This is a genomic window from Leifsonia sp. RAF41 (genome assembly GCF_052114085.1).
Lineage (GTDB): Bacteria > Actinomycetota > Actinomycetes > Actinomycetales > Microbacteriaceae > Leifsonia.
This window is the reverse complement of the sequence record NZ_JBFREB010000001.1, coordinates 1466577-1520923: the sequence shown is the minus strand read 5'-3', so window position 1 is coordinate 1520923 and position 54347 is coordinate 1466577. Positions and strand designations below refer to the sequence as shown.

Sequence of the window (54347 nt, the reverse complement as noted above, 5' to 3'; positions counted from 1 at the left end):
CGGCGGCCTCCGCGCAGGGGCGAGCGGATTCCTACTCAAGGACGCGCGCCCCGACGAGCTGATCGCGGCGGTCCGCGCCGTCTCCGCCGGGGATGCCGCCGTGTCCGGGCGGGTCACCCGGGCGATGCTGGAGCTCTTCGCCGACCGACTTCCGACGGGGCCCGCCGCCGGCGGCGCCGGGGATGATCCCGCTGCGGTGCTCACCCCGCGCGAGCGCGAGATCCTCGTCGCCATGGGGGAAGGGCTCAGCAACGGCGAGATCGGGGCGCGCTTCTACCTGAGCGAGTCGACCGTGAAGACCCATGTCGGCCGGGTGCTGTCCAAACTGCACTTGCGCGACCGGGTGCACGCGGTCATCTTCGCGTACGAGCATCGGCTGCTGGAACGGTGAGCGCAACGCTCGGCGCGGGCGCCCGATCCAGCGACCGCCAAGCCGCGGCTGGGTAGGCTCGTCGGCGTATGGGAATCCTCAAAGCAACCTTCTGGACCGAACTCGGCTCCTGGGCCGCGAGCGCAGGCTGGAATCTGGTCAGCGCTGCCAGCATCGTCGGTGGCGCCCTGCTGCTCAGCTGGATCCTCCGCGTCGTGATCCGCAAAGTCGTCTCGCGCATCGTCAGCGGGGTGAAGAAGGGCCAGAACGTCAGCGACACGCAGGCGCTCGTGGCCTCGCCACTCGCGGCGGTCCGGCTGGTACAACGAACCCGGACGCTCGGCTCCGTGCTGACGAACATCGTGAACGTGACGATCGGGATCGTCGCGATCATCCTCATCCTCAACGTGTTCGTGCCGAACGTACTCGGCTCGTTCGCGCTGCTGACGGCCGCGATCGGCGCAGGACTCGGTTTCGGCGCCCAGAACATCGTCAAGGATGTGCTGAACGGCCTGTTCATGGTGATGGAGGACCAGCTGGGCGTCGGCGATGTCGTCGACCTCGGCTCGGCGACCGGCGTCGTGGAGGCTGTCGGCATCCGCGTCACCCAGGTGCGCGACGTCAACGGGACGCTGTGGTTCGTCCGCAACGGCGAGATCCTACGCGTCGGCAACATGTCACAGGGCTGGGCACGCGTCATCATCGACCTCGCCGTGCCCTACGACACCGACGTCGAGGCCGTGGAGGCGAAGATGCTCGAGGCGGCCAACGCGCTCGCGACGAGCACGAAGTGGCGCTCGCGCATCCTCGAGAAGCCCGAGCTCTGGGGCCTCGAATCCATTTCGGCCGACGCCCTCATCATCCGCATCGTGCTGAAGACGCGAACGACGGCCAAGGACGACGTGTCGCGCGAGTTGCGCGTCCGGCTCAAGCAGGCGCTGGACGAGATGGGGGTGAAGCTGCCCTCGCTCTCCGCGGTCGTGCTGAGCGGCTTCGACAGCGCCGCAAGCGTGATGGGGGCGAAGCCGCCGAGGACGCGGCCCAGCCAGGCGGTCACCGCGGAGCCGCCGCTGAAGGGACGCAAGGCCCGCGCGGCCGCGAAGCGGCAGTCGGCGGACGCGACGGGTGCGACGCATCCCGCTGCCATCCGCATCACGCCGGCGATCGAGAACGCGCCGCGGCCGAAGAAGTCGGCCGAAGCCGCGCCCGCGCCCGCGCCGAAGTCGACGCCGCAGCCGCCCACGGACGGAGAACCGACGTGAACATCCCCGTCATCCCGACCGGCCCCCAGCCCGCCTTCTACGACGAGGTCGGCGGTCATAAGACCTTCGTCCGGCTGGTCGACGCGTTCTACCGCGGTGTGGCCGACGACCCCGTCCTCCGCCCCATGTACCCCGAGGAGGATCTGGGGCCGGCCAAGGAGCGGCTGGTGCTGTTCCTGGAGCAGTACTGGGGCGGTCCGACCACCTACAGCCAGGAGCGCGGCCACCCCCGGCTCCGCATGCGGCACAACCCGTTCAAGGTCAACCCCGATGCCCGCGACCGGTGGCTCGCCCACATGCGGGTCGCCGTCGACGAGCTCGGACTGCCCCCGCTCCACGAGGAGACCCTCTGGAGCTACCTGGAGCGCGCCGCGTTCGCTATGGTCAACACATTCGAGGAGTAGCCTCCTCCGCCATCCCGGTGCCGAAGGAGACACGGATGACACACGAGCCCGACGCGATCGTCGTGGGAGCAGGCCTGTCCGGCCTGGTCGCCGCCGCCGAACTGCTGGATGCGGGACGCCGCGTGACGATCGTCGAGCAGGAGCCGTCGGCGTCGTTCGGCGGCCAGGCCTGGTGGTCGTTCGGGGGGCTGTTCCTGATCGACTCCCCCGAGCAGCGCCGGATGGGGGTGCACGACTCCCTCGCGCTCGCCCGTGACGACTGGTTCGGGTCCGCCGGGTTCGACCGCGCAGAGGACCACTGGCCGCGGCAGTGGGCCGAGGCCTACCTGCAGTTCGCCGCCGGCGAGAAGCGGGCGTGGCTGCACGAGAAGGGCGTCCGGTTCTTCCCCGTCGTCGGGTGGGCCGAGCGCGGCAGCGGGACGGCCGGAGGGCACGGCAACTCGGTCCCGCGGTTCCACATCACGTGGGGCACCGGGCCAGGGGTGGTGGAGCCGTTCGCGCGACGGGTTCAGGCCGCCGCCGCCAACGGACGCGTCGCCATCCGCAATCGGCACCGCGTGGACGAGCTGATCGTCGAGGGCGGCCGCGTCGTCGGCGTGCGCGGGGCCGTCCTCGCGCCGGACTCCGCCGAGCGCGGAGCGCCGAGCAACCGGGACGTCACCGGCGACTTCGAGCTGCGGGCACCGGTCGTGATCGTCGCGTCCGGAGGCATCGGCGGAAACCACGACCTCGTCCGGGCCGCCTGGCCGGCTCGACTGGGCGAACCGCCCGCGCAGATGCTCTCGGGCGTTCCGGCGCACGTCGACGGCCGGATGCTCGGGATCGCCGAGACGGCCGGCGCGCACCTCGTGAACGGCGACCGGATGTGGCACTACACCGAGGGCATCCAGAACTGGGACCCGGTGTGGGAGCGCCACGGCATCCGCATCCTGCCCGGCCCGTCGTCGCTGTGGCTGGATGCGCGCGGCGACCGGCTGCCGTCACCCCTGTTCCCCGGGTTCGACACGCTCGGGACGCTGGAGCATCTCCGCAGGACGGGCTCGGACTACAGCTGGTTCGTCCTGACGCAGAAGATCATCGAGAAGGAGTTCGCGCTCTCCGGCAGCGAGCAGAACCCCGACCTGACCGGGAAAGACGTACGCCTGCTGGCCAAGCGCGTCGCTCCAGGAGCCCCCGGGCCCGTGGAGGCGTTCAAGGAGAACGGCGCGGATTTCGTCGTCGCCGACACCCTCGACGACCTGCTCGCGGGGATGCAACGGATCGCCGACGTCCCGCTCGACACGGAGCTGGTGGCGCGGCACATCCACCAGCGCGACCGTCAGCTCGACAACGAGTTCGGCAAGGACCTGCAGCTGGCTGCCGTGCGGTCGGCGCGGAAGTATCGCGGCGACCGCTTGATCCGCGTCGCCTCGCCGCACAAGCTGCTCGACCCCGCGGCGGGACCGCTCATCGCGGTGAAGCTGCACATCCTAACCCGCAAGAGCCTGGGCGGGATCGAGACGGACCTCGACGGCCGGGTGCTCGGCGCTGACGGCGAAGTCGTGCCCGGCCTGTACGCCGTCGGCGAGGCGGCCGGTTTCGGCGGCGGCGGGATGCACGGCTACCGGGCCCTGGAGGGCACCTTCCTCGGCGGCTGCCTGTTCTCCGGCCGCCAGGCCGGCCGCGCAGCCGCCCGCGCCTGACCCGTTCTCTCCAAAATCGCTTCCTCGATTAATGCGGTGACACGCCGCGCGGGCGCAGATTTTTCGAGGAAGCGATTGTTGAGGGAGGCCGGGTCAGCGGCGGAGCGACCAGGAGGAGCGGCGGACGAGGGTGTGGCCGCGGCGCGTGGTGAGGCGCGTCCAGGTGCCGGTCTCGTGGATGGTGACGGGCTCGTCCTCGCCCAGGAAGCCGAGGCTCTCGGCGGCGAACCCGGCGCCGGTCGGAACGTACTCGAGGTCGTCGATCGGGCGGCCCCACACCTCCGCGCGGACGCGCGTGACCAGCTGCTCCCCCGTCCCGGTCGGCACGGCCTCGGCGACCTCGGCGATGCCCGCCCGCGCGATGGCCTGCAGCCGGGCGGCGTCGGTCTCGCCGACCTTCTGCCATCCTCCTCGCGGCGGCGAGATGCCCGCCCAGGTGACCGTGGACACCTCCAACGGCAGGCGGATCTCGATCGGCTCGTCGGTCGGCTGCGCCTCCGCGTTCTCGCGGACCCGCGCGACACGGTCGAGCAGCGACCGGATCGGCACGACGACGTCGAACTCCGCGTCGCCCCCGATCGCGAAGGTGCGGAGACCGAGAACGGTGGGCGTCTCGTCCATCAGACCGCGCGGATACAGGATCGCCGTATAGACGGCGAGGACCCCCGACCCGGCGATCAGGCGCACGGATCCCTCCTCGACACGGGCCGCCCTGGACAGATAGGTCTGCAGATCGGCGACAGCGAGGGTGTCCATCAAAGAAAACGACTGGTTCATCGGGTGTCTAAACTACCAAGAGACCACCGACTTGGAGGACGCGTGACCGAGCCCCTGGCTTCCCTTCTGACCGCGCTCGATCTGACCGACACCGGTGCGCGCACCAGCGAAGACATTTTCACCGGTCCGTCGCAGTGGATGCCGCTGGGCCGCGTCTTCGGCGGGCAGGTGCTCGCCCAGTCGATCGTGGCCGCGACGCGCACCGTCGATCAGGACCGCAACATCCACTCGATGCACGGCTATTTCCTGCGCCCTGGCGATGTGAACTTCCCGATCACGTTCTCTGTCGACCGCATCCATGACGGCCGCTCGTTCAGCACGCGGCGCACGCAGGCGTACCAGAATGGGCTGCCGATCCTGTCGATGATCGCCTCGTTCCAGACCGAGGATGACGGTTTCGAGCATCAGGATGCGATGCCCGAGGGTCTGCCGGATCCGGAGGAGCTCCCGTCGGCGGCAGCTGTGCTGGAGGACGTGCGCCACCCGGTCGCCCAGTATTGGGCCGGTCAGCGGCCATTCGACATGCGGCACGTGACGTCGCCCATCTACGTTTCCGTCGAGGGCGAGCGCGTCGCCCAGCAGGCCGTGTGGTTCCGGACCATCGGCGAGATGCCCGACGACCCGGCGCTGCACCGCGCGGCGCTCGCCTACGCGAGCGATTACACGATCATGGAGTCGGTGATGCGCCGGCACGGGATCGCCTGGGGCACTCCCGGCCTCAAAGCGGCCAGCCTCGACCACGCGATGTGGTGGCACCGGCCGGCCCGCGTCGACGAGTGGCTGCTGTACGTGCAGAAGTCGCCGACCGCGAGCGGAGGGCGCGGCCTCTCCGAGGGCCGCATCTTCACCCGCGACGGTCGCCTGGTCGCCAGCGTTGCGCAGGAGGCGACGATCCGCCTGCCGCGCTCCGCGGACTGACCCCGCCGGGAATCAGTCGAAGGTACTGCGCAGCAGCACTGTGCCGTCGCCGGCCGAACGGATGTCGACGGTGGCGATGTCCTTCAGCGGAAGGCTCGTCGTCGCGACCGGTGTGGCCGTCGTCCCTTCGTCTGCCGTCCAGGTCGAGATCGTGTGCTGCTTGCCATCGCGGTCGGTGATGACCATCGCGTAGGTCCAGACGTGGCCGCCGGCCTCCGCGCCGACGTGAGCGTAGGTGCAGCGGGAGTCGATCCGGGTGCCCCACGGCTCCGTCGTGAGGCGGAGGTCCGCCGTGAGCGCGCTCGGCTCCACCTGCTGCATCACGACGGCCGCCTCGGGCACGGCGGATGGATTCAGTGCCCCGGGCAGGACGAAGGCGGCGATGCCGATGATCAGCGCAGCGGTCACCGCCGACAGACCAGCGATCAGCCAGCGGGCGCGCACCCGCCGTCGATGCACCCGATGCAGCAGCGACGGCAGGACATCCGGACCGGGCCCCGGCGCTGCGGCCGGCGACACGTCCGAGACGGCCTCGTCGTCCAGGAGCGCGAAGGCCTGCTCGCGGGGGACCCGGCTCAGCAGTCCGGGCATCCCGGCCAGTTCGGAGACGGACTCGGAGCAACGTTCGCAGACGCGCAGGTGCGCCTCGTACTCGCGGCGCTCGACCGGCGAAAGGGCGCCGAGCACGTACGCGGAATCCCAGGTGGCGAACTCATCGTGAGTGGTCATCGCTCCGTCACCCCCCTCTCCTGAAGTGCGAGTCGCAGCGCGCGGAGACCGTAGTGGAGGCGCGACTTCACCGTGCCCTCCGGAATGTCGAGCTCGCGTGCGATCTCGGCGACCGACCGGCCGCCGTAATAAGCGTGGACGATGACGGAGCGGTGCTCCACCGAGAGCTCGGCCAGCGCGTCGGACACCAGCCACGCGTCGAGGACCGCGTCGGCTTCGCTGTCGGGCGCAGGATTCTCGGGGAGGTTATCCGTGCCGAACTCGTGCCGGGAGTGGGCGCTGCGCCGACCGTCGATGACCAGATTCCGCGCCACGGTGAACAGCCAGGTACGCGCGGACTGCTGCGACTGGTCGAGCACGGCGGGCCGCCGCCAGGCGCGCAGCAGCGTCTCCTGCACCACATCGTCGGCCATCGCGCGGTCGCCGGTGAGGTGCACGACGTACCGCCACACGGCCTGCGCGTGCTGGTCGTGCAGCTCGCGCAGCAGGCGGGCGTCCTCCTCCGGCATGTTCACCTCCACCCAGTACACGATGCAGCGCGCAGAAAGGTTCACACGCCACGGTTGAACCGAACGCCGTATCGTCTCGTGAATACCGTAAGAGACATGTCCGCCAAACGGGAGGAATCCGCATGAACGACCACGCACCGCTCACCCGCCGCACCCTCGTGTCGATCGGCGGCGCCTCCGCCGGAGCCCTACTGCTCGCCGCCTGCACGCCGGGCGGTGCCGATGGAGCGGGCGAATCGGGAGGCTCCGGCGGCTCTGGTGGTGCTGGCGGCTCGGGCGGCTCCGGTTCGGCGAAGGTGTCGCTGGCATCCATCCCCGTGGGCGGCGCGGTCTCGGCCACGCTCGCCGGGAAGCCGATCGTGGTGTCGCAACCCAGCGCAGGCCACGTGGTCGCCTTCAGCGCCGTGTGCACGCATCAGGGGTGCACGGTCGCGCCGCAGGGCAAGGAGTTCGACTGCCCCTGCCACGGTTCGCGCTTCGACGCGACCACGGGCGACGTGCTGAACGGCCCGGCGCGCGACCCGCTGCCGATGCTGAACGCCCGGGTCTCGGGTGACGCCGTGACCGTGACCGAGTAGGGCGTCATGGAGGTCAACGGACTGCCACTGCACGTGCTGCTCGTCCACTTCGTGGTCGTGTTGGTGCCGCTGACGGCGATCGCTGCGCTCATGGTGCCGCTCTGGCCGGCGGCGCGGCGGCGCCTCGGCGTCGTGGTGCCGCTTCTCGCGCTGGCCGATCTCATCCTGGTGCCGATCGTCACGTCCGCCGGCGAGTGGCTGCAGGCGCGGGTGCCGTCCACGCCCTTGATCGTGCAGCACGCGGCCCTCGGACACACGCTTCTGCCGTGGGTGATCGCGCTGTTCGTGTTCAGCGTCGCGCAGTGGGCGTGGTTCTTCTTCGTCGACCGCCCGGACTCGCCGCGGAGACCGTCACCCGTCGTGCGCCGGGTGGTCTGGATCGTGCTGATCGTCGGAGCGCTCGTGCTCGCCGTCGGCACCATCGTGGAGGTCGTCCTGATCGGCGAAGCCGGGTCGCGGGCGATCTGGGAGAACTCCTTCAGTCCGACACCGTTGCCCACGACGCCCGCACCGACGCCCTGACCGACGCCGACGCCCTGAGCCTGGTCAGCCCCGCTTGGCGAAGGCGACGGGCTCGTCGAGGTACGGCGTCCAGGCGTCCCGCTCGCGATCGTTGATCCGGCGTGGCCGCTGGGTCGTCGCGTCGACCAGCACGATCGTGGTGGCCGCGCGGGTGAACATCGTGCGGGGTTCGGTCCCTTCCGGCGACCAGACCTCGTAGCAGACCTCCAGGCTGGCGCCGCCGAGGCGTCCGAGCCACAGCTGCACGTCGAGTGCCTGGCGGAGGTACGGGATGGGCGCCAGGTACTCGATCTCCTGGCGGGCGATCAGCGTAAGCGTGTCCGCGCCGGGCCGTCCGTCGAGCACAGCCGTCGAGCCGCCGACAGCCTCGCCCGTGCCCTGGCCGCTGTCGTCGGTCGCCCAGAACGCCTCGATGCGCGCCTCCTCGAGGAGGCGCAGCATCTCGGCGTTGTTGACGTGCCCGTACGCGTCGAGGTCGCTCCAGCGGAGCTTGATCGGAACGTGCAGTCGCATGGCGGTCGGCCTCCGGCTCAGTCGCGCGTCAGCTTGCGGTACGCCGAACGGTTCGGCTTGGCCGCGTCCGCCCCGAGGCGCGCGACCTTGTTCTCCTCGTACGCCTCGAAGTTTCCCTCGAACCAGTACCAGTCGGCCGGGTTCTCATCGGTGCCCTCGTAGGCGAGGATGTGGGTCGCGATCCGGTCGAGGAACCACCGGTCGTGGGTGATGACCACCGCGCAGCCGGGGAACTCGAGCAGAGCGTTCTCCAGGCTCGACAGGGTCTCGACGTCGAGGTCGTTGGTGGGCTCGTCGAGGAGCAGCAGGTTGCCGCCCTGCTTGAGGGTGAGCGCCAGGTTGAGGCGGTTGCGCTCACCACCGGAGAGCACACCGGACTTCTTCTGCTGGTCCGGTCCCTTGAACCCGAACGTGGAGACGTAGGCGCGCGACGGCACCTCGGTCTTGCCGACCTGGATGTAGTCGAGCCCGTCGGACACGACCTCCCAGACGTTCTTGTTCGGGTCGATGCCGCCACGGGTCTGATCGACGTACGAGATGTTGACGGTCTCGCCGACCTTGAGGTCGCCCCCGTCAAGCGGCTCGAGCCCGACGATCGTCTTGAACAGGGTGGTCTTACCGACACCGTTCGGGCCGATGACGCCGACGATGCCGTTGCGCGGCAGCGTGAACGTGAGGCCGTCGATCAGCTTCCGGTCGTCGAAGCCCTTCTGGAGGTTCTTCGCGTCGATGACCACCTGACCGAGCCGCGGGCCCGGCGGAATCTGGATCTCCTCGAAGTCGAGCTTCCTGGTGCGCTCCGCCTCGGCCGCCATCTCTTCGTAACGGGCCAGACGGGCCTTCGACTTGGCCTGGCGGCCCTTCGCGTTGCTGCGGACCCAGTCGAGCTCTTCGGTCAGGCGCTTCGCGAGCTTGGCATCCTTCTTGCCCTGGATCGCGAGGCGCTCGCTCTTCTTCTCGAGGTAGGTCGAGTAGTTGCCCTCGTACGGGTACAGGTGACCGCGGTCGACCTCGGCGATCCACTCGGCCACGTGGTCGAGGAAGTACCGGTCGTGGGTCACGGCGAGAACGGCACCGTGGTACTTGGCCAGGTGCTGCTCGAGCCAGAGCACGCTCTCGGCGTCGAGGTGGTTGGTCGGCTCGTCGAGGAGCAGGAGGTCCGGCTTCTGGAGGAGCAGACGGCAGAGCGCGACACGGCGCTTCTCTCCACCGGACAGGGTGTTGACCGGCCAGTCGCCCGGCGGGCAGCGCAGCGCGTCCATCGCCTGCTCGAGCTGGGAGTCGAGGTCCCAGGCATCGGCGGCGTCGATCTGCTCCTGCAGCGTGCCCATCTCGGCGAGGAGGGTGTCGAAGTCGGCGTCCGGATCGGCGAGCAGCCCGGAGATCTCGTTGAACCGATCGACCTTCTCCTTGATCGGCCCGACGCCCTCCTGGACGTTCTCGAGAACCGTCTTGTTCTCGTCGAGCACGGGCTCCTGCATCAGGATGCCGACCGTGTAGCCCGGTGAGAGCTTTGCGTCGCCGTTGGAGGGCGTGTCCAGGCCGGCCATGATCTTCAGGATGGTGGACTTACCGGCGCCGTTGGGACCGACCACGCCGATCTTGGCTCCGGGAAGGAACGCCATGGTCACGTCGTCGAGGATCACCTTGTCGCCGACCGCCTTGCGGGCGCGCACCATCGAGTAAATGTATTCGGCCATGAGAAAGAGTCTATTCGGCTGGAGAGGCTGCCTCAGCCCGCAGTGCTACCAGTCGATCGCCCGGGTCTGCCCGACGAGGCAGTTCCCGGTGGAAAGAACGGGCGTGACCTCGCTCCAGTAGCCACCCGCGTCGGCGCCGTTCTGGCCGATCAGGCAGGTGTCGCCCATGCGCACGGAGAACTGGATGGAGTTCGCCTTCAGTCCGATGGTCGTCGTATCGACAGTGACCTGCATGTCGGTCTTGGTGAACCCGGCCGCCACGAGCGCGTCGATGAAGTCGCGGCCCTGTGCGTTCGGGTTGGCCGCGAGCGTTGCCTTGTTGACCTGGTCGAAGTAGGGGAGGTTCTGCTCCGCGGTGCCGCCGGGCACCAGGCCCACCGCGGCCGGAGCCGATGCCGTCGGAGTCGCCGTGGACGCCGGAGCCGCCGTCGCGGAGGCGACCGCCGACGGTGTCGCCGTCTCGGCCGGACCACCCGTGCATCCGACGAGCGCGACCGCGACCGCCACGCCGGCCACCACGATAGCGGCGGGCGCGGCGAACAGACCGGTCCGGCGGACCACAGGGGGCGTCATATGCCTCATCTTAGGGGGCCGCGGCTGGGATTCGGTCGGACGGCGCCGTCACCCCCGCGGACGCCTCGTCGACCGCTGCGCCGACCGCTTCCCCAGCGACCGCTTTGGTGAACTGGGAGCGACCCCAGCTGAGATCGTGCCCGATGGATTCGGCCTCGATCTCGACGGTCACGCCCTGTTTCTCGCCGGCCCACTCCCGAAGGCATAGTCGGCCGGCGACGAGGACAGGGTCGCCCTTGGTGATGCAATCCGCTGCGCTCAACGCAAGTCGCCTGAAGGCGCTCACCGTGTACCAGTTGTTCCCGCCGTCTTCCCACGCGGACGCTTGGCGGTTATAGCGGCGGCGGGTCGTGACGAGCCGGAAGCTCGTGATCGGCAGGCCGCCCTCCGTCACGAGATGGCGCGGCTCGGTGGCGACGAAGCCGCGGACGGCGACGGTGTCGGACATGGTCTCCCCTTTCGGTGCCCGCCTGGTGGCGGGCTCGAGACCACTCTCGTCGCCGCGAGCAGTGCATCCCCTCGTCCGAGTCGTTTCGGTGGAGAACGCTCGGAGTCGCTGGCCTGGGGACGATTCAGGCGGTGACGTACTCCGCGTACGACGACCGGATCTTGTTCACCTTCGGCAGCGCCACGGCCAGGCAGTAGCCCTGGCCGGGGTTCTTGGCGAAGAAGTCCTGGTGGTACTCCTCCGCGCGGTAGAACGGACCGAGCGGCTCGATGGTGGTGACGATGCCGCCGTCCCAGTACTCGGCAGCCCTGTCACGGGCCGCTTCGAACAGCTCCCTCTGCCGCTCGTCGTCGTAGAACATCGCCGAGCGGTACTGCGTACCGATGTCGCCGCCTTGACGGTTCAGCTGCCGCGGGTCGTGCAGGGTGAAGAACACGTCGAGGATGACGCTGGCGGGGATGACCTCGGGGTCGAAAGTGACGGCGACCGCCTCCGCGTGACCGGTGCGACCGGTGCACACCTCCTCGTAGGTCGGTTCGACGTCGATGCCGCCCGTGTAACCGGACACCACATCCTGGACGCCGCGCAGGACGCGGTAGACCGCATCCAGGCACCAGAAGCATCCGCCCGCGACCACGAAGGTCTGCATGAAGTCCCCTTTCGATCCGTTCGCATCCATTCTGCTACGCCCAGTTGACGACACGACGCCGAGGGTCCCATGCCCGCCGTCGAACCGCGGTTACCATCACCGCATGCAGTGGTGGAATGACTTCGTCGATTGGCTCACATCGCCGGCAGCGCGCCCGGTGATCTTCTACGCGGCGGTCCTCGCGGTCGCCGTGATCCTCTCCGGCCTCATCGCCGCCTGGATCGCCCGGGGCGCTCTCAAGGGCCTCCTCTCCCGCACCGACCGCCAGCAGAAGGCGTCCGCGATCGCCGCGCTCGTCGACGCGGCCACCGAGGCCTCCGTCTGGAACTCGCTGACCCCGGCCGAGCAGGTGCTCTCCGATCGCGCCGTCGGCCAGGCGGACATCATGATCCGACTCCTGCCGATCAAGAACTCCGGGCTCGCCGCGACCTGGGCCGGACACCAGCTCGCCGAGATGAAGCGAGCGTCAGCGACGTTCGGGTACCAGCTCGACCCTGCGATCGCCGAGTTCCGCGACCGCCTGATCGACTGGCAGAACAACCCGCGCCGCGCTCGCAAGATCTTCCAGAGCGACCTGGAGCGGTGGCGCTTCGAGAACACCGACGGGGAGCGCTCGCTGATCGCCCAGCAGGACGCCTGGGTCGCGCAGCAGCACCACGAGCAGTACACGCCCCCCACGCAGGCGACTGCGGAGCAGCGCCAGCCGGAGCAGCCCGCGGCTGTCGCGGCGACCGCCCCTTACACCGCGGAGACCGCGGAGGCGCACGCCAGCGCCGACACCTCCCCGACGGCACGGCTCGGCCAGCCCGTCTGATCCGAGGCACCCACAAGCAGTCCACCGAAACGAAGGGCGCCGGCATTCCGCCGGCGCCCTTCGTCGTCCCGTCTCCGGGCTCAGAGGCTGTAGGAGCCCTCGCTCCACCACCCGTCGAACATGCTCGCCGGCGGCTGCCGCTTGTGCTCGGTCGCCCGGTAGCGCCCCTCCAGCGCCTCGGCGACCTCGTCGGGCACGTCCTTGCCCTCGAGGAAGTCGTCGATGTCGTTGTAACTGAGTCCCAGGTTGTCTTCGTCGGTCTGACCGGGGTTGTGGTCGAGCAGGTCGGCCGTCGGAGCCTTTTCGTACAGCCGCGCCGGCGCCTCCAGGAATCGCAGCAGTTGCTTCCCCTGCCGCTTGGTCAGACCGCTGAGCGGGAGGATGTCCGTCCCGCCGTCGCCGTACTTGGTGAAGAATCCCGTCACCGCTTCCGCGGCGTGATCCGTGCCGATCACGAGCAGGCCCCGCTGGCCCGCGATCCCGTACTGGGCCACCATTCGGATGCGCGCCTTCACGTTGCCCTTGACGAAGTCGGACATCAGCTCTCCGAGCGCGTCGGCGTACTCGTCCTCGACGCCGTCGGTGCCGCGCTGGATGTTGAATACGACCGAGCTCTTCGGGCGGATGAATGACAGCGCCAGCTGGGCGTCCTCCTCGTCGCGCTGGACCGCGTACGGCAGTCGCACCGCCACGAACTCGGCTTCGGTACCCTCCGCCGCGAGCCGTTCCACCGCCAGCTGCGCGAGACGACCCGCCAGCGTCGAATCCTGGCCGCCGCTGATCCCGAGCACGAATCCTTTGGCGCCGGTGGTGCGGAGGTAGTCGACGAGGAAGCCGACGCGACGCTCCACCTCGGCGGCAGGGTCCACCTCCGGCCGGACGTGCAGATCCTCGATGATTTTCGCCTGAAGTTCACGCATGAGGTCAGACTATAACCGGCGGATTTCGTCCGTGTGAACGGTCTGCCGTCGGGCCTATCACGATCGCTATCATGCGCCCATGGACCCCACCGTTTCGAGCATCGTGCTCGTCCCTCTGCTGGCCGTCGCCGCCGCACTGCTGACGACCGCAGTCGGGCGGTTCGTGAAGATACCGCTCGTGGTCTTCGAGATCGTGCTGGGTCTGGTCATCGGCCCGAGCGTGCTGGGGTGGGTGCCGAAGACGGACGGGCTGGATGCGCTCGCGAACTTCGGTCTGGCGTTCCTGTTCTTCATGGCCGGCAACGAGATCGACTTCGCCGCGATCGGCGCGCGACGACTCCGCCGAGCGTCGCTCACCTGGGTCGTCTCGCTCGTCGTCGGCATCGTGCTCGCGGCCCTCATCGCGGGCGACGTCATCCGCGGCGTCTACATCGGCATCGCCCTCACCTCCACCGCTCTGGGCACCCTGATGCCCGTGCTGCGGGACGCCGGCGAGCTCCGCACCCCGTTCGGGCGCGCGGTGACGGCGGTCGGCGCCGTCGGTGAGTTCGGCCCGCTGCTGGCGATCTCGCTGTTCCTCAGCGGGCGCAAACCGCTGGCCGCCGCACTCGTGCTGATCGGATTCGCGCTGGTCGCCGGCGGTGCGATCTGGTTCGCCTCGCGCGGCGGCCACCGGGGCTTCCACCGGCTGGTCCGCGCCACACTGCATACGAGCGGTCAGTTCGCCGTGCGGTTCGTGGTGCTCATCATCGCCGCCCTGGTCGGACTGAGCATCGCCCTGGGCCTGGACATGCTGCTGGGCGCCTTCGCCGCTGGCGTGCTGTGCCGCATCCTGCTGGCCGGTGCAGAACCAGCAGACGCGCACCAGATCGAGAGCAAGCTGGAGGCCGTGGCGTTCGGCGTCCTCGTGCCGATCTTCTTCATCAACACGGGAATCGGGTTCGACCTGAAGGCGCTGCTCGGCGACCCCCGAGCCCTCCTTCTGCTGCCGATCTTCCTCGTGCTGCTGATCGTCGTGCGCGGCCTGCCCGGGTCGGTGTCGGCGCCGCCCGGTTCGACGTTGCGCGACCGGGCATCCCTGACCCTGTTCGCGGCGACCGGGCTGCCGATCATCGTCGCGGTCACCGCGATCGGTGTTCGGGAGCACGACCTCCCGGTGGGGACGGCCACGGCTCTCGTCGGGGCCGGGATGCTGTCGGTCCTGATCTTCCCGCTAGTCGCCCTGCTGCTGCGACGACGGTCGTCGGACGGCGGAGTGCGACCGGCCGATCCGGACCCGGTGGTGGTCGAAGGCTGACGGCTTCGGACCTCAGGCCACCCGGCTGACCGCGCGAGCGAGGATCGCGGTCGTCAGTGCCTCCACAGGCTCGCGCGCGGCGGACGGATTCGACAGCAGGGTGAAGTCGACGTGACCGAGCTCGGGAAGGCCGAACCAGTTGGTGACCTTGATCAGGTCCGTCGGGATGAGCGACCGCGGGAATACCGCGACACCGATGCCCGCCCGCACCGCCGCGAGCACACCGTTCACCTCGCGGGTGTTGCAGGTGATCCGCCAGGTGCGCCCGGCCGCCTCCAGCGCGTCGATCGCGACCTGACGGCTGAGACTCGGGCCCTGATAGGAGATCAGGGGGACCGGACCATCCGGGTCGAGCACGGTCTTCTCCTGGCCCATCCACACCAGCTCGTCGGTCGCGACGACCGTGCCCTCGGTCGTTCCCGGAGTCTGCTTGATGAAGATGAGGTCGAGGTGACCTGCCTTGAGCTTGCGGTGCAGCGGGGCCGACTGGTCGACGGTCAGCTCGAGGTTGATCTGCGGGTTCTGCTGGCGGAAGTGACGGAGGACGCGCGGGAGCGTTGTGATCGCCAGGTCGTCCGCCGCGCCGAACCGGAGCCGGCCGCGCATGGCCGAACCGCTGAAGTAGCTGTCGGCCTCCGCGAGGGCGGCGAGGATGGTGCGGGCGAAACCGGCCATCGCGTCCCCGTTGTCGGTGAGCCGCACGTCCCTCGTGTCCCGCGCGATCAACTGCCGCTTCGCGGACTGCTCGAGCTTGCGGATGTGCTGGCTGACGGTCGGCTGGCTGACGCCGAGGCGGGCTGCCGCCTTGGTGAAGCTGCGCGTGTCAGCGACGGCGAGGAAGGTCTGCAGCAGCACCGGGTCGAACATCGTGCGTCCATTCGAAAAGGCAATGGGAGTTATAGCCCTGATCGGGAACAATAATAGCCCGAAATGCGTAATGTCGAGGTGACACTTCATACGGAACCAGCGATGCATCGAGGTATTACACACGTGGCGCACTCCCCCACAGCGGCCCCGCCCACCGGACCCATGCCGGTCCTCTCCGCCCGGCCGCCGTGGCGAGAGACGTTCGCCTCCCTCCGCGTTCCCAACTACCGGCGCTTCGCTGCCAGCAACCTGGTCGCCAACACGGCGGTTTGGATGCAGCGGATCGCGATGGACTGGTTGGTGCTGCAGCTCTCCGGCAGCGTCGCCGCCGTCGGAATCACCGTTTTCATGCAGTTCACCCCGATGCTCGTCTTCGGGCTGTGGGGCGGCGTGATCGCCGACCGCTACTCCAAGCAGCGGCTGCTCGTCATCACCCAGTCGTGCGCGGCCGCCCTCGCAGCGATCCTCGCCGCGCTGACCCTGACCGGAGTGATCGAGGTCTGGCATGTCTACGCGATCTCGTTCGCGCTCGGACTCGTCACGGTGGTCGACAACCCCACCCGTCAGGTCTTCGTCAACGAGCTCGTCGGCCCCCGCTACCTGCGCAACGCGATCAGCCTCAACTCGTCGATCTTCCAGCTCGGCGGCCTCATCGGTCCGGCGCTCGGCGGCGTGCTCATCACGGCCGTCGGAGGCGGCTGGTCGTTCGCGATCAACGCTGTGGCGTGCCTGGCGGTGGTCTTCGCGGTCGCGACGCTGAAGCGGTCGGAGCTGCACGCCGCTCCCGCCGCCCCGCGCGGCAAGGGGCAGCTGGCCGAGGGGATGCGGTACGTGCGCCGCAAGCCGGTCATCTTCTGGACGGTCGTGATGGTCGCGGTCATCGCGGTCTTCGCCTTCAACATGCCGGTCTTCCTCGCCGCGTACGCCAACAACGTGTACCACGTCGGCGCGCAGGGATACGGGCTCTTCAACGCGCTGGTGGCGGCCGGTGCGCTGGCGGGCGCTCTCGCATCCACTCGCCGCACCAGCGTGCGGTTGTCGATGGTGGTCGGCACCGCGGCCGTCCTCGGGATCGTGCAGGCCGTCGCCGGCTTCGCCCCGGGCGAGGTGGCGTTCGGGCTGCTGCTCGTCTGCGTCGGAGTCGGCAACCTGCTCTTCATCACGGCGGCGAACTCGCTGGTGCAGATGTCGTCGAACGTGCAGATCCGCGGGCGGGTGATCTCGCTCTACATCCTGGTGCTACTCGGCGGACAGGCGCTCGGCGGCCCGATGATGGGGTGGATCGTGGAGCAGGTCGGCCCGCACATCGCCATGGCGATCTCGGGCCTCGTCCCGGCCGCAGCGGCCGCGGTCGTCGCGATACTGATCGCGCGCCAATCACGGCTCCGGCTGCGCTTCGGCCTGCGCGGACGCCGCCCGGTCATCGCGATCGTCAACCGCGCGGGCAAGGCGGGCGCGACCCTCTGAGCCGGCGCCCCTCCGGTATCGTGGAGTGCACGCCCCCGTAGCTCAGCGGATAGAGCAGGAGCCTTCTAATCTCTTGGTCGCAGGTTCGATTCCTGCCGGGGGCACTCTCGCGTCACGATTTGTGCCAAATGTCGGTTATAGCCGCGTCATAACCGACATTTGGCGCAAATCTTGAGCTGCGCGCGCGTCGTCCCGGGGGCAGCGAAAGGGCCCGGTCTCGACGAGACCGGGCCCTTTGTGGGGTGAGTAACGGGGCTTGAACCCGCGACCTCCTGGACCACAACCAGGCGCTCTACCAGCTGAGCTATACCCACCAAGGCTCCGGCCGGCTAAGCGCCGGCCGATAAGCAACTCATCGATTCTAGCCCATCCGGGGAGCCCATTTTTCCACCACACCCGAGGCCAACGCCTGGGTGTCTTCGGTGGTCGGGCCGGGAGGCGCGACGAACGCGGCAGCGCGATAGTAGTCGAGCTCGCGAATGGACTCGAGGATGTCGGCGAGAGCGCGGTGGCCGCCGTTCTTCTCCGGGGCGTTGAAGTAGATGCGCGGGAACCAGCGTCGAGCCAGCTCCTTGATGGAGGACACGTCGACGTTCCGGTAGTGCAGATGGGTGTCGAGCCGCGGCATGTACTTCGCGATGAACATGCGGTCCGTGCCGATCGTGTTGCCGGCGAGCGGAGCGGTACGTGCGGTCGGCGCGAACTTCAGCACGTACTCCAGTACCTCGTACTCGGCCTCGGCGAGGCTCTTGCCGTTCGGGATCTCTTCGATCAGACCGGAGGTGGTGTGCATCTGGCGCACGAAGTCGCCCATGTTCTCAAGAGCCGAGTCGTCCGGCTTGATCACGATGCTGAGGCCGGGGTCGAGCACGTTCAGCTCGAAGTCGGTGATCACCACCGCGATCTCGACGAGCTCGTCGACCTCGAGGTCGAGGCCGGTCATCTCGCAGTCGATCCAGACCAGTCGATCCGAGGAATTTGCCATACCTGCGAGTCTAGTGCTGGCCCCCGACGGTCCCCGGAACGGCGTACCCGCTGAGCTCGACGCGCTGCGGGACCGGGAGTTTTGGCCCCCGCCCGTCGCCGGTCGAGACGTGCCGGAGGCGGCGCGCGACCCACGGGATCGCGTACACCCGCAGCCACGTGCGCAGGGGCACGGAGTCGGGCGGTGTCGTCGGCTCCGGTGGAGGGGACGCCTCCGGTCCCCCGATCTCGGCGTACGGCACGCCCAGCGCGTGCGCCGCCTGGGCCGCGAGCAGACGGTGTCCGCGCGTACTCAGGTGCACGCGGTCGCACGCCCACATCGCCGGGTCGCGGAACTCCCGAACGCCCCACACGTCGAGCACGACCGCGCGCTGGTCGCGGGCGATGCTCCAGATGTTCGCGTTGAACACCGCAGCGCGCCCGCGGAACGGCTTGAGGAAGAACGCGAACTGCGGGTCGAAGATGTTGGCCAGCAGCACCGTCGCTCCGGACTTCCGCAGCTCCCGGATGCCGCCCTCCAGACGCGTCGCCAGGGCGTCCGGATCGGCGGCGGGACTCATCAGGTCGTTCCCGCCGATCATGACCGACACCAGATCCGGCTTCAGGCCGACGGCCTGCGGGATCTGCGCATCCACCACGTCCGCGATGCGGCGGCCGCGCACAGCGAGATTGGCGAACTCGACGGTGGCTCCCGCGAGCCGGGCATCGCCGTCGAGGATCCCGGCGAGGCGGTCCGCCCAGCCGAGGAACGCCTCTGGCTGTGCGGGCGCGCTGTCGCAGAGGCCCTCGGTGAGCGAGTCACCGAGGGCGACGTAGCGCGTGAAGGTCGTTCGGCTCACGGGACGATTATGGGTCGACCGGGGCGCCGGCGGCGCGCTCCGACGGCCGGTTCCGCGGGATCGTCGTCCCGATTTCGCCGGACGTACACTGAGGAGGTGGATTCGACACCCTCCGTTGACCCGGCGGTCACCGGGACTGAGCAGACGGCAGCCCGGCTGACCCTGTACACCTCGGCCTTCTGCGAGCCGTGCATGCAGACACGTGCTGTCCTCGCGGAGGTGGCACGTCTGGCGCCGCGGGTCGCGGTGACCGAGCTGGATGTGGCACGCAACCCGGAGCAGGCGGAGCGGGACGACATCCGCTCGACTCCGACGGTGATCGTCGCGGCGCAAGACGGCACGGAAGTTTTCCGCGCCGAGGGCGTTCCGACGCTGGCGCAGGTGCTGGCCGCCGCGGCGAAGGCGCTCTGACCCCTCCCGTCAGTCGGCGGAGCCCGCGCCGTCGGCGCTGCGGTGCAGCAGAAAGATGCCGCCGTGAGCGGGCAGGTCCGCGCGGTCCGAATCCGTCTCGATGAATTCGTCGAGGACGGCGACGATGCGGCGGTCGAGCTCGACCACATCCTCCGGCGACAGGTGCAGCGAGAACCGCGCGTACGTTGCGATGGATGCTGGTCCCGCCTCGGCCAGTTCCTGCTGGAACGCGTCGACCGGAGCGAGGCCGTCGCGGAGGTCGAGGTCTTCGAGGGGCACCGAGAGCCACCAGCTCTTGCCCGTGGAGCGGTACGGCTTCTCGAGCGCGCCGGACTCCCCCGTCCGCACCGCCGCGGGTTCGAGGAAGCCCGCCTCCACCAACTGCCGCACGTGGTAGTACGCGGTTCCCGCGTCCACCCCCAGCCGGTCGGCCAGCTGCTTGTTGGTCAGTTCGCGGTCCCCGCAGAGGCGCAGGATGCGCACGCGCAGCGGGTGCGACATCGCCTTCAGTTCCTGGGGCGTCGCGGGCCGACGCTTGGCGTCCGGGTCGGCGTGGCGCTCGTCGCTCATGCTGCGATCCTACGCGCGATTTGAATTCTTCGGATCGATTGATTTTTATAAATCGGTGTGCGACTCTCGAGGCATGATCACGACAGGGCTCGGCGCGCCCTACTGGAAGCTGTGGACCTCCGCCGGGCTCTCCAACCTGGCGGACGGCGTCATGAAGGTGGCGCTTCCGCTGGTCGCGATCCGGTACACCGACTCCCCCGTGGTGATCGCCGGACTGTCGTTCGCCTTCACCCTGCCCTGGCTGCTCTTCGCCCTGACCGCTGGCGCCCTGGCCGACCGGATCGACCGCCGGCGCCTCATGCTCGTGGCGAATACGGCTCGTGCCCTCTTCCTCGCCTGCCTGACCGTCGTCACGATCGCGGGCGCAGGATCCATCTGGCTGCTTTACGCGGCTGCGCTCTGCATCGGCGTGGCCGAGACCGTCTACGACACGTCGTCTCAGTCGATCCTGCCGCAGCTGGTCCCCCGCGACCGCCTGTCCCGTGCGAACGGACGGCTCTACGCGGCGGAACTGACGGCGAACGAGTTCGTCGGACCGCCGCTGGGCGGCTTCCTCGTAGCGACCGGCGTCGCCCTCGCGTTCGCGACTCCGGCACTCCTCTGGGTTGCGGCGATCGGGGTGCTGCTCCTCGTGCGCGGTCGGTTCGTAGCCGAGCGCACCGCGCCCACCACCATCCGCGCCGACATCATGGAAGGGCTGCGCTTCCTCGGTCGGAGCACCCTGCTCCGGACCCTGGCGATCATGGTCGGGGTCTTCAACTTCGCGAGCTCCGCGGTCTTCACCGTGTTCGTACTGTATGCCGCAGGTCCCCAATCGACGATGAAGCTCTCGGACCCCGCCTACGGCCTGCTGCTCACGTTCTCGGCGATCGGGAGCGTGCTCGGCACCTTTCTCGCCGAGCCCGCCGAGCGACTACTGGGCCGCTCGCGAGCGCTGGCTCTGACGATCGTCGGTTCGCTGCTCACTGTTGCGACGCCCGGCTTCACGGACAATCCGTTCATCATCGGCGCGGGGCTGCTGCTCGGGGGCGTCACGGTCTCGATCTGGAACGTGATCACCGTGTCCCTCCGGCAGCGGATCACGCCGACGCGGCTGTTGGGACGGTTGAACAGCGCCTATCGACTGCTCGCCTGGGGGACGATGCCGCTCGGGGCCGTCGCCGGCGGCCTTCTGGGACAGGCGTTCGGAGTGCAGTGGGTGTTCCTGATCATGGGCGCGTTGGTGCTCCTCCAGCTCATCCCGATGCTGTGGATCACGGACCGCCGGATGGATGATGCGGAGCGAGAAGTGGAGGCTGCGGAGGCGGCGGAGGCGGCGCAGAAGGCCGCTGGTGACGCCGCCGAAAGGTGACGCGTACACGACTTTGCCAGCTTCCGTGCCTGAACCGTCCAGAAACGACGCCTAAAGTCGTGGTCGACGGCATCGTAAGCCGTCCGTGCCGCGCTCGGCGGCATCCAGCCCCCCACCCCCAACCTTGTGGCGCCCACGCGCCCGCTCCTGGATGCCCGACCTTCCCACGCCCGGCACACTCGCGTCGCATGCCGCGCTTCCGGGCCACGGGTCCACGAGGTGCTTCTGCGCATGCCGCGCGATCGCCAGCCCGCAGGACCGCTCCCGAAGAGTCATGGTCCGCCGCATGGATGACACAGCGTCAGCGTGCACAGGCGGGGAAACCCGATCCAGGAAAACAATGCTCAGCACCCTCCGAAAGACCGTCAAGAACAGTTCCGTCCCCTTCGGCCGCATCGTCACCGGCGCGGCAGCCGTCATCATGAGCGCCAGCCTCATCGCGCCCGTCGTGGCGCAGCAGCAGGCCAGCGAACGACAGACCCGCGAACTCTCGGAATCGACCGGGATGCGCCACGAGCAGCTCGGCGTGTACGACACGATCGTGCGCGACCGCCTCGAGCGCGAGGCGAAGGCCACGCTCAGCGGCGCCCAGAACACTGTCGCCGCCAACCAGGCCAAGACCGACGCGACCGCCGCGAAGACCGCGATCGCCGGACTGACCAGCTTCACCAAGCTCCCTGACGACAAGCTCCGCGCGACCATCGACCAGACCCAGGCGGCCTCCGACGCTCTCGCTGCCGCCGGCGCCGAGGCGGACAAGCAGGCCGCCGCGGCAGCAGCGGCCGCAGCGGCCGCAGCCGCCGCCGCGCAGGCCAACGCCAACACCGTCGGTGGGGCCAAGTCGGTCGCCGCCGGCCTCGCCGCCAGCCAGTACGGCTGGGGCGCCGACCAGTTCCAGTGCCTCGACAACCTGTGGCAGCGCGAGTCCGGCTGGAACTACCAGGCCTCCAACTCCGGCAGCGGCGCCACCGGCATCCCGCAGGCACTGCCCGGCAGCAAGATGGCGACGTTCGGCTCCGACTGGCAGACGAACGCCACCACGCAGATCAAGTGGGGCCTCGACTACATCGCCCGCGGTTACGGCACGCCGTGCGGCGCCTGGGGCCACTCGGAGTCGTTCAACTGGTATTGAGCCGCTGAACCCCGGTCACTGCCGGCGAGCGCACCCGCGCCCGCCGGCAGTTCTCTGCCCGGCGACAGACGGTGAGCCGCCGGTAGACTCGCGCGGGTGACCACCAGCACCGAGCACGCCCCCGTACCGCCCGTCATCCGCGGAGCCCACCTCGTCGGCAGCGTCAATCTGCCCGACGCGGAGACCGTCCTCCGCACGGTGAGTTCCCGCCTCGGCGACCGGATGCGCCGCATCCCGGACGGCGAGGTCGGGGAACGCTTCTACTGGGTGCAGTTCCAGACGAAGCGACTGGATGCGATGGCCGGCATCTCGCGCATCCCGGTCGAGCCGTTCTATCTGCGCGGTGTCTTCGACGGCCGCCCGTTCCGCTTCGATGAGGGAGTCACGGCCGACGATCTGGTCTTCCCGGACCTCGGCTATGCGGACGCCGCGCTCGACTCCTACGCCACCTTCCGCCGCCTCCGCGACGAGGGCGCCATCGCAGCCGGCACCCGCTTCCAGGTGTCGCTTCCGACGCCCGCCGGGGTCGTCGGCCCGTTCATCGTCGCTGAGGACCGCGCAGCGTTCGAACCCGCCTACGAGCGCGCCCTGTTCGGCGAGCTGCAGCGCATCCTGGACGGGGTCCCGCACGAGGATCTGGCGATCCAGTGGGACACGGCGGTCGAGTTCGCCCTGCTCGAGGGGCGGATGCCGTCGTGGTTCGGCAAGGACGTGCTGGCCGGCGTGGTCGAGCGCGCCACGCGGCAGGTGGCCGCGGTTCCCGCCCACGTCCAGGTCGGCTATCACCTCTGCTACGGCGATGTCGAGGAGCAGCACTTCGTGCAGCCGTCCGACGCCGGCCGGCTGGCGGAGGTGCTCAGCGGCATCCTCGCGTCGGCGCCCCGTCCGGTCAGCTGGGTCCACCTCCCGGTGCCGATCGAGCGCGACGACGCCGAATACTTCGCCCCGCTGGCGCAGGTCGACGTGCCCGACGGCACCGAACTGTACCTCGGCCTGATACACCACGAGGACGGGGTGGAGGGTGCGCGTCGGCGGGCGCAGGCCGCGGCGACCGCGGTACCGGCGTTCGGCGTGGGGACGGAGTGCGGGTTCGGCCGCGGTCCGAGCGAGCGTACTCCGACGCTGCTCGACCTCCACGCCGCCGTCTCCGAAGCCTGGTGACACGCGCATGAGCCTGTCGCTGGACGGGGAGGCGTTCGAAGCGCTCGTCTCGGACGAGCTCGACCAGCTCCCGGACGAGATGGTCGACGGCCTCGACAACGTCGTGTTCGTGGTCGAAGACCGGCCCGAGGATGGCTCTCTCGACCTGCTCGGACTGTACGACGGCGTCGCCCTCACCGAGCGCGGCGACTACGGGTTCGGCGAGATGCCGGACCGCATCGTGCTGTACCGCGAGCCGCTACTGGCGATCTGCGCGGACGAGGACGAGCTGCGGGACGAGATTCACATCACGCTGGTGCATGAGATCGCGCACTACTACGGCATCGACGACGACCGGCTTCACGAGCTCGGCTGGGCGTAGCCGGCCCGGGCCCAGTCGCCTAGTCGCCGGGTCAGGCCCCGAAGCCGAAGATGGACTCGTCGTCCTTGTCGGGCGCCACCGGGTCGGAGTCCGGCTGGTCGAAGTGGTACGTCACCTGACGCTGACCTTCGACCTCGCGCTCCTCGCCCGCCACGTACCAGAAGGTGGATTCGAGTCCTTCGACGGCGGCGATCACGCCGATGCGCTCATCCACTTTGCCGTCCACCAGGAAACGGCGGTCGGTCTGGCCCACCAGGGGCCCGTCGGCGTATTCGACGATGTACTCGGGGTCCTGTCGTGCGTCGGTCATGACTCCACCGTAGTCCCCCTCGACGGGTCGACGAGGTCCACCGCCGTCACATCCAGCACCAGAGCGGCGAGTGCGAGGGGATGCTCGCGCGCGACGAAGCGGTCGAACTGCTCCTGCCAGCGGTCCCACTCGGCGGCGAATGCGGCGCCGTCACGGGCGATCGCGCGCGCTTTGCGCAGCGCGTCGTCCGCCTGCAGCCACACCGTCAGATCGGCGACGGCGGCGTTGCGCCGAGAGAGCGAGCCACAGCCTTCGACGACCAGCGGTTCGCATCCGGAGACCATCGCGCGCCCGGCGGGACGGCCCTCCGTCCAGTCCCAGCGCTGCCACGAGCCGGTGCCGTCAGCACGCAGCGGCTCCAGCAAGTCGCGGCCGACCGCCTCGCTGCCGGCGTCGAGACCGTCCCATCCGGGGTAGAGGTCGTCCATCCGGACGAGGCGCGGCCGCCCGGCCGCCGGCCACTCCGCAAGCAGCCGGTCGGCGAGGGAACTCTTTCCCGCACCGCTCGGACCGTCGATCAGGATGATCGGGGTGCGGCCCGCCGCGGATGCCGTGTCGACGGCTCCGGCGACCGCCGCTCCCAGCGCCGCGAGCTCAGCCGAGGGGCGCATTCCAGCTCCCCGTCGCCAAGGCCGCCGCGACCGCGACGCCCGCGACGAGCGCCGCGACGGCCATCGCCACCCAGTCGCGGCCGCGGAAGACGGACGGACGCGCCCACGTGCGCCTGCCTCCCGTGCCGAACCCGCGCGCCTCCATCGCCGTCGCCAGCTTGGTCCCGCGCCGCAGGGACAGCACGAACAGCGCGAACGACTGGCCGAGGAACCGGCGGAACGCTCCCGACTCCGCGACACCCCGCGCGCGGCGCGCCAGCGTGAGCGCGCGCCAGTCCTCGGCGAAGAGGCCCACCAGGCGGAGGCCCGCCAGGCCGCCGATGACGAAGCGCGCGGGGAGCCTCAGCAACTGGGCGAGACCGTCGGCGAGGTCGGTCGGGTCGATCGTGATGAACAGCAGAACCGCGGGCAGACCGATCGCGAGGACACGGAGCATCGTCGCCAGCGCGAGGGAGATCGATCCATCGCTGATCTCCACCGCCCACCACTGCACGTACACCGTGCCGGAGCTCTGGCCGTACAGCAGCGTGGTGAGACCGGCGAGCGGCGCCGCGATCCAGACCGGCGCCGTGCGCGCCACCACGGTGCGCAGCGGCAGGCCCGCGAAAGCCAGCAGGATCAACTCCAGGCCGAGCGCGACACCCGCAGACACCGGGTCGATCGACAGCAGCAGCGCCACCGTGACGATGAGCGCCGCGCCGAGCTTCGAGACCGGGTTCAGGGTCGCCAGCGGGCCGGTCCGCAGCGGTTGCACCAGGGTCATGCGCTCACCTCCGCCGCGTCCAGCCGGAGCGAGGATGCACCCACCGCGGAAACGAATTCGGCGTCATGGGTGGCCGCGACGACGGCGTGACCGTCGCGACGCAGTTCCGAGATGAGCCCGACGAGCCCCTGCCAGGTGCGCGCATCCTGCCCGAACGTCGGTTCATCGAGCACCAGCAGTCGCGGACGCGTGGCCAGCGCCGTGCCGACCGAGAGCCGGCGCTTCTGGCCGCCGGACAGGGTGAACGGGTTTGCCGCAGCCACGCCGTCGAGCGCCAGGCGCACGAGCAGGTCGTCCACGCGTGCTTCGACCTCCGTGCCGGACAGGCCGAGCGCGCGTGGTCCCGCAGCCAGCTCGTCGCGGACCGTGGAGGCGATGAACTGGTGCTCGGGATTCTGGAACACGCTGCCGATGCGGGTGAGCAGCTCCCGCGAGCGCCACCCGCCCGGATCGGAGGGCAGTCCGTTCGCCAGAGCCGGTTCGGCGGCGAGGGAGCCGTCCACCGCGGGGAGGAGTCCGCCGAGCGTGAGTGCGAGGGTCGACTTGCCCGCGCCGTTCCGGCCGATCAGCGCCAGGGCGGAGCCCTCGCGGAGGTCGGCATCGACCGGGAACCCGACGGCGTCGGCCGCTACCGGGCGCGGGCGTCGGCCGCGCCGGCGTCCGCGGGTCACCGCCGGACCCCGCCCGAAGACCAGCGACCGTGCGGTGAGCAGCGGCGCGCCCTCGGTGACGACCGGCGCCACGGGGACGGGCGTGTCGGGCAGCCAGACGCCCGCGTGCCGCAGCTCGCCGGCCGCGTCGTTCAGCACCACCTCCGGAGGGCCGTCGGCGAGCACTCCCCCGTCGGCGTCCAGGACGACGACCCGCGTCACGAGGTCGCGCCAGACGGCCACGCGGTGCTCGACCACGACCAGGGTCGCTCCGGTCGCGTCGAGGGCCGCGCGCACCGCATCCCGCACTTCCAGGACGCCCTCGGGGTCGAGGTTGGCCGTCGGCTCGTCCAGCAGCAGCAGCCCCGGGCGCATGGCCAGCAGACCGGCCAGTGCCAGGCGCTGCTTCTGCCCGCCGGACAGCTCGGCCGTCGACCGGTCCAGCGGCACAGCGAGGCCGACCTCTGTAAGGGCCTGCCGGACGCGGCGCCAGATCTCCTCTCGCGGAACGCCGAGGTTCTCGCAGGCGAAGGCGACATCGTCGCCCACCCGGGCGAGGATGACCTGCGCTTCCGGATCCTGCAGCAGCAGACCCGCGGAGCCGCGCGCCTCCGCAGGCGGCCGCCCCGCAACGGTCAGCGAGCCCTCGAACTCGCCGTCGTCGTCTCCGCCCAGCACACCGGCGAGACCGGCCAGCAGGGTGCTCTTGCCGGCGCCTGAGGCTCCGAGCAGCAGGACCCGCTCGCCGGGCTCGATCCGCAGACTCACGTCCCGAGCGGCCCAGTCGCTGCGTCCGGCGTAACGCCAGCCCCAGCCGTCGACCCGAACGGCGGCCGGGACCGGCAGTCGCTTGGTCACGGTCGTCAGACCCGGACGGCCTTCTGCGCCTCGCGGCCCGCCGCGAAGCGGCTCAGCGCGCCGGTCCGCGCGAGGGCGCGCACCAGCAGCCAGGAGCCGAGGCCGGCGACGATCATTCCGGAGACGGTGGTCGTGATCGTGTAGGTGATCGCGAACCCGGCCTTCGAGCCGGGGTACCAGTAGAGGAGGTCAAGGATCGACTCGGCGAGCCCCGCGCCCGCGCCGGCCAGCAGTGCCGGGACGAGGCGCCAGTTGGCGTACAGGAAGAGCGCGAAGACGATCTCGGCGCCGAGGCCCTGCACCGCCCCGGAGAGCAGCGTGGCGAAGCCCCACTGCGTCCCGATCAGGGCGGACACGATCGCCGCGACCAGCTCGCCGAACAGCGCTGCCCCGCGCTTGCGGACGATGAGCGCCACGAGCACCCCGGCGAACAGCCACGGGCCGTTCAGGATGCCCTGGAACCCGGGCAGTACGGCACCGACCGGACCCGAGATGGGGTTCTGGACGACACCCCACACCCAGAAGACGACACCGGATGCGACGGCGACGACACTGGCGACGACGATGTCGACGACCCGCCAGCGGAGAGTACGCGGGCGTGCGCCCACGGAGGAGATGATTGCGTGCACTGTTCGTGCCCCTTCTGTCGAATGGAACAGGGCACGGGATGTTGAGAAATGTCCTCCCTGCGCTGGCATGACCCAGATCAGGTTCGACGGTCGAGACTTGGAGAAGTCTCCTCTCAGCCCGGCTCACCGGACTCCCGTGTTCTCCTCCAGTCTAGACCGCGGGAGGCACGACGCTACTTCTTGAGCGCGCGGATCACACGGGCCCACGCATGGCCGGCCACCCACACGAAGGGGATGCCGACGGCGAGCAACGTGATCAGGTTCGGCCGGAAGCGGACCCCGAGCTCGTCGGAGATGTACGCGCCGAACGGGATGGCGACCCCGCCGCCGCCCGCGCCGCCTGCGGCGTCCTCATCCCCTGCACCGCCCGCGCCGAAGCCGAACTGCACAGCGGCGACCGGGACGATCGTGGTGCCGTCGACGACGACCGGCTCGCCGTAGACCGACTTGATGCCGGAGCCGGTCACGGTCTCCGCGAGTTTCAGCGAGAAGTTCGTCATGACCCCACGGTAGCGCGCCCTCTGCCGCCTGAACAGGGCAGTTCGAACGCGACGGGCTCAGTCGCTGACGTACTTCGGGTTGCGGCCGTCGCGCTCTTCCTCATCGGCGTCGCGCGAGCGCCGGACCAGGGAGGCGGGCCCGATCATGCCGCGACCGAAGCGGGCGCTGACCGCGTCGAGGGTCCGCTCGGTCTCCCGCCACTCCTCGTCCGGGTCCCACAGCGCGAGCGTGTCGCCGCCGGCATCGAGGAGCTGCTCGGCTCGCACCCCGATCAGGCGGAGGGGCGTCTGCCGCACATCCAGGCCGAGCGCGTCAAACACATCCCACGCCTCCTCGAACAGTCGCCGGCCCACGTTCGTCGGCTCGGCGAGCGTGCGCGACCGCGTGATCGTGCGGAAGTCGGAGAACCGGACCTTGATCGCCACGGTGCGCGCCACCATGTCGTGCTTGCGCAGCCGCTCGCCGACGCGCCCCGAGAGGCGGAGGAACTCGCGGCGGAGCGTGTCGAGATCGCCCACGTCGGTGCCGAAGGTGTTCTCGTGGCCGATGCTCTTCTCGCGCGACTCGGTGACGATGCTGCGGGCGTCCCGCCCGTTGGCGAGGTCGTGCAACCGGCGGCCGCCGGCATCCCCCACCGCCTTCTGCAGCACGTGCAGCGGCGCGTCCGCGAGGTCGGCGACCGTCAGCAGGCCCATCCGCTCGAGCGACGCCTGCGTGCTGGCGCCGACGCCCCAGAGTGCACCGACGGGCAGCGGCCGCAGGAAGTCGAGCGTGTCTGCGCGCGGGATGACCAGCAGCCCGTCCGGCTTCGCACGGCCGGAGGCCAGCTTCGCCATGAACTTGGTCGCGGCGACCCCGACGGAACACGTCAGCCCGGTCTCCTCGAGCACCCGCGAGCGGATCAGCTCGGCGATGCGGCGCGGGGAACCCAGCAGGCGGCGGGCGCCCGACACATCCAGGAACGCCTCGTCGATGCTGAGCGGCTCGACCAGTGGCGTGACCTGGTGGAAGATGTCCATCACCTTCGCGGAGTACTCGGTGTACCGCTCGTAGTGCGGGGGCAGGATGATCGCGGACGGGCACAGCCGGAGCGCCTGCGACATCGGCATGGCACTCCGGACGCCGTATCGCCGGGCCTCGTACGTCGCGCTCGTGACGACCCCGCGGCCGCCCGCATGCCCGACGATCGCCGGCTTGCCGCGCGCATCGGGCCGCTCGAGCAGCTCCACCGACGCGAAGAACGCATCCATGTCGACGTGCAGGATGGACGCCTCGGAGTCGTCGACGTCGGCCGCGCTCACCTGGCGCTGGCTGCCGTCTGCTCGTCCCACCCCCTCACTCTCTCACTCCGGGCCGACACTCGGGACTCGTCACCGCCGAAGTGCGCTCGACGGCGACGACGGCACGGGATCGGGATACGTTGGGGGCCATGGAATTCAGGTACCTCGGCAACAGCGGACTCAAGATCTCCGAGATCATCTACGGCAACTGGCTGACCCACGGCTCGCAGGTGGAGAACGACACCGCCACGGAGTCGGTGCACGCGGCCCTCGAAGCCGGCATCACCACCTTCGACACGGCCGACGCGTACGCCAATACCGTCGCTGAGCAGGTGCTGGGCGACGCGCTCAGGAACGAGCGCCGCGCCTCCCTCGACATCTTCACCAAGGTGTACTGGCCCACCGGGCCCAAGGGCCACAACGATGTCGGGTTGTCGCGGAAGCACATCCTCGAATCCATCGACGGGTCGCTCCAGCGCCTAGGGACCGACTACGTCGACCTGTACCAGGCGCACCGCTACGACTCCGAGACCCCGCTGGAGGAGACGATGCAGGCGTTCGCGGACGTCGTCCGGCAGGGCAAGGCGCTCTACATCGGCGTCAGCGAGTGGAGCGCCGACCAGCTGCGCGCCGGACACGCGCTCGCGAAGGACCTCGGCGTCCAGCTCATCTCGAACCAGCCGCAGTACTCGATGCTGTGGCGCGTCATCGAGAAGCAGGTCGTGCCGACCTCGGCCGAGCTCGGGATCTCGCAGATCGTCTGGTCTCCTGTCGCGCAGGGCGTGCTGACCGGCAAATACAAGCCGGGTCAGCAGGCGCCGGAGGGCAGCCGCGCGGCCGACGAGAAAGGCGGGGCGGATGCGATCCGGAGGTTCATGCGGGAGGACGTGCTGACGGCGGTGCAGGACCTCCAGCCGATCGCCGACGAGCTGGGCATCACCATGGCGCAGCTGGCGGTGGCCTGGGTGCTGCAGAACCCCAACGTCGCCGGCGCGATCGTCGGGGCGTCGCGTCCCGAGCAGGTGCGGTCGAACGCGGCGGCCGCCGGCATCAGGCTGTCCGGCGACGTGCTGGCACGGATCGACGAGGCCGTCGGCGACATCGCCCAGACTGACCCGTCTCTGACCGTCTCCCCCGCGAAGCGCCCCGCCTGACCCCAACGCACACACGGCCGCCGAACCGTGAGTCGTGGTCGAAATTCCGGCCGAGTGGTGACATCTCGTCGCCACTCGGCGGAGTTCCACCGTGGCCTGGCGGCACCATCGCGCCGCCTGCGCTCAGACGAGGGCGGAGACGAGGGGCCGAAGCCAGTCGCGGAACGCGACGGAGTCGTCACGCAGGGTCGCGCTGATCACCACGGTGTGCGGGCCGACGATCCACGCGCCCTTCTCCGCGAGCGGCAGCACGTCGATGTCGAGGCGGAAGTACCCTGCCTGACGACGGAGCTCGTGCTCCCGGTCGTGGACCACCTTCACGATGTCGGCGGCGCGCCGGGCGTGGGATGCCGTGCTCGCGGCGACGTACTCGGCATGACGGGCGGCGGTCCAGCCGGCGGCCGCGTCGTAGTGGGCGATGATCGCATCCTGCAGGTCGATTGCGCGGTCGAAAGCCTCGAAGTGCGGCGGATGGAGCAGCGGCGCGGTGAGCCGGCGATGCCGGTCCGAGGCCACCTCGAACCAGGCCTGCCACTGATCCGCCAACGCGTCGTCCGATCCGGTCCGCCCGCTCCCCGCTTCGGCGCGCCGTCCCCGCCCGCCTGCGGGCCCGGCGAGCGGCGCGGGCCGCATGCGGGTGCGGCCATCCGCGGGCTCAGGATGGCGGGAGTGCCAGGCCGGCGCCACGGCCGGCTCCAGGGCTGGGAGCCCCGGGCGCACCCGGTCGCCGAGCCCGGCGAGGTCACGCAGGGCGAGGGCCATCAGCAGGTCCCACGGGCAGTCTTCCGTGACCTGCCATCGAAGGGTCCCCTCGACGAACATGCCGACATTGTAGGTTCGCACCCTGCGCGGAGGTAGAGGGATGCCGAACCGGTTCAGTCGGCGAACGGCTCCTCGGCGACGAGCAGGGACGCGGGGATGACCGCCCGCTCGTACGGTCCAAGCCCGTCGCGGCGGTGCTGCGGCTCGAAGAACGACACGGTCCAGGTGGTCAGACCGTCGCTCGGACCGTAGATGTTGCGCAGGTTCCGGTCGCCGGGCGCGACGATCACGCCGGTCGGCTCCCCGACCCAATCATCCGACGACGGGATGTCGTGCTCGCGCACGTAGACCTGGACGCCGACGCCGAAACCCGGTCCGCCATCCTGCGGCCGACTCTCGGCCGCCTGCCTGTCATCGGGGGAACTGCGCTTGAACATGGCTTCATCCTCCCATCCGGCGGTGAGGGCCGGCTGGATCCCGTCAGTGCGATCCCGTCAGTGGGATGTCGTCGGCCGCGTGCTCCCGCCGGCGCGGCGGGCGGGGTCGAGGAGGCGGCGCAGGGTCCACCGTTCGGCTACCGTCCACGCCGTCGACGTGAGGATGTACACCGCGGCCGCGAGCGGGACGAACGCGGCGAACACCACTGTCACGTACGGCAGGAACGACAGGGCGCGTAGCATCCCCGCCGGCGCCGTCGACCCCTCGGGCTGCGGGAGTGTCAGCACCCGGCGCGAGACGGTGGTGACGATCGCGATGAGGGCGAGCACGCCGAGGTACACCAGCATCGCCGGCCAGACACCGGCGCCGGCTCCGGTCAGTCCGACGAAGCTCGTTCCGAGAGGCGCCCCGAACGCGTGCTCGGCCAGCAGCCCGTTCGCATGCCCGGCGATGGTCTGATGGGTGAAGAGCGCGTAGACCAGCGTGACGACCGGGATCTGCGCGAGCAGCGGCAGCATCCCGGCGAAGGGTGAGACCTGCTCGGCCTGATGCAGCTCCATCGTCTTCCGGGCGAGCGCCTCGCGGTCGCCCTTGTGCCGCCGCTGCAGTTCGGCCAGCTGCGGGGCGATCCGCCGCCGCGCGTATTCCGCGCGCACCTGGCTGACGCCGACGGGGATGAGGAGGAGGCGGACGAGCACCGTCAGCATAGCGACGGCGACGAGCCCCGCCAGCGTGCCGGCGACCGGCTCGACCGTGGCGGAGAGGGCGGTGACGAGGCTGTAGGCCCCGTCGAGAACAGCCGCGATGGGCGGCCAGGAGAAGAAGTCCATGAGTGTGTGATCCCTGCGAGTCGACGGAGTGAGGACGCGTCTGGTCGCGTGGAGTGCGCTACCCGCGGCCACGGGGATGTGGACGGCGGACGGCGGCGCTGACTACGCGACCGACAGGGAGGAGCCGGGTGCCCTCGGGCGCGGGCGGCCCTCGGCGCCGGGGTCGGACGGCCCCTCGGCCAGCCAGCCGGCGACGGGCTCGACCGGACGCGACCACACCGGGCGGACCCGGAGGGACGCGGCCAGGGCGGCCACGGAGCGGACGCCCGCTGCCGCGAGCACAGCAACGAGTCCCAGCGCTCCGGCCACACCGGCGAGAGCGACGAACCCGGCGGTGCTTCCCCCGCTCGCAGCGCCCAGCGAGCCGGCACCGGACGCAAGGGCGCGTCCGAGGAGCTCGAGCAGGGCGATCATGGTCCCGACCGTAACAGAGTGCGGGCCCCGCTGCCCAGAGCGTTCGCGCCCGGCGGACGCGTGTCGCCGCGGGTGATCGGCACGACGCGCGCCCGCATCCCGCCCGACGGTGGAAGGATGGAGGCATGACTCGAGTCGCGATCATCGGTGCACACGGAAAAATCGCCCAGCAACTCATGCGGGTGCTCTACGACCTCGGCGACGACTTCGTTGGCGTGGTTCGGAACGACGAACACGCGGACGACGTCTACCGTCTCGGCGGCGAGGGTGTGCTCCTCGACATCGAGAAGTCCACGCCGGAGGACCTTGCGGCCGCCATCGCCGGCTGCGATGCCGTGGTGTTCACCGCGGGCGCGGGGGCCGGCTCCGGCATCGAGCGCAAGCGGACCGTCGACTACGGCGGTTCCGTCCTCGCCCAGGAGGCCGCGGGCCAGGCCGGCATCCGCCGATTCGTCCAGGTCTCGGCGTGGGGCGTCGATGCACCCGTTGACGATGCCGACCCGGTCTGGAAGGCCTACGTCGAGGCCAAGCGCGACGCCGACGCGGCCTTGCGCGACTCGGGGCTCGAGTGGACCATCCTCCGCCCGGGCGGCCTCACGACCGACGAGGGCACCGGGCGCATCACGCTGGGCGACAGCGTTCCGCGCGGGACCATCGCCCGCGAAGACGTCGCGCGACTGATCGCGCTGGCGCTGCACGAACCGGCCTCTGCGGGCCACCAGTGGGAGGTCATCTCCGGGGAGACCCCCCTCGAGGATGCGGTGCGAGCGCTGGTCGCGTCCGCGTAGGCTTGCGCGCGTGACCAGCGACAGCGTGACGAGCGATCCGTCCCCGTACAGCGCCAAGCCCTGGGTGTCCGGCTACGCGCCCGGCGTCCCCTCCGAAGTGGAGACGCCGGAAGGCTCGCTCTCGCACCTCATCGAGGAGTCCGTTCGGACGTACGGCAGGCATGTCGCCCTGGAGTTCTTCGGCGCGACCACCACCTACGCGGAGCTCGGCGACCAGATCGCCCGCGCCGCCGAGGGACTCCGGAAGCTCGGGGTGTCGAAAGGCGACCGCGTCGCCCTGGTGCTGCCGAACTGTCCGCAGCACGTCGCCGCGTTCTACGCGGTGCTCCGACTGGGCGCAGTCGTCGTCGAGCACAACCCGCTCTACACGCCCCGGGAGCTGCGCCACCAGTTCGAGGACCACGGCGCGACCGTCGCGATCGTGTGGGACAAGGTCGCCGCGACCGTTCAGGCGCTTCCCGCCGATCTCGGCGTCGAGACCGTCGTCTCGGTCGACCTCACGCGCGCGATGCCCACCTCGAAGCGCATCGCGCTCCGCCTCCCCGTGGCCGCCGCGCGGAAAGCGCGCGAGCAGCTGACGGCTAAGGTCAGCGGGACCATCGGCTGGGACTCGCTGGTCGCCTCCCGCCGCATCAAGGCTTCGTACCCGCGACCCGAACGCGACGATCTCGCGCTCATCCAGTACACGTCCGGCACGACGGGTCGGCCGAAGGGGGCGATGCTCAGCCACGGCAACCTCACCGTGAACGCCGCCCAGGCCCGCGCGTGGGTGCCCACCGTCGAGCGCGGCACCGCTGTCGTCTACGCCGTCCTGCCGCTCTTCCACGCGTACGGCCTGACGCTGTGCCTCACCTTCGCGATGAGCATGGGTGCGCGGCTCGTGCTGTTCCCCAAGTTCGACCCCGACCTGGTGCTGGATGTGGTGAAGAAGCATCCCGCGACGTTCCTTCCCGCGGTGCCCCCGATCTACGAGCGGCTGGTGGAGGCGGCGGAGAAGCGGAAGGTGTCGCTCTCCGGGATCGAGATCGCCATCTCCGGCGCGATGAGCCTGCCGCAGGGCATCGTCGACCTGTGGGAGAGCAAGACCGGCGGCTACCTCGTCGAGGGCTACGGTCTCTCCGAGTGCTCCCCGGTGCTCATGGCCAACCCGGTCGGCGCGAGCCGCAGGGCCGGGACCGTCGGTCTCCCCCTCCCCAGCACCGAGCTTCGGGTGGCCGACCCGGACGACCCGGCGGTCGACAGGGCGATGGGCGAGGAGGGCGAGCTGCTCGCCCGCGGACCCCAGGTCTTCTCCGGCTACTGGCGCAACTCCGACGAGACGGCCAAAGCGCTCACGGCCGACGGCTGGTTCCGCACCGGAGACATCGTGACGATGGACGCGGACGGCTTCGTCCGCATCGTCGACCGCATCAAGGAGCTCATCGTCACCGGCGGCTTCAATGTGTCGCCGACGGAGGTCGAGGATGCTCTGCGCTCGTTCCCCGGCGTCGCGGACGTTGCCGTGGTGGGTCTCCCCCACCGGCGCGGCGGCGAGGACGTGGTCGCTGCGGTCGTGATGGATGCCGGCGCCTCCTTCGACGAGGAGGCGATCCGCGCCTACGGTCGGGACTGCTTGACGCCGTACAAAGTGCCGAAGCACGTTGTGCAGGTGGACGAGCTGCCCCGGTCGATCGTCGGAAAGGTCATCCGCCGAAAGGTGCGCGAGCAGCTGCTGGCCCAGCAGGCCAAGTAGCGCTCGCCGCGGCGGTCACCCGCCGATCGGGAACACCAGCAGTGACCCGGTCGCCGTCGCCACCGTCTTGCCGGACGCATCCGTGACCACGCCGTCGGCGAAGGCGACCCGGTTGCCGGGCTTCGTCACGGTCGCGACGCAGGTCAGCCGGCCGCTGTGCGCGTACACCGGCCGCAGGTAGTTGACCTTGATCTCGATGGATGTGTAGCCCTGTCCCAGCGGCAGCGTCGTCTGCACGGCGCAGCCCAGCGCCGAGTCGAGCAGGGTGCACATGAGACCGCCGTGCACCGTCCCGATCGGGTTGTAGTGCGACTCGTCGGGATCGCAGACGAAGGTAGCGGTTCCCACGTCGGCCGCAACCAGCGTCATCCGCATCAGCTCGGTGATGGGAGGCGGCGGCAGCTCCCCGCCCAGCATCGACTGCAGGTACTCCAGCCCGGTCATGGTCGGCATGACGGCGACCCCGGGTGCCGGGTCCTCCCAGGTGACGGTTCGGGTGCGCTCGGTGACGTCTTCGTGCATGAGGACATCCTCTCCCAGCGGGTCAGGCGCTGGCGAGACGCGCCAGCCGTCGGCGCGCCGCCAGCTCGGCCTGCGTCTGCGGACCGAGCAGCACGCGGGCGCCCGCGAGCACCGCTCCGGTGGCGCCGTGCAGCGGCAGCAGCCGCTCGGCCGCCGTGGGGGGCAGACCCAGCAGCTCGCGGTGGCGCGGTTCCAGCGTGGAGACAGCGGCCCGGAAGACGATGCGGTACGTCGGACGCAGCATCCGGCGCAGCGGTGCGCGGCGGATGAACCGCACGATCTCCTCCACCTCCGGTCCCCCGCGCAGCTCGCCCGCGTCGGTGATCGCATCGATCGCGGCGCGCAGTTCCGCCGCCGTTCGCGGCGCATCCTCGACGCCCATCAGTTCGGCGGCCGTCGCCCACTCGGATACGTAGCCGTCGGCGCCGCCCGGAATCGCGTCGCCCCAGTGCTCGTGCGCGGTGAGGAACGCGTCCGTGAAGGCCAGGTGCACCCAGCGCGCCAGCTCGGGATCGTTCGCCGAGTAGGGGCGTTCCACCCCGTGCCCGTCGATGAAGGTGCCGGCGACGCGGCGGTGCAGGGAACGGACCATCTCGGAGCTCGCGATGGCCTGCCCGCGACTGCCGAAAGTGACCGTGTGGATCCACTGGATGGTGCCGGCGAGACGCCCCAGCGGGTCCTCCCGGAACCGCGAAAAGTCGCGGACCCCGGCCAGGGCCCCGGGATGCAGCGCCTGCAGCAGAAGCGCCCGCACGCCGGCGACGAGCGTCGGCATGCCGCCGTGCACCGCCCAGGCGGCGCTGTCGGGCGAGAAGAAGCCCTCGTCCTCGCCCTCCTCCAGGCGGAGCACCCAGGCGGGGATCTCGTCCGACCGGCCGGCGAGGGTCTCGATCAGGCGGGCACGCAGCGGTGTGAGGACGCGGTCGACGGCGGTCGAGGTCATCGCGGGGCGCTGCCGAAGTCGGAGATCATGCCGGGACGTCCTGACCGAGGCCGTCGATGAGTCGCGCGTCCGGGAGCTCGGCGATGAGGCGTCCTGGCAGCAGGATCTTGGACCGGCGGACGCCCGAGCCGATGATGACGACCTCTTGCTCCGCGACGCGGGCGTCGACGAGCACCGGCCACCCGTCGGGCAGGCCGATCGGGGTGATGCCGCCGTACTCCATCCCGGTCAGCTCGACCGCGCGGTCCATCGGCAGGAACGACGCCTTCCGTACATCCAGCAGCCGCTTGACGGTGTTGTTGACATCGGCGCGCGTCGTCGAGAGCACCACGCAGGCGGCGATCCGCTCCACGCCCTCCCGCTTGCCGGCGACGACGACGCAGTTGGCGAGGTTGGTCGCCTCCAGGTCGAACTGGTCGCGTGTCGCGGCCGTGTCGGAAATGTCCGGGTCGATCTCGACCACCCCCACGTCGTCCAGCCAGCCCAGCGCTTCGAGGGCGCTCAGCGTCGACGGTGCGAGCAGGTCGGAACGAGTGGATGCGGGAGCAGTGGTGAGACCACCGAGAGTGAAGACGCCCATGCAGTAAAGCTAACCCCCGCCGCCGCTGAGATTTGCGCCAAATCTCGGTTCTGCGGTCCGCATTACCGAGATTTGGCGCAAATCGTCAGGGAGGGCTACTGGGATGCCCGCTCGAGCACCAGCTCGCGCACGCGCGCGGCGTCGGCCTGGCCGCGCATCGCCTTCATGACGGCGCCGATGACGGCCCCGGCGGCTTGCACCTTGCCGTCGCGGATCTTCGCCAGCACGTCCGGCTGGGCGGCCAGTGCCTCGTCGATGGCCGCGATCAGCGCGCCGTCGTCCGAGACGACCGCGAGCCCGCGGGCATCGACGACCTCCTGCGGGCGGCCTTCACCGGCGACGACACCCTCCAGCACCTGGCGCGCCAGGCGGTCGGTGAGCGTCCCGGCCTCGATCAGCCCCGCGAGTTCCGCGACGTTCTGCGGGCTGACCAGCGTGCCCGCAGGCACGTTCTGGGCGTTGGCCAGGCGGGCGATCTCGCCGGTCCACCACTTGCGGGCGGCGGCGGGCGTGGAACCTGCGGCGATGGTGGCCTCGACCTCGTCGAGCAGGTCGGCGTTGGCGACATCCTGGAACTCGAGAGCCGTGAAGCCCCACTCGGTCGTCAGACGCTTGCGACGCACCTCGGGAGGCTCGGGCAGCGTCCCGCGCAGCTCCTCCACCCATTCGCGGCTCGGCGCCACCGGCACCAGGTCGGGCTCGGGGAAGTAGCGGTAGTCGTCGGCGTCCGACTTGGGGCGGCCGGCGCTGGTGGTGCCCGTGTCTTCGTGCCAGTGACGCGTCTCCTGAACGATCCGGCCGCCGGCGTCGAGGATCGCCGCCTGGCGCTGGATCTCGTAGCGCACCGCGCGCTCGATCGAGCGGAGGGAGTTGACGTTCTTGGTCTCCGTCCGGGTGCCGAGCTCGGTGGAGCCGCGGCGGCGCAGGGAGATGTTGGCGTCGCAGCGGACGTTGCCCTCCTCCATGCGCGCGTTCGAGACGCCCAGGCCCTTCACGATGTCGCGGATGGCACGCACGTAGGCACGGCCGACCTCGGGTGCGTCCGCCTCGGTGCCCTCGATGATCTTCGTGACGATCTCGACCAGCGGCACGCCGCCGCGGTTGAAGTCGACCAGCGAGTAGTCGGCACCCTGGATGCGCCCGGTGGCGCCACCGACGTGCGTCAGCTTGCCGGCGTCCTCCTCCATGTGGGCGCGCTCGATCGCGACGACGATCTCGCGGCCGTTCTCCAGCGTGATCGTGATCGTGCCGTCGTGGGCGATCGGTTCGTCGTACTGCGAGGTCTGGAAGTCCTTCGCGAGGTCCGGGTAGAAGTAGTTCTTCCGGGCGAAACGGCTCGTCTCGGCGATCTCGCAGCCGAGCGCCAGGCCCAAGCGGATGCTCGACTCGATCGCCTTCTCGTTCACCTGCGGCATGCCGCCGGGGAGCCCGAGGCAGGTCGGGCAGGTGTTCGTGTTGGCGCCGGAGCCGAACTCGTTGGCGCAGCCGCAGAACATCTTGGTCTTCGTGTTCAGCTCGACGTGGACCTCGAAGCCGAGGACGGGCTCGAACAGCTCGAGAGCCTTGTCATAGTCCATCAGTTCCGGCTTCTGCGTTGTGGCGTTCGCCATCAGATGGCCCCCTCTTCGCTCGCGAACATCTCGGTGGCAGTCAGGTCGGGCGCCTGACTCAGCAGCGGACCGCCCCAGCGGTCGATGAGCAGCTGCTCAAGCGCCGCGCCGTACGTGTACAGGCGGGCGTCGGCTCGCGCCGGCGCCATCAACTGCATGCCGACGGGCAGGCCGTCCTCCGGTGCGAGTCCGATCGGCAGGCCCATTCCCGGAACGCCGGCGAGGTTCGCCGGGATGGTGGTGATGTCGTTCAGGTACATCGCCATCGGGTCGTCGATCTTCTCGCCCAGCTTGAACGCGGTGGTCGGCGCGCTCGGGCTGACCAGCACATCCACCTTCTCGAAGGCGGACTGGAAGTCGCGCTGGATGAGCGTGCGGACCTTCTGAGCGCTGCCGTAGTAGGCGTCGTAGTAGCCGGCGCTCAGGGCATAGGTGCCCAGGATGATGCGGCGCTTCACCTCAGGACCGAAGCCCGCATCGCGGGTGGCGGCCATGACGCGCTCGACCGTGACCGGGCCATCGGTCGGGTCGACACGCAGGCCGAACCGCACGGAGTCGAAGCGAGCCAGGTTGCTGGACGCCTCTGCCGGAAGGATCAGGTAGTACGCCGACACGGCGTACTCGAAGCTCGGAGCACCGACCTCGACGATCTCGGCGCCCGCCTGCTCCAGCAGGGCGAGGGACTCGTCGAACCGCTGCTTGACACCGGCCTGGAAGCCGTCTCCGGCGATCTCGCGGATGACCCCGACGCGCACGCCCTTCAGGGCGCCTTCGCGGTGTCCGGCGCGGGCGGCGTCCGCCATCGACGGCCAGGTGTCGCTGAGGGAGGTGGAATCGAGCGGGTCGTGGCCGCCGATGACGTCGTGCAGGAGGCCCGCATCGAGCACCGAACGGGACACCGGACCGACCTGGTCGAGCGAGCTTGCGAGCGCGATCGCGCCGTAGCGGCTGACCCCGCCGTAGGTCGGCTTCACGCCGACCGAGCCGGTCACCGCGGCGGGCTGACGGATCGAGCCGCCGGTGTCGGACCCCAGGGCCAGCGGGGCCTCGAAGGCGGAGACGGCTGCGGCCGAGCCGCCGCCGGAACCACCGGGGATACGCTCCAGATCCCACGGGTTGCGGGTGGGCCCGTAGGCCGAGTGCTCGGTCGAGGAGCCCATGGCGAACTCGTCCATATTGGTCTTGCCGAGCGGCACCAGGCCGGCCTCGCGGAGCTTGCGCACCACGGTCGCGTCGTAGGGCGGGATCCAGCCCTCGAGGATCTTCGACCCGGAGGTCGAGGGCATGTCCTGGGTGGCGAGGACGTCCTTGATCGCGATCGGGACGCCCGCGAGCGGCCCGAGGGCGTCACCGGCCGCCCGGCGCTCGTCGATCTCCGTCGCGGTGCGCACGGCCTTCTCGCCGGCGACGTGGAGGAAGGCGTGGACGTCGGCGTCGACGGCCTCGATGCGGTCGAGGTGGGCGCGTACGGCCTCCACCGAGGAGACGTCGCGCGCGGCGAGCTTCTCGGCGAGGGCGGAGGCGGAGAGGCGGGTCAGGTCGGTCATCTCGTCCTACTCCTCGTCCAGGATGGTGGCGACCTTGAAGCGGTCGCCCTCGCGCGCCGGCGCACCGGACAGCGCCTGCTCGACGGTCAGCGACGGGCGGATCTCGTCGCTGCGGAACACGTTCGTGAGGGGCAGCGGGTGGCTGGTGGCCGGCACGTCCGGACCGGCCACCTCCTGGACCTTGGCGACGGACTCGACGATCTGGCCGAGCTCCTTCGTGAGGCTCTCGAGCTCTTCCGGGCTGAGGTCGATCCTGGCGAGGTTCGCCAGGTGCGCGACCTGTTCGGCGCTGATGTCGCCTGCGCTGGTTTCAGACAAGGGTGCGTCTCCGTGGGATTCGGTGGTGGAGGGGCGCGCTCGCGATCGCGAAGTCGCCAGTATCGATTCTAGGGCGAGCCGAACAGACCGCGCCCCAGCGCGGTGACCGCCTGGTACGCCTCCTTGTACGTCTGCGGCACCCGCGCGCCGGGTGCGCCGTAACGGGCCATGAGCAACCCGACCAGGCCGACACCGGGTGGGCTCAGCGGGCGGTCCGCGTCTTCCGGCGCCGGCGCATCCGCCTCCGGATTCGCGGGCAGGTACTGCGGATGCGTGTCCGGCCAGGTGCCCGGCTGCCGGGGCGACGTGCGATTGATCGCGTTGTCGATGGTCCGCGCACCCCGGTCGCGCTCGGTCAGGTGCTTCAGCCGGTATTTCTTGGCGAGCGTGGCGACCACCGCGGAGTGATGCATCTCGTCGTGGATGATCGTGTTCCGCTCGGTGTACGCCGAGATCGCGATGGCGGGCACGCGGACGCCGAGCCGGTCGAACAGGAAGCCGTTCTCGCCCGGCCCGCTGTCGTCGGGAGGGATTGCCGGTCCCGGCGCGACGTGATCGTAGGTGCCGCCGTGCTCGTCGAAGGTCACCAGCAGCATCGTGTTGAGCGCGTTCGACCCCTTCGCACTGCGCGCCGACCGGATCGCGGAATAGACCCGGTGAAGCAGCAGATCGCCCGCACGGACATCGGAGATCGCGCCGCCCACCACCGTGCCGCCGGCGATCTGCTCCTCGGTCATCGGGCCGCCCGGCGGATGCATGTCGTTGTGGTCGTACAGCAGCCGCGGCTCGATGAAGGCGTAGTCGGGCAGCGTGCCCTCCGCCGCGTCGCGGTAGAACTGCGTCATCGTCCGGAAGTTCGTCTTCCAGTAGGGCTCCAGTGCCGGCGCATGGATGAACCCGGTCAGTGAGATCAGCTGCCGGTCGTCGTAGTAGACGCGCCAGCTGCGTCCTGCCTCCTCCAGCCGATTGAAGATGGTGGGCGCATCGTTCTTCGGGTCGAACCACTTGCGGAGGCCCTCCGCTCCGCCATTGTCGACGTAGCCATGGGACGTCGACGCGTTGAAGAAGGATCGGTTGCAGAATGTCTGCGACGGCACGGCGCAGTGCCAGTCGTCGTACACCGCGAACTGCCGGGCGAGGGTCGAGAACACCGGGAGCATGTCCGGCGTGAATCCGCCCATGACGCGGCGATAGTCGTCGAGCGTCGGCTCGCGGCCGGTGTCCTTCCGCAGCACGCCGATGTAGTCCCGGACGAATCCGCGCATGGTCGGCTTCGCGCCCGGCTTCGGGGCGTTGTAGGGACGCAGCATCTCGCGGACGCGGGCGTCGGCGTTGGACGCCGGGTCGACGACCTCGTACAGCTGCGTATTGACGTGCGGGTAGACCTCGCCGGGGTCGGGCGACGGCTGACGCATGACGAAGTCGGTCGTCCCCTCGTAGACGTGCGCGGGGATGTCCGGGCCGCCGGCCGGGTCGGGGTTGCTGTAGTCCCCGAAGGCGAGACCTTCGAAGCGCTTGCCCTTCGGCAGGGTCTGCTCGTCGTAGAGGTGCCCGAGGAGGTTGTCGAACGAGCGATTCTCATACATCAGCACGACGAGGTGGTCGAATCCCGGACCTCCACCTCGGGGCGGCAGCGGCGGGTACTCCTCGCCGGACTCGTCCGCCGTCGGAGAGCTCTGAGCCGCGGCCGCGCCGATCGCCGCGCCCGCAGCCCCGCCAGCCGTACCACCGGCGACCGCTCCGGCCGCGACCAGGCCGGCTCCCGTGAGGAAGGCGCGACGGCTCGGACCCCGGTGCTCGGGCTCGCCGCCCAGCTCAGAGGAAAGGTCGTCGTCCGGTCGCATCCCGTCCATTATGGATGCCCCCGCCGACGGCGCCCAGGCCCGCTCAGCGCGCCGACGCCTCCGTGGTCCCGTCTGCCGCCCGGGAGGGGCCGGCGAGCACGAGGTCACCGCGGTCGATTCCGATCATGGCGAGATTCCGCATGGACTCGGTTCCGACGCTGAAGTACTCATTGTGACCGGACGAGCCGGCGAGGGAGGCGTGGGTGAGCGGATCGACCGCACCGCCGACGCCCATCGGCTTGGCGCCGTAGCCGGGCGACCCCGGGTCGCTGCCGAAGAAGGCGGTGTTGACGATCGGGTCCATCTGCGCCTCGCCGACGAACACGTTGCCACCGGTCACGGAGAGTCCAGCGACGGTCTGCGCAGCGCTGCCCGGCGATCCCATCAGCGCCAGCGCGTCGACGGTAACGGTGTGCCGCTCCAGCGCCATGAGCGCGGCGGTCGAGCCGTAGGAGTGGGCGAACAGACTCAGGTACGGCTGGTTGCCGTTTCGCAGAGCGCGGATGCCTTCCAGGGTGCGCTCCAGGCTGTCGGCGCCCTGGGTGGCAAGCGCGGTGCCCCCGATGTTGGTGAGCACCGGCGTCTGGTAACCGATCCAGGCGACGACCGCGACCCCCGGCGTCCCCCCGTTTCCGCGCGGGCCGAGGATGCGGCGCAGCGTACTGGTCTGGAGGTCGTACTGCTCCTGCGCGACCTTGCCCCAGGCCTCGATCTGCTCGCCCACCGACATGTACATTCCGGGCACCAGGACGCTGACGTACGCCGCAGTGCTGAGGTCGCCCACCACGATCGACGCCTTGGCGTCGGCTGACGGGTCGAGGCTGACGAGGGTGCGCTTCACTCCGTCCTGCTTCGACAGCGCCTTCTTCACGTTGTCGAGTGTTTGGAGCTGGCGCTGGAGCGCCACCCGTTCTGCGCGACCGTGCTCCGTCTTCAGCGTCTTGGTGACGCCCGCGATGGTCTGCTTGAGGTCGATCGCGTTCGCCCGGCCACGCACCTCGTAGGGGACCCCCTCGAGGTTGCCGACGACGTGGGGCGCGGCGTTGATGAGCACGTTCTGCTTGGCGGGGTCGATCAGCTTCCACACGCGGCCGACGTCGGCAGCGGCAGGCGCCTGTCGCAGCAGCGACTCGAGCCGTGAGCGATTGGCGTCGACGAACGACGGCAGCGCCGACGCGTCGAGCCCGGAGACCGCGCCGAGCACCGACACGGAGCTGCTGCCCCCGCTGGGGGCGGACGGCACATCGGAGACGGGGCCGGACACGGCGGACGAAACGGTGGGGTACGACACCGTGGAGTACGACACCGTGGACACGGCCGCCGCCGGGGGAACGTCGGCAGGCAGCACGAAAGCCCCGGTCAGTCCTGAGACTGCCGAGGTTACGGTGAGAACAGCTGCAAAGCCGACCAGCACTCCGTCCGGGTCCCTCCGAGAGCGAGCGAGCTAAGCCCTTGCGATGCGCCCGGGGGGAGCGCACGTCTCGACTCTACCCATGAATGGGTGGCGGACGGCAACCCGTTCTACCCCCGATTCAGGGGGAGAACTCGGATACTGTCCACAGGATGACGGACCCGAATCGTCACTCGTCGAGCGCCGCGGGCCCTTCCTCCAGCAACTTCGTGAACTGAGCTGCGTTCAGGACGCGCACGCCGAGCTCTTCGGCCTTCGTGAGTTTGGAGCCGGCGCCGGGACCCGCTGCGACGAAATCCGTCTTCTTGGAGACGCTGGATGCGGCCTTGCCGCCCGCCGCGATGATCGCCTCCTGCGCCCCCTCGCGGGTGTAGCCCTCGAGGGATCCGGTCGCGACGACGGTGAGGCCGGCGAGCACTCCCCCGGCCTCCTCGGCCCGGCCCGGCCCGGAGTGACCCGGGGTGGCGAACTGGACGCCGTCAGCGGCCCAGCGCTCCACGATCTCGCGGTGCCAGGCGACGTCGAACCAGGCCAGCACCGCGTCCGCGATGATGCCGCCGACGCCATCCACCGCCGCCAGCTCGTCGCGCGACGCCGAGCGGATGGCGTCGAGGGACCCGAAGTGGCTCGCCAGCGCTCGCGCGGCCACGGGGCCGACATGCCGGATGTTCAGGGCGACCAGTATGCGCCACAGCGGCTTCTCGCGCGCCGCGGAGAGATTGCTCAGCAGCTCGACCGCATTCTTCGACGGAACGTACAGCTCGTCACCGGCGAAGCCCTCCGCTGCGGGGTCGTAGGAGCCGTCCTTCTTCTGCCGCCGGCGGCGGAACGGGGTGTCTACCTTCTCCTCCCCCGCGTCCGTCAGTTTCGGCAGCCCGGTCTCCGAATCGCGCACCACGACCTCGATCGGGAAGAGGTCGGCCAACGTGAGGCCGAACAGTCCCGCCTCCGTCGGAAGCGGCGGATTCTCGGGGAATCGCGGCTGGGTCAATGCGGCCGCCGCGACCTCGCCCAGCGCCTCGATGTCGAGGGCGCCACGGGAGCCGATGTGCTCCACCCGCCCGCGCACCTGCGCCGGGCAGAACTCGGCGTTCGGGCAGCGCAGGTCGATGTCGCCTTCCTTGGCCGGAGCCAGCCGCGTGCCGCACTCGGGGCAGTTCTCGGGCATGACGAATTCGCGCTCGGTGCCGTCGCGCAGTTCCACCACCGGGCCGAGCACCTCGGGGATGACGTCTCCCGCCTTGCGCAGCACCACGGTGTCGCCGATCAGAACGCCTTTCGCCTTGACGACCTCCTGGTTGTGCAGAGTCGCCTGACGAACCTCGGAACCGGCGACGCGCACCTTCTCCATCACCGCGAACGGCGTCGCCCGGCCGGTGCGGCCGACACTGACGACGATGTCGAGCAGCTTGGTGTTCACCTGCTCCGGCGGGTACTTGTAAGCAATGGCCCAGCGGGGGGCGCGGCTGGTCGCGCCCAGCTCGTCGTGCAGGGCCAGCTCGTCCACCTTGATGACGATGCCGTCGATCTCGTGCTCCACCGCGCCACGGTGCGCCCCGTAGTACTCGATGAACTCGTCGACGTCAGCGACAGCGTGGACCACGCGGTAGTGCGTCGAGGTGGGCAGGCCCCAGCCCTTCAGAAGCTCGTAGACCTTCGACTGCGCATCGACCGGCGGGTTCTGCCAGGCGCCGATGCCGTGCACCAGCATGTGCAGCCGACGGAGCCGGTTGCGCATCAGTTCGAGTTGCGCCGGCCCCTTGCCCTCGGCCTTCTGGCGGAGCGACCCGCTGGCCGCGTTGCGGGCGTTGGCGAACACCCGCTCGCCCGCCTCCAGCTGGTGGGCGTTGAGCTCCTCGAACTCTGCGACCGGGAAGAACACCTCGCCGCGCACCTCCACCAGGGCGGGCGGGTCATCCGTTGCCAGAAGGGCCGGGATGGCGGGGATCAGGCGGACGTTCTCGGTCACGTCTTCGCCAACGACCCCGTCGCCGCGGGTGGCGGCCGAAACCAGCACGCCCTTCACATAGCGGAGGTTGATGGCGAGGCCGTCGATCTTCAGCTCGCACAGGTAGTCGACCCGTCGGCCCGCGTCACGCTCGACCCGCGTCGCCCAGGCCTCGAACTCCCCGATGGAGAACACATTGTCGAGGCTCAGCATCCGTTCGGCGTGCTCAACCGGAGCGAACAGCGTCGTCTGGGCGCGGCCTCCGACCGTCTGGGTCGGGCTGTCCTGCGACTGGAGTTCGGGGTGCAGCCGCTCCAGCTCTTCGAGCCGCCGCATCATGCGGTCGTACTCCTCGTCGCTGACGAGCACGGTGTCGCGCTCGTAATACGCGTCGCGCAACTCCAGGATGCGCGTCGTCAGCTGCTGCGCCTCGCTTCGCGCACTCGCGAGCTGGTCGTCGGTCGTCGTCTCGATCGCCACGCGTCCAGCTTATTCGCGACCCCCGACGCCGGAACCGGTCGGTACCGCGCGATGTCCGCGGACCGGGATCGACCGACGGCTGAGCACCGCCGCCACGAGGAAGCAGGCCGCGCCCAGGAGCGTCCCGAGGTTGGCCCAGAACAGGCTGACGAGGTCTCCTGTGGCGGGGAGCACGTAGGCGCCGATCGCGGAGATGCCGAAGAAGACGGACCCGGCGAGGTTCAGCCACGTGCCGTGCCAGGTCCTGGCGCGTGGATCCCAGAGCCGCTCCCTGTCGGTGGTTGCGACCACGGCGAGTCCGCTCGCCACCAGGAAGCAGATCGAACCGAACGCATCCGGGCGCCATCCGCTCCCGACGCGGGCGTTCGCGTTGATCGCGACGATCAGCGCGGCGGTCGTGCTGACATTGAAGAGCAGGGTTCCGACGAACTGCACCGCTGCCGCCCACCAGTCGTAACGGTCCGCCTGGATCGCCCCGTGACGCGGCGGGCGGCGTCCACTCAGGGCGAGTTGGATGAAAGCAGCCGCCGTGAAGAACAGTGCACCGACGAAGAAGGTGAGGTTGGCCAGGATCGTCCCGACCGCCTGCTGGTAGAAGGGCACCGCCCCGACGAGGAAGAACAGCGAGCCGATAGCGAAACCCCAGGCCTCGCGCCGGAGGCGGATTGCTCGCTCGGGAGTCATGTCCGGAGCCTAGGGCTCGACGGCGCGCCTGGCACCGCCGAAAAGCTTCAGACGGGGACGGCCGAGACCGTCCGGTCGATCGTCGTCTGGCCGAGCACGCGCGTGCCGACGTAGACGACAGCGGTCTGTCCGGGTGCGACGCCGTTGAGCGGGATGTCCGGGCGGACGACGAGCTCGCGGCCCGTGACGGACGCAACGGCGGGCACCGGGTCGGCGTGCGCGCGGATCTGGACCTCGCAGGCGAACGGGGTCGCCGGGTCGACGGGAGGCAGCCCGGCCCAGGTGAAGCGCGAACCGGCGATCTCGGCGATGTCCAGCGCCTCGCGCGGACCGACGACGACCTCGTTCTCCTTCGGGCGCACCTCCAGCACGAAGCGGGGGCGGCCATCCGGCGAGGGGTAGCCGACGTTCAGGCCCTTGCGCTGGCCGACGGTGTAGGCGTGCGCGCCCTCGTGCGAGCCGAGCCGGTTGCCCTGACGGTCGACGATGTCGCCGGTCGCGGTGCCGACGCGCTCGGCCAGCCAACCGCGGGTGTCGCCATCGGGGATGAAGCAGATGTCGTGCGAGTCCGGCTTATTGGCGACGCTCAAGCCCCGCGCGGCGGCTTCCGCTCGCACCTCGGCCTTGGACGGCGTTGCGCCGAGCGGGAACATCGCGTGTGCGAGCTGCTCGGCGGTGAGCACGCCGAGCACATACGACTGGTCCTTCGCCCAGGCGCTCGCGCGGTGCAGCTCGCGGTTGCCGTCCTCGTCGGTCATGATGGCCGCGTAGTGGCCGGTGCAGACGGCGTCGAAGCCCAGATCGAGCGCCTTCTCGAGCAGCGCGGCGAACTTGATCCGCTCGTTGCAGCGCATGCAGGGGTTCGGGGTGCGGCCGGCCGAGTACTCCGCGATGAAGTCGTCCACGACGTCCAGCTTGAAGCGCTCGGAGAAGTCCCAGACGTAGTAAGGGATGCCGATGATGTTCGCCGCACGCTGCGCATCCATCGAGTCCTCGATCGTGCAGCAGCCGCGGCTGCCCGTGCGCAGGGTGCCCGGCATGCGGGACAGCGCGAGGTGCACGCCGACCACGTCGTGGCCGGCCTCGACGGCGCGCGCCGCCGCCACCGCGGAGTCGACTCCCCCGCTCATCGCTGCCAGAACCTTCACCCGCCGATTCTACCCGGCCTGGGCTGGGCGCCCGGCGAGCGGGCACGAGGTGAGAGTAGATGCTCTGATTCGCGGCGAGTTGCGACATCTCGTCACCATTCGGCGAGGAGGAAGGAGGGAGGAGACTCAGCGGCCGAGGCGGGTGGCCCGCTCGGCGAGTCCGGCCCGCGAGGCCTGCGCGTACGCGGCCGGGAGCGCCGCGAGCAGCGCATCCACATCCGCCTCCGTCGATGTCCTGCCCAGCGTGAAGCGCAACGCGCTCCGTGCATCCTCTTCCCCGCGCCCCATGGCGATGAGCACGTGCGACGGCTCCGGGATGCCCGCCTGGCACGCCGACCCCGTCGAGACGGAGACGCCCGCCATGTCGAGCAGGAACAGCAGGGAATCGCCCTGCGCGCCCGGGAATGTGAAGTGCGCGTTGGATGCCACCCGCTCGGCTCCCGCTTCGGGCCCGCTGAGCACCGCCTCCGGGACCGCCGCCCGGACCCCGCGGATGAGCCGGTCCTGGAGCACCGCCAGTCGCACAGCCTCCGCCTCCCGCTCGGACTCGGCCAGTCGCGCGGCGACCGCGAACGACACGGCCGCGGCCACATCCTGGGTCCCGCTTCGAACCTGGCGCTGCTGGCCGCCGCCGTGGATCAGCGGGACTACGGTGGATGCGCGGCTCAGCACCAGCGCACCGATGCCGACCGGCCCGCCGATCTTGTGCGCGGAGACACTCAGGGCGTCGACATCGAGGGCAGAGAAGTCCAGCGGAAGGTGTCCGTACGCGGCCACCGCGTCCACGTGGACGGGGACGCCGGCCGCGTGGGCCACTGCGGCGAGCGCCGACACCGGCTGCACCGTCCCCACCTCGTTGTTGACGGCGAGGAAGGTGAGCAGCGCCACGTCGTCGCTGTCGACGGAGGACGGCACGACGATCCGTCCGTCCGGGTCGAGCGCGAGCCACGAGGCTTTCGCCCCCTCCGACCGCTCCAGCCACTCCACGGTGTCGACGGTCGCGTGGTGTTCTCCCCCGGGGACGAGGATGCGCGGCCGCCGGGCACCGGCGTTGCGCGCCCAGTACATCCCCTTGACGCCCAGATTGATCGCCTCGGTGCCGCCGGAGGTGAAGACGACCTCGATAGGGTCGGCTCCGAGCGTCGCAGCGACGGTCTCGCGAGCCTCCTCGAGCATCCGCCGTGCCTGCTGCCCCTGGCTGTGGATGCTGGAGGGGTTGCCGACGACGCCCATGGCCTCGGTGTAGGCGGCGATCGCCTCCGGGCGCATCGGCGTGGTGGCGGCGTGGTCCAAGTAGACCGGCACGGTGCCCTCCGAAGCTCAAGTCCAGGCGTGTGTCACTACTCTAGAGCGCATGACCTCGACCGATCCTCTGCGGAACCTGGGTGTACGCGTCGGGCCGCACGGAGGCGAGCTGAGGGTCTTCTCGGCGAGCGCCGACGCGATGGAGCTGTGCCTGTTCGACGAGTCCGACCCGAACTGGCTGACCAAGTCGGTTCCGATGACGCGGGATGCCAACAAGGTCTGGGTGGGCCGCTCGCGTTCCCTCACCCCCGGTACCCGTTATGCGATCCGCGCCGCGGGTCCCACCGCCCCCGCCAACTCCTTCGACCCGGAGGCGCTGCTTCTCGACCCGTACGCGCGGGGCCTGGTGCGGGTCGCTGCGGACGGCTGGAGATCCGTCGTGGTCTCGGACGGCTTCGACTGGGGAGAGGCGCGCAAACCCGCGACCCCGCTGGACCACTCGGTCATCTACGAAGCGCACGTGAAGGGCATCAGCCGGCTCAACCCGTCTGTCCCGGAGGAGCTGCGCGGCAGCTACGCCGGCCTCGCCCACGAGTCCACCATCGGCTATCTGAAGGACCTCGGCGTGACGGCGGTGCAGCTGCTGCCAGTGCAGGCTTTCATCTCCGAGCAGCGCCTGATCGAGCAGGGGCTCACCAACTACTGGGGCTACAACACCCTCAACTTCTTCAGCCCACACGCGCCGTACGCGTCGCGTGCGGCGCAGGCGGCGGGACCGGCGGCGGTGCTCGCCGAGTTCAAGGGCATGGTGAAGCTGCTGCACCTGGCCGGGATCGAGGTCATCCTCGACGTCGTCTACAACCACACGGCCGAGGAGGGCATCGGCGGTCCGCGCACCAGTTTCCGCGGGCTCGACAACGCGACCTACTATCGGCACGACGACACCGGGGCGTACATCGATGTGACCGGATGCGGCAACACGGTCGACTTCGGCAATCCGGTCCCGCAGCGGCTCGTGCTCGACTCGCTCCGCTACTGGGCGAACGAGATGCAGGTCGACGGCTTCCGCTTCGACCTCGCCGCGACGCTCGGACGCGGCACCGACGCCTCCTTCCACCGCGACCACCCGCTCCTGCTCGCCGCACAGTCCGACCCCGCGCTGCAGGGCGTCAAGCTGATCGCCGAGCCGTGGGATGTGGGGCTCGGGGGCTGGCAGACCGGCAACTTCCCTGGTCCCACGGAGGGGCATGCGGGCTGGTCGGAATGGAACGACCGCTACCGCGATCGCGTGCGCAACTTCTGGCTGGCGGACATCGCCGAGGCCCGCCGCCATGGCCAGGCCCCGGTCGGCATCGGCGGCTTCGCGACCCGGCTGGCCGGCTCCTCCAACACGTTCTCGGCGGAACGCGGCCCCTTGGCCTCGATCAACTTCGTGACGGCCCACGACGGGTTCACCATGGCGGACCTCGCGGCCTACGACGTGAAGCACAACCTCGGCAACGGCGAGAACAACCGCGACGGCACCGACAACAACCGTTCGTTCAACCACGGCGTCGAAGGCCCGACGGTGGATGAGGCCGTGCTCGTGACGCGCGCCAAGGCTGTCCGCAACCTGATGGCGACCCTGCTGCTCTCCGCCGGCGTACCGATGATCACCGCCGGCGACGAGTACGGCCGCAGCCTGCGAGGCAACAACAACGCCTACTGCCACGACAGCGAGCTGAACTGGCTGAGCTGGCTGCCCACCCGGGAGCAGCGGGAGCTGCTCGAGACGACGAAGCGCCTACTGCAGCTGCGCCGCGACAACCCCGCGCTGCGCCCCAGCCGCTACGCCGTCTCCGGTCAGGCGACGCCGAACGCCAGCCACATGGACTGGTACGACGCGACCGGTCAGCGGATGGACGACGAGGACTGGAACAGCCCGGAGAACCGCACACTGCAGTACTTGGCGGCCTCGACCCCGGTCAGTGAAGACTTCAACCGCATCCTCTTGATCGTGCACGGTGTGGAGGACGACGTGGAGGTGTCCCTACCGGAAGCCCCCGGCGTCACGTCGTACCAGCTGCTGTGGGACTCGTCGACCGAGGTGCCGATCCCGGAGGACGCGACAGAACTCGCCCCCCGATCGGCCCGATTGGTCGGCGGCACGTCGATGCAGTTGTTCCGCGCCAACGGCCCGCGCGTGGACGAGACGAGCTGATGGCGCGTCAGAAGTCGTCGGCCGGAACGCCCGCGACCGTCGCTTTGACCGCTGCGGGCATCCCCTTCACCGCGCACCCGTACGAGCACGACCGGGCGGCGCCGTCGTTCGGTCTGGAGGCGGCCTCGGCTCTCGGCGTCGAACCCGACCGCGTGTTCAAGACGCTGCTCGCCGACACCGATCTGGGTCTCGTCGTGGGCGTCGTCCCGGTGACCGGGATGCTCGACCTCAAGGCCCTCGCGGCCGCCGTCGGCGCGAAGCGGGCCGTCATGGCGGATCCCGCCGTCGCCGAGCGGCGCACCGGCTACGTCGTCGGTGGCATCAGTCCGGTCGGGCAGAAGACGCGGCACACGACCGTGGTGGATGAGACGGCGCAGCTGTTCGACACGGTCTTCGTCTCCGGCGGCAAGCGGGGCTTCGACATCGAGCTCTCCCCCGACGACCTGCTGGCCGCGACCGACGGTACGTTCGCCGCGATCGCGAAGTGACCGTGGTCAGCATCCGGCGGGCAACCGTCGACGACGCCGCGGGTATCGCCCGCGTGCACGTAGCGGCGTGGCGGGAGGCGTACGCCGGACGGATGCCCGCCGAGTTCCTGGCATCGCTCGACGAGGAGCGGCGTGCCCGCAGCTGGGCCACCATCCTCTCGTCCGGCGAGACGGACGCGTTCGTCGCCGAGCGGGACGGCGAGACCGTCGGCTGGGCGACCGCCGGAGCCGGCCGCGACGAGAACGCGCCCCGCGACCGCGAACTGGAGGGCATCTACCTTCTCGCGAGCGCGTACGGTTCGGGGGCGGGTCAGCTGCTCCTCGACGCGGCGATCGGCGACGCCCTGCCTACCTCTGGGTGATGGACGGCAACGGCCGCGCCGAGGCCTTCTACCGCCGCAACGGCTTCACCCGCGACGGCGCCACGGCCACGCATCCGGCCGGCGACGCCACCGTCACGGCGGTGCGGATGACGCGCTGACGATCGCGGATCACCCCACCCCCGAACTCGGGCCAAAAACCGACCAACCGGTCCGCTAGCATCGGGCTCGGCAACCGAATACCGAGGGGGACCCGTGGCGGCACGTGGAAAAGCGCGCATCCGACTGGTGATGGCGCTGGCGACGGCGGCCGCGTTGACAGCAGGGGCGGTGGGTGCGGCGGCGCCCGCGGCCGCTCAACTCGTGCGGATCGGCGACCGCATCCTCCTACCAGCGACCTATACCGTGCCGGGAGTGCCATCGGCCCAGTCGGAGACAGCATTGCAGACAGGGCCGGACGGACACGTCTGGCTCACCACAGGCACGGACGTCGTGCGGTTCGCGGCGGACGGCACGGCAACGCGCTTCGCCGGGTATCCCTCCGGCACACCAACCTCGGTGTCGGCCCTGTACCGCTACAGTGACGGCTTCCTGTACCTCGTCCGATCGGCGGACGCGGGATTCCACTGGATGCACATCACGACCGCCGGGCAGGTTGACGAGATCGCTCTCCCGAACGGGGTCGCCGCCTCGGACCTCTGGGTGCCGACGCCCTCGCCGGATGGGAGCGTCTGGTTCGACAGGAAGCCGACCGGCACCTCCACAGACCCGGGGATGCTGATCCGCCTGTCGGGTGGAGCGGTGACGACCTTCCCGACGCCGACGCGCATCAGGTCCATCGTGCCAACAGATGACGGCGGCGCGTACGCGAGGACGGCCACCGTTCTCGTCCGCGCTGCACCCGATGGATCGTCGACGCCGATCGCGGCGACGGCCGCGTACTTCGTAAACGATTCGTGGCCAGGCACCGACGGCTCCCTGTGGTTCCGTGGACAGTCGAAGGACACCGACAGCGCGGTCGTCGCGATGGTCCGGTCCGACGGCACCCTCGACGTCGCATCGCCGGCGTACGCGTGGTCATTCGCCCCTGTTTCGCGGACCGCGCAGGCGGTCACCTGGATCGTCGGGAACGACAGCTCCTCCAACTCCTCCGTCGCACTCGTCGGGACCGCTCCATCGTCCCTCCACCGGATCCCGCTTCCGGTTCCTCCCTCATCGGGCTTCGCGGTCGGCAATGGGCGGCTCTGGGCGGCTGGAGAGGGCGCGCCGTCGTCAGGCAACATCACGGTCGCTTCCGCCGGGCCGAGCGGCGACGTGCGCGTCGAAGGGACCATCGAGGACTTCTCCGTCTCCCAGCTGGCATCGGCCGCCGATGGGACGGTCTGGGCCGTCGGCAGCCGCCCGTCGGCCACTTCCTCCTCTGCCAACCGGGCCGTCGCCATCCAACCCGATGGCTCCGTTCTCTTCGGGAGCTCCACACGCACCTTTTCCGGCCCCGCGACCTTCACACCGGACGGAACGCCGTGGTTCG

59 protein-coding genes, 2 tRNA genes and 1 riboswitch (2 of these 62 cut by a window edge) are annotated in these 54347 nt (G+C 70.1%); of the genes, 24 read left to right on the top strand and 37 right to left on the bottom strand.

What is annotated here, in order from left to right; all coding sequences use genetic code 11:
- From AB4Y74_RS07335 to AB4Y74_RS07320, 4 genes are all read left to right on the top strand, one after another.
- Window positions 1–391: the 3' portion of a response regulator gene (locus AB4Y74_RS07335; RefSeq protein WP_441798449.1), read on the top strand. Its footprint begins 284 nt before the window's first position; the window shows 391 of its 675 coding nt (coding positions 285–675); its start codon lies off the left edge, out of view; it ends in the stop codon at window positions 389–391.
- Between the two features lie 68 nt (window positions 392–459).
- Window positions 460–1632 carry a mechanosensitive ion channel family protein gene (locus tag AB4Y74_RS07330; protein WP_441798448.1) on the top strand — a complete coding sequence of 391 codons (1173 nt, stop codon included), beginning with the start codon at window positions 460–462 and terminating at the stop codon, window positions 1630–1632.
- 2 nt (window positions 1633–1634) lie between these two features.
- Entirely contained in the window at window positions 1635–2036 is a 402-nt protein-coding gene (locus tag AB4Y74_RS07325) for a globin (RefSeq protein ID WP_441800410.1), read from the top strand.
- Window positions 2037–2071: 35 nt separating this feature from the next.
- Complete coding sequence (locus tag AB4Y74_RS07320) at window positions 2072–3718, top strand: FAD-binding dehydrogenase (protein WP_441798447.1); 1647 nt, start codon at window positions 2072–2074, stop codon at window positions 3716–3718.
- A gap of 93 nt (window positions 3719–3811) precedes the next feature.
- On the opposite strand, the gene AB4Y74_RS07315 is transcribed toward AB4Y74_RS07320, so the two are convergent.
- Window positions 3812–4495 (bottom strand): hypothetical protein, encoded by a 684-nt coding sequence (locus AB4Y74_RS07315; protein ID WP_441798446.1) that lies wholly within the window; start codon window positions 4493–4495, stop codon window positions 3812–3814.
- A gap of 42 nt (window positions 4496–4537) precedes the next feature.
- On the opposite strand from AB4Y74_RS07315, the gene AB4Y74_RS07310 reads away from it, so the two are divergent.
- On the top strand, window positions 4538–5413 hold the full coding sequence (locus AB4Y74_RS07310) for an acyl-CoA thioesterase (protein WP_441798445.1): 876 nt from the start codon (window positions 4538–4540) through the stop codon (window positions 5411–5413).
- A gap of 12 nt (window positions 5414–5425) precedes the next feature.
- On the opposite strand, the gene AB4Y74_RS07305 is transcribed toward AB4Y74_RS07310, so the two are convergent.
- Together AB4Y74_RS07305 and AB4Y74_RS07300 are read right to left on the bottom strand one after the other, a co-directional pair.
- Complete coding sequence (locus tag AB4Y74_RS07305) at window positions 5426–6142, bottom strand: anti-sigma factor family protein (protein WP_441798444.1); 717 nt, start codon at window positions 6140–6142, stop codon at window positions 5426–5428.
- On the bottom strand, window positions 6139–6651 hold the full coding sequence (locus AB4Y74_RS07300; protein WP_441798443.1) for a sigma-70 family RNA polymerase sigma factor: 513 nt from the start codon (window positions 6649–6651) through the stop codon (window positions 6139–6141). The genes AB4Y74_RS07305 and AB4Y74_RS07300 overlap by 4 nt, the downstream gene beginning before the upstream one ends.
- Before the next feature lie 122 nt (window positions 6652–6773).
- Here AB4Y74_RS07300 and AB4Y74_RS07295 point away from each other — a divergent pair, with 122 nt between their 5' ends.
- Together AB4Y74_RS07295 and AB4Y74_RS07290 are read left to right on the top strand one after the other, a co-directional pair.
- Complete coding sequence (locus AB4Y74_RS07295; RefSeq protein ID WP_441798442.1) at window positions 6774–7229, top strand: ubiquinol-cytochrome c reductase iron-sulfur subunit; 456 nt, start codon at window positions 6774–6776, stop codon at window positions 7227–7229.
- Window positions 7230–7235: 6 nt separating this feature from the next.
- Window positions 7236–7751 carry a hypothetical protein gene (locus AB4Y74_RS07290; RefSeq protein ID WP_441798441.1) on the top strand — a complete coding sequence of 172 codons (516 nt, stop codon included), beginning with the start codon at window positions 7236–7238 and terminating at the stop codon, window positions 7749–7751.
- A gap of 24 nt (window positions 7752–7775) precedes the next feature.
- Here AB4Y74_RS07290 and AB4Y74_RS07285 read toward each other — a convergent pair whose 3' ends face one another.
- From AB4Y74_RS07285 to msrA, 5 genes are all read right to left on the bottom strand, one after another.
- Window positions 7776–8264, bottom strand: coding sequence for an acyl-CoA thioesterase (locus AB4Y74_RS07285; protein ID WP_441798440.1), 489 nt, complete (start codon window positions 8262–8264; stop codon window positions 7776–7778).
- A 17-nt stretch (window positions 8265–8281) separates the two neighbouring features.
- Window positions 8282–9964, bottom strand: coding sequence for an energy-dependent translational throttle protein EttA (ettA, locus tag AB4Y74_RS07280; protein WP_441798439.1), 1683 nt, complete (start codon window positions 9962–9964; stop codon window positions 8282–8284).
- A 45-nt stretch (window positions 9965–10009) separates the two neighbouring features.
- On the bottom strand, window positions 10010–10537 hold the full coding sequence (locus AB4Y74_RS07275) for a DUF6993 domain-containing protein (protein ID WP_441798438.1): 528 nt from the start codon (window positions 10535–10537) through the stop codon (window positions 10010–10012).
- Between the two features lie 10 nt (window positions 10538–10547).
- The gene (locus AB4Y74_RS07270) at window positions 10548–10985 is read right to left on the bottom strand and encodes a single-stranded DNA-binding protein (RefSeq protein ID WP_441798437.1); all 438 of its coding nucleotides are present in this window, start codon (window positions 10983–10985) and stop codon (window positions 10548–10550) included.
- Window positions 10986–11109: 124 nt separating this feature from the next.
- Window positions 11110–11634, bottom strand: coding sequence for a peptide-methionine (S)-S-oxide reductase MsrA (msrA, locus tag AB4Y74_RS07265; RefSeq protein ID WP_441798436.1), 525 nt, complete (start codon window positions 11632–11634; stop codon window positions 11110–11112).
- Between the two features lie 103 nt (window positions 11635–11737).
- Between msrA and AB4Y74_RS07260 the strand changes: the two genes are divergently transcribed.
- The gene (locus AB4Y74_RS07260; protein WP_441798435.1) at window positions 11738–12448 is read left to right on the top strand and encodes a hypothetical protein; all 711 of its coding nucleotides are present in this window, start codon (window positions 11738–11740) and stop codon (window positions 12446–12448) included.
- Window positions 12449–12528: 80 nt separating this feature from the next.
- Here the strand turns inward: AB4Y74_RS07260 and nadE are convergent, their stop codons facing one another.
- The gene (gene nadE, locus AB4Y74_RS07255; RefSeq protein WP_441798434.1) at window positions 12529–13368 is read right to left on the bottom strand and encodes an ammonia-dependent NAD(+) synthetase; all 840 of its coding nucleotides are present in this window, start codon (window positions 13366–13368) and stop codon (window positions 12529–12531) included.
- A 79-nt stretch (window positions 13369–13447) separates the two neighbouring features.
- Here nadE and AB4Y74_RS07250 point away from each other — a divergent pair, with 79 nt between their 5' ends.
- Window positions 13448–14665 (top strand): cation:proton antiporter, encoded by a 1218-nt coding sequence (locus tag AB4Y74_RS07250; RefSeq protein ID WP_441798433.1) that lies wholly within the window; start codon window positions 13448–13450, stop codon window positions 14663–14665.
- 12 nt (window positions 14666–14677) lie between these two features.
- On the opposite strand, the gene AB4Y74_RS07245 is transcribed toward AB4Y74_RS07250, so the two are convergent.
- Window positions 14678–15532, bottom strand: a complete 855-nt coding sequence (locus AB4Y74_RS07245) for a LysR substrate-binding domain-containing protein (protein ID WP_441798432.1) — start codon at window positions 15530–15532, stop codon at window positions 14678–14680.
- A gap of 162 nt (window positions 15533–15694) precedes the next feature.
- Here AB4Y74_RS07245 and AB4Y74_RS07240 point away from each other — a divergent pair, with 162 nt between their 5' ends.
- The gene (locus AB4Y74_RS07240) at window positions 15695–16999 is read left to right on the top strand and encodes an MFS transporter (RefSeq protein ID WP_441800409.1); all 1305 of its coding nucleotides are present in this window, start codon (window positions 15695–15697) and stop codon (window positions 16997–16999) included.
- 31 nt (window positions 17000–17030) lie between these two features.
- Window positions 17031–17103 (top strand) — tRNA-Arg (locus AB4Y74_RS07235).
- Between the two features lie 134 nt (window positions 17104–17237).
- On the opposite strand, the gene AB4Y74_RS07230 is transcribed toward AB4Y74_RS07235, so the two are convergent.
- The 3 genes from AB4Y74_RS07230 to AB4Y74_RS07220 form a co-directional block, all read right to left on the bottom strand.
- A tRNA-His gene (locus tag AB4Y74_RS07230) sits at window positions 17238–17313 on the bottom strand.
- A 47-nt stretch (window positions 17314–17360) separates the two neighbouring features.
- The gene (gene orn, locus AB4Y74_RS07225; protein WP_441798431.1) at window positions 17361–17984 is read right to left on the bottom strand and encodes an oligoribonuclease; all 624 of its coding nucleotides are present in this window, start codon (window positions 17982–17984) and stop codon (window positions 17361–17363) included.
- A gap of 10 nt (window positions 17985–17994) precedes the next feature.
- Entirely contained in the window at window positions 17995–18822 is an 828-nt protein-coding gene (locus AB4Y74_RS07220) for an SGNH/GDSL hydrolase family protein (RefSeq protein WP_441798430.1), read from the bottom strand.
- A gap of 96 nt (window positions 18823–18918) precedes the next feature.
- Here AB4Y74_RS07220 and AB4Y74_RS07215 point away from each other — a divergent pair, with 96 nt between their 5' ends.
- Entirely contained in the window at window positions 18919–19233 is a 315-nt protein-coding gene (locus AB4Y74_RS07215) for a thioredoxin family protein (RefSeq protein WP_441798429.1), read from the top strand.
- Between the two features lie 9 nt (window positions 19234–19242).
- On the opposite strand, the gene AB4Y74_RS07210 is transcribed toward AB4Y74_RS07215, so the two are convergent.
- Window positions 19243–19803: an ArsR/SmtB family transcription factor gene (locus tag AB4Y74_RS07210; RefSeq protein ID WP_441798428.1), complete on the bottom strand. Its 561-nt coding sequence runs from the start codon at window positions 19801–19803 to the stop codon at window positions 19243–19245.
- A 73-nt stretch (window positions 19804–19876) separates the two neighbouring features.
- Here AB4Y74_RS07210 and AB4Y74_RS07205 point away from each other — a divergent pair, with 73 nt between their 5' ends.
- The 4 genes from AB4Y74_RS07205 (at window position 19877) to AB4Y74_RS07190 (ending at window position 23808) form a co-directional block, all read left to right on the top strand.
- Window positions 19877–21154, top strand: a complete 1278-nt coding sequence (locus AB4Y74_RS07205; RefSeq protein WP_441798427.1) for an MFS transporter — start codon at window positions 19877–19879, stop codon at window positions 21152–21154.
- 340 nt (window positions 21155–21494) lie between these two features.
- Window positions 21495–22286 carry a hypothetical protein gene (locus AB4Y74_RS07200; protein ID WP_441798426.1) on the top strand — a complete coding sequence of 264 codons (792 nt, stop codon included), beginning with the start codon at window positions 21495–21497 and terminating at the stop codon, window positions 22284–22286.
- A gap of 96 nt (window positions 22287–22382) precedes the next feature.
- Window positions 22383–23447 carry a hypothetical protein gene (locus AB4Y74_RS07195; protein WP_441798425.1) on the top strand — a complete coding sequence of 355 codons (1065 nt, stop codon included), beginning with the start codon at window positions 22383–22385 and terminating at the stop codon, window positions 23445–23447.
- A 7-nt stretch (window positions 23448–23454) separates the two neighbouring features.
- Window positions 23455–23808 carry a metallopeptidase family protein gene (locus AB4Y74_RS07190; protein WP_441798424.1) on the top strand — a complete coding sequence of 118 codons (354 nt, stop codon included), beginning with the start codon at window positions 23455–23457 and terminating at the stop codon, window positions 23806–23808.
- Window positions 23809–23839: 31 nt separating this feature from the next.
- On the opposite strand, the gene AB4Y74_RS07185 is transcribed toward AB4Y74_RS07190, so the two are convergent.
- The 7 genes from AB4Y74_RS07185 to dinB all read right to left on the bottom strand — a co-directional run bounded on the left by AB4Y74_RS07185 (window position 23840) and on the right by dinB (window position 29461).
- Window positions 23840–24118, bottom strand: a complete 279-nt coding sequence (locus tag AB4Y74_RS07185; protein WP_441798423.1) for a hypothetical protein — start codon at window positions 24116–24118, stop codon at window positions 23840–23842.
- Window positions 24115–24729, bottom strand: coding sequence for an ATP-binding protein (locus tag AB4Y74_RS07180; RefSeq protein WP_441798422.1), 615 nt, complete (start codon window positions 24727–24729; stop codon window positions 24115–24117). Before AB4Y74_RS07180 ends, AB4Y74_RS07185 begins: the two co-directional genes overlap by 4 nt.
- Window positions 24713–25492, bottom strand: coding sequence for an energy-coupling factor transporter transmembrane component T family protein (locus tag AB4Y74_RS07175; protein WP_441798421.1), 780 nt, complete (start codon window positions 25490–25492; stop codon window positions 24713–24715). Before AB4Y74_RS07175 ends, AB4Y74_RS07180 begins: the two co-directional genes overlap by 17 nt.
- A complete protein-coding gene (locus tag AB4Y74_RS07170; RefSeq protein WP_441798420.1) occupies window positions 25489–27000 on the bottom strand; it encodes an ABC transporter ATP-binding protein in 1512 nt (503 codons plus the stop codon). The genes AB4Y74_RS07175 and AB4Y74_RS07170 overlap by 4 nt, the downstream gene beginning before the upstream one ends.
- 5 nt (window positions 27001–27005) lie before the next feature.
- Window positions 27006–27629, bottom strand: coding sequence for an ECF transporter S component (locus tag AB4Y74_RS07165; RefSeq protein ID WP_441798419.1), 624 nt, complete (start codon window positions 27627–27629; stop codon window positions 27006–27008).
- Between the two features lie 37 nt (window positions 27630–27666).
- Window positions 27667–27777, bottom strand: a riboswitch (TPP riboswitch).
- A 25-nt stretch (window positions 27778–27802) separates the two neighbouring features.
- Entirely contained in the window at window positions 27803–28129 is a 327-nt protein-coding gene (locus AB4Y74_RS07160; RefSeq protein WP_441798418.1) for a spore germination protein GerW family protein, read from the bottom strand.
- 57 nt (window positions 28130–28186) lie between these two features.
- Complete coding sequence (gene dinB, locus AB4Y74_RS07155) at window positions 28187–29461, bottom strand: DNA polymerase IV (RefSeq protein WP_441798417.1); 1275 nt, start codon at window positions 29459–29461, stop codon at window positions 28187–28189.
- 98 nt (window positions 29462–29559) lie between these two features.
- Between dinB and AB4Y74_RS07150 the strand changes: the two genes are divergently transcribed.
- Complete coding sequence (locus tag AB4Y74_RS07150) at window positions 29560–30564, top strand: aldo/keto reductase family protein (protein WP_441798416.1); 1005 nt, start codon at window positions 29560–29562, stop codon at window positions 30562–30564.
- 123 nt (window positions 30565–30687) lie between these two features.
- Here the strand turns inward: AB4Y74_RS07150 and AB4Y74_RS07145 are convergent, their stop codons facing one another.
- The 4 genes from AB4Y74_RS07145 to AB4Y74_RS07130 all read right to left on the bottom strand — a co-directional run bounded on the left by AB4Y74_RS07145 (window position 30688) and on the right by AB4Y74_RS07130 (window position 33008).
- Window positions 30688–31386: a hypothetical protein gene (locus AB4Y74_RS07145; protein WP_441798415.1), complete on the bottom strand. Its 699-nt coding sequence runs from the start codon at window positions 31384–31386 to the stop codon at window positions 30688–30690.
- A gap of 53 nt (window positions 31387–31439) precedes the next feature.
- Window positions 31440–31763, bottom strand: a complete 324-nt coding sequence (locus AB4Y74_RS07140) for a hypothetical protein (RefSeq protein ID WP_441798414.1) — start codon at window positions 31761–31763, stop codon at window positions 31440–31442.
- A gap of 57 nt (window positions 31764–31820) precedes the next feature.
- Window positions 31821–32594: a YidC/Oxa1 family membrane protein insertase gene (locus tag AB4Y74_RS07135; RefSeq protein WP_441798413.1), complete on the bottom strand. Its 774-nt coding sequence runs from the start codon at window positions 32592–32594 to the stop codon at window positions 31821–31823.
- A 102-nt stretch (window positions 32595–32696) separates the two neighbouring features.
- Complete coding sequence (locus tag AB4Y74_RS07130) at window positions 32697–33008, bottom strand: DUF6412 domain-containing protein (RefSeq protein ID WP_441798412.1); 312 nt, start codon at window positions 33006–33008, stop codon at window positions 32697–32699.
- Between the two features lie 125 nt (window positions 33009–33133).
- Between AB4Y74_RS07130 and AB4Y74_RS07125 the strand changes: the two genes are divergently transcribed.
- Window positions 33134–33796: an SDR family oxidoreductase gene (locus AB4Y74_RS07125; RefSeq protein WP_441798411.1), complete on the top strand. Its 663-nt coding sequence runs from the start codon at window positions 33134–33136 to the stop codon at window positions 33794–33796.
- Window positions 33797–33806: 10 nt separating this feature from the next.
- Window positions 33807–35528 (top strand): long-chain-fatty-acid--CoA ligase, encoded by a 1722-nt coding sequence (locus AB4Y74_RS07120; RefSeq protein WP_441798410.1) that lies wholly within the window; start codon window positions 33807–33809, stop codon window positions 35526–35528.
- Between the two features lie 15 nt (window positions 35529–35543).
- Here AB4Y74_RS07120 and AB4Y74_RS07115 read toward each other — a convergent pair whose 3' ends face one another.
- The 12 genes from AB4Y74_RS07115 to AB4Y74_RS07060 form a co-directional block, all read right to left on the bottom strand.
- Window positions 35544–36050: a PaaI family thioesterase gene (locus tag AB4Y74_RS07115; RefSeq protein WP_441798409.1), complete on the bottom strand. Its 507-nt coding sequence runs from the start codon at window positions 36048–36050 to the stop codon at window positions 35544–35546.
- A 22-nt stretch (window positions 36051–36072) separates the two neighbouring features.
- The gene (locus AB4Y74_RS07110) at window positions 36073–36993 is read right to left on the bottom strand and encodes an oxygenase MpaB family protein (RefSeq protein ID WP_441798408.1); all 921 of its coding nucleotides are present in this window, start codon (window positions 36991–36993) and stop codon (window positions 36073–36075) included.
- 25 nt (window positions 36994–37018) lie between these two features.
- On the bottom strand, window positions 37019–37573 hold the full coding sequence (locus AB4Y74_RS07105) for a YbaK/EbsC family protein (protein WP_441798407.1): 555 nt from the start codon (window positions 37571–37573) through the stop codon (window positions 37019–37021).
- Window positions 37574–37668: 95 nt separating this feature from the next.
- Window positions 37669–39183 carry an Asp-tRNA(Asn)/Glu-tRNA(Gln) amidotransferase subunit GatB gene (gene gatB, locus AB4Y74_RS07100; protein ID WP_441798406.1) on the bottom strand — a complete coding sequence of 505 codons (1515 nt, stop codon included), beginning with the start codon at window positions 39181–39183 and terminating at the stop codon, window positions 37669–37671.
- Window positions 39183–40730: an Asp-tRNA(Asn)/Glu-tRNA(Gln) amidotransferase subunit GatA gene (gene gatA / locus AB4Y74_RS07095; protein WP_441798405.1), complete on the bottom strand. Its 1548-nt coding sequence runs from the start codon at window positions 40728–40730 to the stop codon at window positions 39183–39185. The genes gatB and gatA overlap by 1 nt, the downstream gene beginning before the upstream one ends.
- A 6-nt stretch (window positions 40731–40736) precedes the next feature.
- Window positions 40737–41048, bottom strand: coding sequence for an Asp-tRNA(Asn)/Glu-tRNA(Gln) amidotransferase subunit GatC (gatC, locus tag AB4Y74_RS07090; protein WP_441787445.1), 312 nt, complete (start codon window positions 41046–41048; stop codon window positions 40737–40739).
- 68 nt (window positions 41049–41116) lie between these two features.
- A complete protein-coding gene (locus AB4Y74_RS07085) occupies window positions 41117–42892 on the bottom strand; it encodes an alkaline phosphatase family protein (protein ID WP_441798404.1) in 1776 nt (591 codons plus the stop codon).
- Window positions 42893–42935: 43 nt separating this feature from the next.
- A complete protein-coding gene (locus AB4Y74_RS07080) occupies window positions 42936–44240 on the bottom strand; it encodes an alpha/beta hydrolase (protein WP_441798403.1) in 1305 nt (434 codons plus the stop codon).
- Between the two features lie 232 nt (window positions 44241–44472).
- The gene (gene ligA / locus AB4Y74_RS07075; RefSeq protein WP_441798402.1) at window positions 44473–46731 is read right to left on the bottom strand and encodes an NAD-dependent DNA ligase LigA; all 2259 of its coding nucleotides are present in this window, start codon (window positions 46729–46731) and stop codon (window positions 44473–44475) included.
- Window positions 46732–46740: 9 nt separating this feature from the next.
- Window positions 46741–47415: a hypothetical protein gene (locus AB4Y74_RS07070; RefSeq protein ID WP_441798401.1), complete on the bottom strand. Its 675-nt coding sequence runs from the start codon at window positions 47413–47415 to the stop codon at window positions 46741–46743.
- Window positions 47416–47462: 47 nt separating this feature from the next.
- Window positions 47463–48563: a tRNA 2-thiouridine(34) synthase MnmA gene (mnmA, locus tag AB4Y74_RS07065; protein WP_441798400.1), complete on the bottom strand. Its 1101-nt coding sequence runs from the start codon at window positions 48561–48563 to the stop codon at window positions 47463–47465.
- 126 nt (window positions 48564–48689) lie between these two features.
- Window positions 48690–49868, bottom strand: coding sequence for a cysteine desulfurase family protein (locus AB4Y74_RS07060; RefSeq protein WP_441798399.1), 1179 nt, complete (start codon window positions 49866–49868; stop codon window positions 48690–48692).
- Between the two features lie 49 nt (window positions 49869–49917).
- On the opposite strand from AB4Y74_RS07060, the gene glgX reads away from it, so the two are divergent.
- The 5 genes from glgX to AB4Y74_RS07035 all read left to right on the top strand — a co-directional run.
- Window positions 49918–52008, top strand: coding sequence for a glycogen debranching protein GlgX (glgX, locus tag AB4Y74_RS07055; protein ID WP_441798398.1), 2091 nt, complete (start codon window positions 49918–49920; stop codon window positions 52006–52008).
- Window positions 52008–52496 (top strand): Cys-tRNA(Pro) deacylase, encoded by a 489-nt coding sequence (ybaK, locus tag AB4Y74_RS07050; RefSeq protein ID WP_441798397.1) that lies wholly within the window; start codon window positions 52008–52010, stop codon window positions 52494–52496. The genes glgX and ybaK overlap by 1 nt, the downstream gene beginning before the upstream one ends.
- Window positions 52493–52858, top strand: a complete 366-nt coding sequence (locus AB4Y74_RS07045) for a GNAT family N-acetyltransferase (RefSeq protein WP_441798396.1) — start codon at window positions 52493–52495, stop codon at window positions 52856–52858. The genes ybaK and AB4Y74_RS07045 overlap by 4 nt, the downstream gene beginning before the upstream one ends.
- Window positions 52855–52977, top strand: coding sequence for a hypothetical protein (locus AB4Y74_RS07040; RefSeq protein ID WP_441798395.1), 123 nt, complete (start codon window positions 52855–52857; stop codon window positions 52975–52977). Before AB4Y74_RS07045 ends, AB4Y74_RS07040 begins: the two co-directional genes overlap by 4 nt.
- Window positions 52978–53071: 94 nt before the next feature.
- A protein-coding gene (locus tag AB4Y74_RS07035) for a cell wall-binding repeat-containing protein (RefSeq protein ID WP_441798394.1) crosses the window boundary here: on the top strand, window positions 53072–54347 show its 5' portion. 926 nt of this gene lie beyond the right edge of the window; the window shows 1276 of its 2202 coding nt (coding positions 1–1276); it begins with the start codon at window positions 53072–53074; the stop codon falls past the right edge of the window.

Coding starts and splice junctions, on each gene's coding strand:
- AB4Y74_RS07330 (WP_441798448.1), top strand. CDS start 460: ATGGGAATCCTCAAAGCAACCTTCTGGACCGAACTCGGCTCCTGGGCC.
- AB4Y74_RS07320 (WP_441798447.1), top strand. CDS start 2,072: ATGACACACGAGCCCGACGCGATCGTCGTGGGAGCAGGCCTGTCCGGC.
- AB4Y74_RS07315 (WP_441798446.1), bottom strand. CDS start 4,495: ATGAACCAGTCGTTTTCTTTGATGGACACCCTCGCTGTCGCCGATCTG.
- AB4Y74_RS07305 (WP_441798444.1), bottom strand. CDS start 6,142: ATGACCACTCACGATGAGTTCGCCACCTGGGATTCCGCGTACGTGCTC.
- AB4Y74_RS07300 (WP_441798443.1), bottom strand. CDS start 6,651: ATGCCGGAGGAGGACGCCCGCCTGCTGCGCGAGCTGCACGACCAGCAC.
- AB4Y74_RS07295 (WP_441798442.1), top strand. CDS start 6,774: ATGAACGACCACGCACCGCTCACCCGCCGCACCCTCGTGTCGATCGGC.
- AB4Y74_RS07290 (WP_441798441.1), top strand. CDS start 7,236: ATGGAGGTCAACGGACTGCCACTGCACGTGCTGCTCGTCCACTTCGTG.
- AB4Y74_RS07285 (WP_441798440.1), bottom strand. CDS start 8,264: ATGCGACTGCACGTTCCGATCAAGCTCCGCTGGAGCGACCTCGACGCG.
- ettA (WP_441798439.1), bottom strand. CDS start 9,964: ATGGCCGAATACATTTACTCGATGGTGCGCGCCCGCAAGGCGGTCGGC.
- AB4Y74_RS07275 (WP_441798438.1), bottom strand. CDS start 10,537: ATGACGCCCCCTGTGGTCCGCCGGACCGGTCTGTTCGCCGCGCCCGCC.
- AB4Y74_RS07270 (WP_441798437.1), bottom strand. CDS start 10,985: ATGTCCGACACCGTCGCCGTCCGCGGCTTCGTCGCCACCGAGCCGCGC.
- msrA (WP_441798436.1), bottom strand. CDS start 11,634: ATGCAGACCTTCGTGGTCGCGGGCGGATGCTTCTGGTGCCTGGATGCG.
- AB4Y74_RS07260 (WP_441798435.1), top strand. CDS start 11,738: ATGCAGTGGTGGAATGACTTCGTCGATTGGCTCACATCGCCGGCAGCG.
- nadE (WP_441798434.1), bottom strand. CDS start 13,368: ATGCGTGAACTTCAGGCGAAAATCATCGAGGATCTGCACGTCCGGCCG.
- AB4Y74_RS07250 (WP_441798433.1), top strand. CDS start 13,448: ATGGACCCCACCGTTTCGAGCATCGTGCTCGTCCCTCTGCTGGCCGTC.
- AB4Y74_RS07245 (WP_441798432.1), bottom strand. CDS start 15,532: ATGTTCGACCCGGTGCTGCTGCAGACCTTCCTCGCCGTCGCTGACACG.
- AB4Y74_RS07240 (WP_441800409.1), top strand. CDS start 15,695: ATGCCGGTCCTCTCCGCCCGGCCGCCGTGGCGAGAGACGTTCGCCTCC.
- orn (WP_441798431.1), bottom strand. CDS start 17,984: ATGGCAAATTCCTCGGATCGACTGGTCTGGATCGACTGCGAGATGACC.
- AB4Y74_RS07210 (WP_441798428.1), bottom strand. CDS start 19,803: ATGAGCGACGAGCGCCACGCCGACCCGGACGCCAAGCGTCGGCCCGCG.
- AB4Y74_RS07205 (WP_441798427.1), top strand. CDS start 19,877: ATGATCACGACAGGGCTCGGCGCGCCCTACTGGAAGCTGTGGACCTCC.
- AB4Y74_RS07200 (WP_441798426.1), top strand. CDS start 21,495: ATGCTCAGCACCCTCCGAAAGACCGTCAAGAACAGTTCCGTCCCCTTC.
- AB4Y74_RS07190 (WP_441798424.1), top strand. CDS start 23,455: ATGAGCCTGTCGCTGGACGGGGAGGCGTTCGAAGCGCTCGTCTCGGAC.
- AB4Y74_RS07185 (WP_441798423.1), bottom strand. CDS start 24,118: ATGACCGACGCACGACAGGACCCCGAGTACATCGTCGAATACGCCGAC.
- AB4Y74_RS07180 (WP_441798422.1), bottom strand. CDS start 24,729: ATGCGCCCCTCGGCTGAGCTCGCGGCGCTGGGAGCGGCGGTCGCCGGA.
- AB4Y74_RS07175 (WP_441798421.1), bottom strand. CDS start 25,492: ATGACCCTGGTGCAACCGCTGCGGACCGGCCCGCTGGCGACCCTGAAC.
- AB4Y74_RS07160 (WP_441798418.1), bottom strand. CDS start 28,129: ATGACGAACTTCTCGCTGAAACTCGCGGAGACCGTGACCGGCTCCGGC.
- AB4Y74_RS07150 (WP_441798416.1), top strand. CDS start 29,560: ATGGAATTCAGGTACCTCGGCAACAGCGGACTCAAGATCTCCGAGATC.
- AB4Y74_RS07145 (WP_441798415.1), bottom strand. CDS start 31,386: ATGTTCGTCGAGGGGACCCTTCGATGGCAGGTCACGGAAGACTGCCCG.
- AB4Y74_RS07140 (WP_441798414.1), bottom strand. CDS start 31,763: ATGTTCAAGCGCAGTTCCCCCGATGACAGGCAGGCGGCCGAGAGTCGG.
- AB4Y74_RS07135 (WP_441798413.1), bottom strand. CDS start 32,594: ATGGACTTCTTCTCCTGGCCGCCCATCGCGGCTGTTCTCGACGGGGCC.
- AB4Y74_RS07130 (WP_441798412.1), bottom strand. CDS start 33,008: ATGATCGCCCTGCTCGAGCTCCTCGGACGCGCCCTTGCGTCCGGTGCC.
- AB4Y74_RS07125 (WP_441798411.1), top strand. CDS start 33,134: ATGACTCGAGTCGCGATCATCGGTGCACACGGAAAAATCGCCCAGCAA.
- AB4Y74_RS07115 (WP_441798409.1), bottom strand. CDS start 36,050: ATGCACGAAGACGTCACCGAGCGCACCCGAACCGTCACCTGGGAGGAC.
- AB4Y74_RS07110 (WP_441798408.1), bottom strand. CDS start 36,993: ATGACCTCGACCGCCGTCGACCGCGTCCTCACACCGCTGCGTGCCCGC.
- AB4Y74_RS07105 (WP_441798407.1), bottom strand. CDS start 37,573: ATGGGCGTCTTCACTCTCGGTGGTCTCACCACTGCTCCCGCATCCACT.
- gatB (WP_441798406.1), bottom strand. CDS start 39,183: ATGGCGAACGCCACAACGCAGAAGCCGGAACTGATGGACTATGACAAG.
- gatA (WP_441798405.1), bottom strand. CDS start 40,730: ATGACCGACCTGACCCGCCTCTCCGCCTCCGCCCTCGCCGAGAAGCTC.
- AB4Y74_RS07085 (WP_441798404.1), bottom strand. CDS start 42,892: ATGCGACCGGACGACGACCTTTCCTCTGAGCTGGGCGGCGAGCCCGAG.
- AB4Y74_RS07070 (WP_441798401.1), bottom strand. CDS start 47,415: ATGACTCCCGAGCGAGCAATCCGCCTCCGGCGCGAGGCCTGGGGTTTC.
- glgX (WP_441798398.1), top strand. CDS start 49,918: ATGACCTCGACCGATCCTCTGCGGAACCTGGGTGTACGCGTCGGGCCG.
- ybaK (WP_441798397.1), top strand. CDS start 52,008: ATGGCGCGTCAGAAGTCGTCGGCCGGAACGCCCGCGACCGTCGCTTTG.